Source organism: Mycolicibacterium phocaicum, from assembly GCF_010731115.1.
GTDB lineage: Bacteria > Actinomycetota > Actinomycetes > Mycobacteriales > Mycobacteriaceae > Mycobacterium > Mycobacterium phocaicum.
Map to the genome: position 1 here is coordinate 1,938,672 of NZ_AP022616.1, position 54,855 is coordinate 1,993,526.

A 54,855-nucleotide genomic window follows, 5' to 3' on the forward strand; every position below is an offset into this window, starting at 1 on the left:
AGTCGAAGATCGCCTTGATCGCGGTGACGGTCTCGGCCATCTTCTCGGCGGGCTTTGCCCACTGTGCGCCGTAACGCTTTTCGATGTGCACCTTGATCTGTGAGCCCAGGCCAAGCCGGAACCTGCCCCCGCTGTACACCTGCAGGTCGTAGGCCGAGTGCGCGAGGTGCAGCGGGCTGCGCGGCCCGGCGATGGCGACATTGGTCATCAGGTCCAGACCGGCTGTACCGGCCGCTGCGACGAGCGGCAGGAAGACATCGTGCGGGCCTTCGAAGGTGAACACGCCGTCGGCGCCGAGACCGGCCAGTTCGCGGGCGTGGTCGGCCGCCCGCTGCGGCGCTCCGTCGATCTGCAGTTGTACGCGCATGGTCGATAACCCCTCGTCAGTTCCCGACGTAATCCAGAATCGCCGCGGCCACCTCGGCCGGGCGGTCGACCTGCAGGAAATGTCCTGCGCCGTCGATGGTTTGGACCACGGAGCCAGCGGGCAGAGCGCCGAGCAGCTGCTCGGTGTAGCCGACCTGCATCGCGCCGTCGTCGGTACCGTGCAAATACAGGATCGGGGAACCCGGCAGCTCCAGCAGGTACCGCTCAAACTCGGCATATGGGCCACCGACGCTGCCTGGGCGCACCAGGGCCCGGTAGTAGCCGACCGCGGCGGCGCGATGCGCGGCCGTCGGGAGCGCGGCGAGCGTCCTTGCGACATCCCCGGCCACGTCGGCGCCGGCCGGCGACCAGTCGCGCCACAGCCGCGGGATGACCCGGTGCAGGGTGCGCTCCGGCAGGCCGGGCAGCTGAAAGTACATGATGTACCAACTCATTCGGAGTTGGACCAGGCCCATCCGGGCAGTCCGCGCGGCACTGAAGCGCGCCTGGCTCATCGCCGCCAGCGGCGGGACGGACATCGACACCACCGATCCGAACGGCGAATCCGGATATGCGGCAACGGCATTGGCGGCGAAGGCGCCCCAGTCGTGCCCCACCAGCACGGCGTCGGGCCCGCCGCCCAGCGCGTCGTAGAGGTCCAGCACGTCGGACACCAACGCGCCGACGTGGTAGTCGCCGTCGCCCGGCACCGCGCTCGGCGCGTAGCCGCGCATGAAGGGCGCCACGACCCGGTAGCCTGCCTCCGCGAGCAGTGGGGCGAGCCGGCGCCAGCCATGTGCGCTATCCGGAAAACCGTGCAGGCACAACATCAATCGCCCATCGCCCGGCCCCCACGCCAGCGCCCGCATCCGCAGGCGCGGCAGCGTGAGGTCCAGGATCTCCTGATTGGCCATCATCGTTACGGAGTCAGCGTGACCTTGATGCAGTCCGCCGTACGCGCCGCCACCGCGGCGTAGGCCTTCGGCGCATCATCGAGCGACATGGCGTGGGTGAAGATGCCGTCGACGTCGAGCCGGCCCGACTGCAGCAGCGGGATCAACGCCGGCCAGGTTTGTTGCACCGGCGCGGTGGTCATGCGCAGCGTGATGCTGCGGATGAGCGACAGCGTCGCGGGGAATGGGAATGGGTTGAGGTCGTGCACGCCGACCACGGACACCGTGCCGCCCGCGCGCACGGTGGTCAGCGCCGCGGTCATGGTGGTGTCGTTACCGACGGCATCGATCACGGCGGCCGCTCCCCTGCCGCCCGTCGCCTCATGGACGGCGCCGATCTGCTCCGGGCTGATCGCGGTGGCGCCGCTGCGGGCGGCCATCTCGCGGCGCCCCTCGACGGGGTCGACGGCGAACACCTGCCCCGCGCCCTGTGCGATGGCGCAGCGCACGGCACACAGGCCGACCGCACCCAGACCGAACACGACGACGGTGCCGCCGGGCGGGATGTCGGCGCGCTGCGCCGCGGCCCAGCCGGTGGCGAGGTTGTCGGTGAGCAGTAGCGCGGCCTCGGTGCTGAGATCGCTTGGCAGCCGGTGCAACTGGAAATCCGCGGACGGCACGGCGAGCAGTTCGGCCTGCGCGCCGCCGAGCACCCCGGAACCGAAGATCTGCGGACCCGACACGCAGGTGATCGGATCCAAGGTGGCGCAGCCGACGCAGTGGCCGCAACCGGCCACCGACGAAATCAGCACCGGGTCACCGACTTTGACGGTACGCACCTCCGCGCCCACTTCGACCACGGTGCCGATCGCCTCGTGACCGAGCGCCAGCGGCGTCGCCAACGGGTAGTCACCTTCGTAGAAATGCAGGTCCGATCCACAGATGGCGGCCGTGGTGATCTGGACGACCGCGCCGTCGGGCCCGGGCAGCACCGGATCAGGCACGGTGTCGACGTAGACGTTCCCGGGGGCGTCGATCAATACGGTTCTCAACTGTCCACCTCTGCTGATCCGGTATTCCGTAACGGTGTTACAGAGTCACCTTACGGAGTCCGGATCCCGCTGTGTCGAGAACCCTCGGCAAGGCCCCGCCGCGCCTACCATCGAGACATGGAAGCGGGCAGCCGGCGGCTGAGTGCCGCCGTGTGGGACCTCGCGATTCCGGCGCGCCGGCAGCCGGGGGTGGCCATGGCGGGGTTCCGCGGCCGGGCGCCCGCGCAGCTCGCGCTGCAGCTCGTGCCCTATCCCGCGGTGACGGTGTTCATCGAGTTCGGTGACGGGGTGCTCATCGACGACTCGGGCACGCACCGGACCGGGGGCGGCATCGTCGGGTTGACGCCCGGCGCGGTGACCGCCGTCGGCCGCGATGTCGACTGCCTGCAGATCCGGCTGTCGCCGGTGCTCGCCCGCGCGGTGTTCGGTGCCGGCGACCCGACCGGCGTGCTGCCACTCGACGCGGTGTGGGGTCGCGATGCCGAGCGCCTGTGCGCGCGGCTGTACATCGCTGCCTCGTGGGATGAGCGATTCGCCATCGCCACAACGGAATTGGCTCGGCGCCGCGAAGCCGGGCCCGCAATGGATCCCGAGGTTGCGGCGGCGTGGCACTGGATGGCGCACAGTCACGGGCAGGTCCGGATCGAGCGCATCGCCGACGAGCTCGGCTGGAGCCGCAAGCGACTGTGGTCACGGTTCGGCACGCAGATCGGCCTACCGCCCAAACGGGCCGCACAACTGATCAGATTCGACGACGCCGCGCACCGCCTCGCCACCGGCACCGCGCCCGTCGAGGTGGCCGACGCCTGCGGTTATGCCGACCAGTCGCACCTGCACCGCGACGCCCGGTTGTTCGCGGGGATGACGCCGGCCGGCGTCGCCGCGGCACCGTGGCTCGACGTCGACCCCGTGGCCTGGCGGTAAAGGAACATTCCTCCAAGACACCACCGCATCCGGAGGCCATCGTGGAGGCATGGACCCCGAGCTGCAGCCCTTCCTGTCGCTGTTCCCGAAAGCCGAATTGGACGATCCGGTGGCGGCCCGCCGACGGCTTGCCGAACTGTCCGCCGCCGTGCCGGCGCCCGACACCGCCGGCCTGCGAATCAGCGACCGCCGCGTCCCTGGCCACCCCGACATTCCGGTACGCGTGTACCAGCCCGCGGAGCCCGTCGGCGCCGTCCTGTGGCTACGCGGCGGCGGGTTCGTGATGGGCGATCTCGATACCGAACACCCGTGGGCCGCGCGCATCGCCCAGGCCACGGGCGCCGTCGTGGTGTCCGTCGGCTACCGCTGCGCACCCGAGAACCCTTATCCCGCAGCGCTGGACGACGTGTATCAGGCCCTCACCTGGCTGGCGGCGAATGCGCCGCAGCTCGGCGTCGAGCCGAGCCGTATCGCCGTCGGCGGTCATGCCGCGGGCGCGAACCTCGCCGCCGCGGCCGCGCTGCGCGTACGTGACGAGGGCGGCCCCCGGATCGCCTTTCAACTGCTCAACCAGCCACCACTCGACGATCGCCAGCACAGCTGGTCGGCCCGGACCTTCACCGACACCGTCTTCATGACGCGGAACAAGGTCGCCGCCAGTTGGCGGCACTATCTCGGTGGCCGGCCCGCGTCGGCCTACGCGGCGCCGGCGCGGGCCGAAGATCTGTCCGGGCTACCGCCCACGTACCTCGCCACGGCGGAGTTCGATCCCAATCGCGACGAAGCGCTCGAGTTCGGCATCCGGCTGCTGCAGGCGGGCGTTTCCGTCGAACTGCACCAATGGCCCGGCACGTTCCACGGATCGCAGGTGATCCTCGGTGCCGACGTCTCGAGGCGCCAGCTCGCTGAACTCGGTGGGGCACTGCGCCGCGGCCTCGCCGCGGGGGCGGCGGACCTGCGGGCGGTGTCCGCATGATCGTCGACCTCTTCGCGTCCTTCGTCCACCTCTACGACGACGGCCGCATCGAACCGGCCGAGCGCACGTTCGGCTCCGGGGAGCCGGGATGGCATGTCATGACGTTCCACGCGGAGACCGACGCCCAGGTGCATGCCGACTATTGGGAAATCCACACCGAGGCAGACGAACTCGTCGTCTGCCTCGCCGGTGAGATACGGCTGTACCTACGCGCTGAAGAGAACGGTCCCGGCGTCACGCTGACGACGGGACACGCGATGGTCGTGCCGAGTGGGACGTGGCACCGCATCGCGTTGACACGTCCCAGCGACATCATGTCGATCACGTTCCCCCGCGGCAGCCGGCTCGATCAGTGCGACTGACCGCGGGGGCAACGTCAGACCACCTCGCGGCGCCGGCGCCCGATGTAGACACTCAGGCCGATGGCGCCCAGGCTCAGCACGCCGCAGGTCACCGCGGCGATGGTCAACGCCTTGTTCGGGTTCTCCAGCCCCTTCTGGTCGTTGACCAGTTGCAGGTTGTAGTCGCCGGGCAGTGGCGCCTCACGCGGTTCGTCGAGACCCGGGAACTGCTGCGTCCGGTGCACCTCGAATTGCCGTTCGCCACTGGGGCTCTGGGTCCACTGACCCCAGGCCGGCGTGACGCCGTCGAGCAGCACGCGGCGCTCGCCGTACTGCACGTCGTCACCGGCGTCGACGATGCGCTGCACCCGGAACGGCTGGTAGACCGCGTCCGAATAGCGAACCTGCACAGGCACATTCGCGTAGCTCAGCACCGGCGGAGGCGGCGGGGGCAGCGGCACGCCGACGCCCGGGTAGTAGCCGCCACCGAAGAAGCTGCCGACCGCCACGTTGACGGCCGTGTTGACGGCGTTCACCACGACCGCGGTGAAGCTGTAGGCCGCGAGGTCGGCAACCTCCATGACGATGCGCTGCAGCGGCGGGATGTAGACGATGCGCGGCGCGTTGCGGTAGACGTACACCACCCGCACGGGGTCGCGGTACGGGTTGAACAGCACGGGACGGTAGTAGTCGTCGTACTGCACCCAGTCGGGCCGCCACTGCCGCACCCGGTTGTCCCAGTCCCGGCCCATCGGCCGGTCATCACGACGGTCCCAGTCCGGCCGGTTGTCCCGACGGTCCCAGTCCGCGCGCGTGTCGAACTGGAAGTTGGCGACGTTGACGACCTTGGCGAGGTCGGCGACGTCGTGCACCGGGGCCGGTTCCGGCAGCTTCACGTCGACCGCGGCAGCGGCCTTCGCGGTGGCGATGTCCTCGGCCGGCGCGGTCACCGTCTCGGGCTTGAGCAGCTCGATCGGCCGCACCTCGCGGGACGTCGACGGCGACGCCGACTTCGACGAACCCGCCGTCACCGTGGCCGACGCCGAGGCCGAGGCTTCGGCCCGACCGGGACCGGCCTCGACGCGCTCACCGAACTGCCCTTCCAGACCGGCGACCGGCTTGCCTTCTGCCACAGTGCGATCCGTGGGGGTCGCCGACTTGTCCGGGTCGACGGCGCCGGCCGGTGCCGGGCGCTCGGCGAGCGCGGTGGTCGGTCCCTGTGTTGCCGAGGTGGCGGACGGGGCCGACTTGTCCGGCTCGGCGGCAGCGGTCGACGGCCGTGCCGGAGTGGTCGGGTCGGCCGGGGCTTCCTGCGCCTTGGTGACCTTGGTGGTCGGTGCAGGAGCGTCGGTGTGTGACGGCGGCGCCGCGACGACGGGCGTGTCCGCCGGCGTCGTCGTGGTCACGGGAGCCTGCGGCGTCTTCTCCGGCGCCTTGCTCTCGGGGACCTTGTTGTCGGGCGCCTTGTTCTCGGGCGCCTTGTTCTCCGGAGCGGCGATCACCGGCGCCACTGGGGTGACGGGCGCCGCGGGCGGGTCGGCCGGCGGTTTGGCCTGGACCGCCGGAACGTCGGCAGGAGCGGGCCGGCTCGGCGCCTCGGCCTCTACCGGCTGCTCCCGCTGCTTGCGTCCCCGCTGGCCGCCGCCGTCCTGCCCGTAGCCACCCGACGAACCCGAGCCGTCCTGCGCCGAGGACGAATCCTGCCGCGGCGGCTTGGGCACCAGCGTGGTGGTGCTCGAGCTGTCCGAATCACTGCTCGGTTTGGCGGACACCGGAGCCGCGCCCACGGTGAGAGCGGTCAGTGTCGTCACCACACCGGCGGCGACGGCTCCTACGAGCCGGCTCTGCCGGCGGGCCTGCTGAATATTTTTGTTATCGGTTTTATCGGTTTGAGTACCCATCGCGCATCGACTCCCTGCTGTGTCGCAACGTCTCACCGAGTCCATCTACTTAGACGGGCTCGGCGTTACATTCGACGTCTACTTGGCCGGGATTGTTCCGGCCGCGACCGAAGCGGCCGGGCCGGCGGGCGGTGCTGGGGCAGTCGATCCCGCCGGGAACCCGGTCACCGGCACGCCGGGGGTGCCGATCCGGCCCGCCAACCACGGGAAGCTGGTCTGGAACGCCGTCACCGCGAACGGCCAGTCGTGCTTGCCCGGCTGGGCGACGACGGCGCAGTCGATACCCAGCTGACGCCCCAGGGCGCACAACGCCTTGCCGGCCTCGGTCTGGTCGCCGGGGTTGCCGGCGCCGTCGCGGCCGCCGAGACCGACGGCGTCGGGGCGGGCCTTGGGCCCTTTCCATTGGGTCGGGGCATCCGACGAGATGGCAAACCAGCCCGAGACACCTTGATAAGGACCGTGTTTGGTCATCACCGTCCGGGGATCGAAGGCCGCCCACTGCGCTTCACTGCCGCCGTAGAGCCGGGCGATGGTCTGTTCCTTGGTCCCCGCGTTGGGCCCCATGTCCCCCGCGATGTCGACGAACGTGCCGAACTGCTCGGGATGCATCACCGCGAGGTCCACCGCGCAGGTCCCGCCCATGGACCAGCCGACGACGCCCCAGTTCGCGGGTTTGGCGCTGACACCGATCGTGGACTCCAGGTATGGCGGGATGTCCTTGGTGAGGTGGTCGGCGACGTTGCCGCGCGGGCCGTTGACGCACTCGGTGTCGTTGTTGAACGAACCGCCCGCGTCGACGAAGACGAACACCGGTGCGTTGCCGCCGTGAGCGGCAGCGAAGTTGTCGAAGAGGCTGGCGACGTTGCCGATGCGCAGCCAGTCCGCCGGGGTGTTGAATTCGCCGGCGATCATCATCACGGCGGGCAGCGGCGGGGTGTTGCGCGCGAACCATGCGGGCGGCAGGTAGACGACCTCGGTGCGGTGCTTGAAGCCCGACGCGGTGTCCGGGATGTCCACCTCGACCACCGCGCCGTGTGACGGGACGACACCGGCGGCCTTCATCGAGGTGACGCTGGACATCTCGGTCTCGTCGGTCAGCGGGCCGGCGGTGAGCTCGCCCCACGCGGTCTGGACGGTCGGGAAGTAGCCGACCCAGTCGTTGAGGGCGACGCCGGTGCTGAGCAGGCACAGCGGCACGGCCAGGACTGCGACGACGCGACGCCACCACGCGGCACCGCGCCAGCCGAGCAACAGCACGCCCAGTGCCAGCCCCGACAGGCCCACCCAGATCCACAGGGCTGCCGGTGCCGGATTCCCCGCCAGACCCTGGGATGTCGTTAACCAGTTCGCCCATGCGGCAGCCGCGATGCCGAGGATGGCGCAGAGCGGTAGCCACAGGTAGCGCCACCGCCGGCCTCGCCACCCGATGGCCAGGAGCAGGACGATCGCGGCGATCACCTGGATGGTCACGGGCAGCCATCCGTAGAGCAGAGACAGTCCGTGGTGATTGGGGGCGACAACGGGCGGGAGAGGCGGAGCGGTCGAGCCGCCCGGGGCGTCGGCAAGAAGCGTCGTCGTCACAGAATTCGATGATGGTGGCGCTAGCTGTGCGCCGGCTGTGCTGACCGCATGAGCCTTGTGAGCTTCAGGCGCTAACCGATGCCGATCCCGAAATACAGTTCGGGCACGACGCCCGGATACAGGTCACGCGGGTTGGCGCCACCGGCCTGTCCGGGAATGCCAACGCAGACGTCCTCCTCGACGCCGTCGACGTGCCGGCTCTGGCAGGTGGCCGGCTGATCGGCGGCTGAGGTCGGCGCCGTCAGAAACCCAGCTCCGAGGCAGCCGGACGCCGCGAGCAGCGCGGCGGCCATCCGCCACAGCTGCCCCGCCTTGATCGCAGTGTTCGTCATCGCTCGCCCGGCATTCATCGGCCACACCGAATTTCGGCCTTGGTAGAAGTCTGCGCGCCCGAGAATCCTGACGCCAGAGCCATTCCCGACCGCGCGTTCGCGGCGAATTCACTCCAGTCACACCAGCCACAGCTGTCACATAGGAAACTCTAATGTGTATTTGCAACTCAGATCACTTCAATAACATTTGCATCACTGAGCGCTATTGAATCACTAATAACAAATGAATCACAGGCCCCATCCGTGCCTATAACCACACGGTAAACACTACTCACGTAACAGCTCACTGACCTGCAGCGACACGCTAGATAACAACAGTCAGTGCCGTCTCATCCGCATCAGAAATATGCAGAAACACTAAAATTACTCGAAGAATAACAATTACCCCATTAGCACAGCTGATTATCAGGTTTAACGTCTGTATAGACAGCACCACGCGTCAATTGCGAACCATTTTGCGGCCGGAATCAGTCCGTTCGCGCAACAGGATCGAGGTGGGTATGAGCGGACACCTATTTGTTCGTGCGGTCGCCATATCCGGCGTACTCGCGATCTCCCAACTGTCGTTGTCGATCTCCGAGGCAAACGCCGAACCGAACTGGGATGCCATCGCCCAATGCGAATCGGGTGGCAACTGGTCGGCCAACACCGGCAACGGTTACTACGGCGGGCTGCAATTCAGCCCCGGCACCTGGACCGCCAACGGCGGCACCGGCTCTCCGGCGGCGGCCAGCCGCGGAGAACAGATCCGCGTGGCCCGAAATGTCATGAAGACACAGGGAATTGGCGCATGGCCGGTATGCGGAAGCGCGGCCGGGCAGGCTCAGGCACCGAACGTCTGCCGCACGCTCGTGCAGTTCATCCCGCTGTCGAACCTGCCGTTCCTGTGCCGGACGCTCCTGAGCGTCTTCCGCTGACGGGCCCGGCGGCGCTACCGACTACTGAGCAGGGCGAGTTCCTGCTCGGTGACCAAGCGCTCCATCTCGGCGCGATAGGCCAGGTCGTCAGACGGACGACGGGTGACGGCGGCGGTGAGCTGCGCGACGATGCGTTCCACCTTGCGAGCTGTAGACATTGGACGCTCCCAACCACGAACTGAATGGCCTGACTGCCCTCAAGCCACTCTGATCACACTGGTCTACACGCGTCACATTTCGGCCACGGCTGCATCACATGTCGCACACGTCGGCGCGCCGTGCGCGTGTCTCGCCAAACCCGCGTGAGACCGTGCCGCGCCCTCTCCCCGCGAGCGAGCGTCAGGCGGCGTCGGCACGGAGCGCCGCCAACAGCGCCGGAGCTGCTTCGTCGAAGAAGCTGTCCTGCGAATCTCCGCCGATCTGCACGAGTGCGATATCGGTGAACCCCGCGTCCCGGTAGGCGCTGACGGCCTCGACGACGGCGTCGATGTCGGGGCCACACGGAATCTGGTCTGCCACGTCCTCCGGTCGCACGAATTGCGTCGCGGCATCAAAAGCTTTGGGGTTGGGCAATTCCGCGTTCGTCGGCCAGCCGCCGCCGAACCACCGGAACTGCTCGTGTGCCCGCTCCACGGCCTTGTCGCGATCCCTGTCCCAGCAGATCGGCAATTGCGCCACGGCACGTCCCGTCGTCTCCAGACCCTGTACCCGACGCTCGTGGAGCCACTGGTCGACAATCGGTTTGTCCGGTGCCACGTCGATCATGAAGTCGGCGAAGTCGGCGAGCCTCTGAACCGACTTCTCGCCGGTCATCGAGATGCCGATCGGCACGGGCTCGGCCGGCAGATCCCACAGCCGACCGCCATCGACCTGGAAGTACTCGCCCTTGTGGTTGACGACCCCACCGTCGAGGAGCTGCCGAATGATCTTGGTCGCCTCACACAGCATGTCGAGCCGGCGCTCGTAGCCCGGCCAGCCCTGGCCCACCACATGTTCATTGAGGTTCTCACCGGTGCCCAGCCCGAGCAGGAACCGGCCGTCCGCCAAGATCTGCGCCGTCGCGGCCTGTTGCGCGACGACGGCCGGGTGATAGCGCATCGTCGGGCACGTGACATACGAGCACAGCTCCACCCGGCTGGTCGCGTGCGCGACGGCGCCCAGCACCAGCCAGGCATTCGGCGCGTGGCCCTGCGAGACCAGCCACGGCGAATAGTGGTCGCTGCAGACTTCGAAGTCGAAGCCCAGCTCCTCGGCCCGAACAGCATGTCTGACAAGCTCTTTCGGGCCGCACTGTTCAGTCATCAGGGTGTAGCCGAACGAAGTCATACGGTCGTCTCTCCGGTGTCGCGCCAATTACTGATCCGATTGATTCGCCCGCTCCCGGGCTTCTGCCGCTTTCGCGGCCCCCCGGGCGGATTCCGCCTCGGCTTCTCGCTTCGCGGCGTCGCGCTGTGCTTCACCCTTGTCCTGCTGCGCCTGGCCCTCCCGGAACAGGTCATCGCGCCCGATGCCCGCACCGAGCAACGTCTTCACCTTGCCCTTGATGCCTTCGACGACACCCTTGGCAGCTTCTTCCGGACCGCTCATACCCATGAGCTCCTCTTTCCGGTCGTAATTTCACGACGACCGAACCATCCGGCCGCCATAGGGTGGGTTCCCCGGCGACTGGATGCGAAACATGGGCCCGCGCGGCCCGCAGAGAAGTCTCAGTTCCCCAGCGCGGCCAGGTAGCGGATGCCGCCGATGCCCGGCAGGAAGAAGTACCCGCCGCCCTTCATCGTGGTGAAGGCCGGAAGTCCCTTGTGCACCTTGCGGATCGGCCGCTTGGGGACGGTGAAGTCCAGAGTGCCGTCCTGCGTGCCGCAGATCGGATCATGTTCGTTGCCGAGCTCATGGAACGCCTTGTCGTTGATCCAGACGTTCTGTGCAAACTCGAACTGGCGCACCAGATCCGCACAGATGATGAAGGCCGCGATGCCGCGGTCGACGCCGTCGTCCGGGGCTCCCTCGGGCAGTGCCGGACCGTACGTGGCGCCGCGCCGGATCATCCGGCGACGATTCATGTAGTGCGCGGTGTCGCGGGGATTCAGTCGCCGCGCGTGCGCCCCCAGCGGGCACGCGTAGCCGAACGGATCCTCTTCCTTGTAGTTGAAGTCGTTGTTGCGCATCGGATCCGCACCCAACTCGGGGTCGTCCTGGTCCGGCGCCAGCACCAGTGGGGCGCCGCTGCGCCACCGCCCCATGAATTTCGCGGCCAGCAGCTCTTGGCCTTCCGGGGTATCGGCGTTCTCGCGCAAGTAATCCCGAAACACGCCGACGTGCTCCTCGAGTCTGCGGTAGGCCATGTAGCTGCCGTTGCGCGAAAGCACCTCGGGCTGCGGCAGATCCACCACAGGACCGTTCTCATCGTCGTACCCGAGGATGAACTCCCCGGGCTCCAACGGGTCGCCCGAGCCCGGCGTCGGCTCCTCCCCCGATCCCTTCATCACCGGTTGCGACAGGCGATCCCGGAATCCGAAGTGATCATGGGCGTAGTTGAACGGTGGCGTGGCATTGAGGTCGAGATACGACAGGCTGCGCACACCGTCGGTCCGCGCGAGCAGGTCGTCGTGCGCCGCGATGGATTTCGCGTTCTGTTCGTCGGTGCGGGAGAACAGGATCGCGATGGCGTGCAGGTCGTCGCCCGCCAGTCCGCCCACCCAGTGTTCCGGCGCGGCGGACCCGACGTCGCCCAGAATGCCGGCGCGCGACGCCATGCCTTCCCGGAATGCATCGGGGAAGGTCGCCAACGAATCCGCCGGCACGCCCAGTGCACGCAGGCCATTCCACGTGAACGCCAACGTGACCCAGCGATCGGACTCGTCCATGGTGGCCTTGGCGTCGGTGGCCGATTGCACCTTGTCCTGCATCTCCGACAACCACGCCCGGCCACCTTCCGGGGTGTCGAACGTCAGGAACTCGTAACGCCCGGTGAGAGCAGGGGTCCGGGTCAGCAGGATGTGTTGGATGTCATCGAATTCGAGCATTACTGCATCTGATCGAGCATGTCCGAGAACGCCGCCTTGAGCCGCAACGCCTTCTTGATCTCGTCCGCCGTCACGTACGGGTACTCGCCGTACTCGAGGAAGCTCGGCTGCTGGTGGTCCCGAACGAATTTGATGAAGGCGTCGGTGTTCGTCTGCCAATCCTCCGGGAAGCCTTCGAGGTTGGTGAACACCGTCGTGACACCGGTTGCGCTGAACAGGGCCACCGCGTCCTCGGTGTACTTGTCGAAGTCGGTGTCGAAGATACCCATGTACTGGAAATGCAGACCCGAGCCGACGTCGAACAGATTCCAGCGCAGGTAGTGCAGACGCAACGGCGCCAAGGCCTCCGGACTGGCCTTGATGGTCTCTTCGATGGTCTTGCCGTAGGCCCGAACCGCTTCTTCGCGGCCCTCTTTCACCTTCGCGATGATCGAGAAGCCGTAGCAGGCGGGCGTCCTCGGGAACACCGGGCCATAGCGGCCCCGCACCTCCTCGAAGTAGCCCTCCTTGGGGATCGCCATGGCCGCCGGCTTGGTCCAATCCTGGCTGTTCCCGCTCATATTGACCCCTTCGTCACGCATACTCGACAGGCAGGGACGGTACCACCGTCGCCGCGCCTCGCGCGGCGATTGCGGCACCGTCGCTCAGCGAATCGTGCGAACTGTTAACAGAGCCTAAACACCGCAATAATCGCGCAACCGCTCCTTGAGTGGCAACGCCGAATTATGCTCAGCCGACCTGGGTTCCGCGCACCGGCATCGTGCCGACCACCGCGAGCCAGCCGTTCGAAGGACGAAGACCATGCGACTGAAGCAGCGCTCCCTGAGTTTGGGTCTGGCGCTCACGTTTGTGCCCATCGGCCTCAGTGCGGCAGCGCCGGCCTCGGCCGACTGCACCGGCGCCGGATACGCCACCGTGTGCGCGCAGGGTGACGTTCGCGGCGGCGGCCCCACGCCACCTTCCGCGGCCTACCCGTCGTACTGCGCCGACCCCTGGTATTGCGACGACGGCTGGGGCGTGGACGTCATCGTGCCCCTGCCACCGCGCCCGCCGTTGCGTCCCGGCGGCGGTGGCGGTATCGGTCCGCGTCGCTGATTCCCCTTATTTCAACAACCTTTAGGAGCAACCCCACATGAGAATCCGCAACATCATCGGTGCCGGCCTGATCGCCGGTGCGACGTTCGTCGGCACGGCCACGACCGCCATCGCCGACCCGCCGGACTGCACTGCCGGCGATCTCGCCAATGTGATGTCCGGGGTGAACGCCGCCACCGCGTCGTACCTGTTCACCCACCCGGACGTGAACGCGTTCTTCACGGGCCTCAAGGGCAAGAATCGCGACCAGATGCGCACCGAGATCACCACGTACATGGATGCGAATCCTCAAGTGAAGTCTGAAATCGAAGGTATTCGCCAGCCGGCAGCCGACTTCCGCGCACGCTGCAACGCACCGGTCCCGGATGGTCCGCTGAACTGACGGCTCGGGCCGGAGAGGAGTCGATCTCGATGATCGCTCACACGAGATTGGCCGGTGGCGTGGTTGCGGTCAGCGCTGCGGTGATCATGACGATCACCGGCTGCGGCAAGGATTCCGCGCCGCCCGCCGCATCGAAGTCGGCGACGTCGTCATCCGCCGCCACGTCGACGACCGCCTCCGCTCCGGCCCAGCCCGTCGACTACTCGGCGCTGCTGATCAAGGCGACCGACCTCGTCGCACCCGAAGAATTCATCGCGAGCCCGCCAGTGCCGGACCCGGACGGAAAACCCGGTATAGCCACATCGTTCGGCAACGCGGACCGCACCCACGTCGTCGGCGACACGATCCTGATCCTGCCGGATCCCGCCGCGGCCACCGCGGCACTCGAGGCCGCCAAGGCTGCACTCGGTGGCAGCGTGGTCGGCGGCACGCCCGCACCGATCGAGGTTGGTAGCGGCGGCATTTCGGTGTCGGGCAACTCGCCCGATAACACCAAATCGGTGACCGTCGTCCTGTTCACCGAGGGCCGTGCGTTCGTCACCCTCGAATTCGATGGCCCCAAGGACGCCACCCCGCCGCCCGACTTCGTTCTCGACGTCGGTCAGAAACAGGCTCTGGCCATCAAGAACGGGTTGCACGGCTGACGGTCGTCCACACCTTCCCGTAAACCGCAGTCACCGGCTCACCACGCCCAAGTTGGGATCGGTAGCCGTTTCGGTGCTGTGTCCTTGCTCTGTAGGCGTCCCAAACGGATTCCAATCGGTGCGCCGTAGCGTCCCGTGGCGGTCACCGCTGACCGCGTCCGACCGACGGGCAACCTACCGAGTAGTGACCGGAAACAACGAAAGGCTGCAATGACTGAGATACCTCCGGGAAATTACCCTCCGCCGCCGGCCGGCGGCCTTCCGCCCGCGGGTGCACCGCCCAACAACAACCTGGTGCTGGGCATCCTCGTCACGATCTTCTGCTGCCTGCCGTTCGGCATCGTGTCGATCGTCAAGGCGACTCAGGTCTCGGGGCTGTGGGCCCAGGGCCAGTTCCAAGCCGCTCAGACAGCCGCGGACGAGGCCAAGAAGTGGGCGACGTGGGGTGCGATTGCCGGCGCCGTGGTGCTCGTGATCTACCTGGTGTTCACGTTCGTAATCGGTGCAGCGTCCTACGGGGGCGCGTTCACCTGATGCGACTCGGCGGTGGGCCACGACACTCATACGAGTGCCGGCAGCCCACCGCCGAGCAAATCCACTGAAAGCATTGGGCAACAACGGATTACCGAGCAGGCGCTCAGCCTGCGCAGTGGATGTGGAACTGCTCCCAGCCGTTGGCCACCGTTGCATCGGAATGGATGGTGTCGGTGGTCCGTCCGCCTCCGCCCACGGCCGTGAGGAAGTGTCCGTCGATGGTGCCGATCGAATACACGGTCTGGCTGCCCCGAGCCGACGGAAGCTTGGTGATGGTGAACTTCTCCCAACCCTGCAACTGCGTGGCGTCGGAGTGGATGACGTCGGTGGTCCGTCCGCCACCGCCCACGGCCGTGAGGTAGTGCCCGTCGAAAGCACGGATACCGTAATGCGCTCCGTCACCGGCGTCGACGAGCGTGAAGGTCTCCCATGACCCGACCCGCACCGCGTCCGTGTGGATTACGTCGAACGGTGGTTGGCCGAGTCCCGTCAACCCCCCGCTGTTGACTGCCGTCACATAGTGCCCATTGGCGGTCTTGAATGTGCAGTTGGTCTTCGTCGGGGTGGCCGCCGAGGCCACACCGGACAGGCTCACGGCCATGACGGCCATCGCCGAAACACCGGCGGCGGCGAGTAGTCGCCTGTTCTTGCGCAGCGACGTCGGTTTCGGCGCGGACTGCTGGGGGTCGATATCGGCAACCATGAAATGCTCCTTCGGTGTGATCGGAGTCCTGGTTGGACCCCTGACACAGGTAGGAGCACCGAGTCCCGAAAGAGGGGACACTTTTTTCACGAACTGCACCTGGGGCCTGCAGTCCGCCGAGCATCACATCCGAACAGTCACCTCTGTCAGCGCGCGGTCGATGACATTGAGGGCCCGGACCGATGCCCGCACCGGGCCTGGTCGCATCTCGGGTAGACCGACATCGAAAAGAGCTGTATCACTGCGCCTCTCAGACGTATTCGGGTCGTCACCCGCGACCAGCTTCCGAATGCCGGCCACCGCGGCACCGGCGCGCGCCGCCGCCTGGTGGAGGGCCTCGTCGGCACCGTCGGGGACCTGCACACCTTGTGCCGCGGTGACCCCGGCGCGAGCCAGCGCATGCGCCGAACGGTTGGCCACCTGTAGTCCGCGCATCAGGCGCCGGACCCCATGTCGGAGTTCCGAAAGTGGACCCATCTGAAGCGGTTTACCCGCCGTGACGGCTTCCTTCAGTGCGTTGTCCATACGGCGGGTGTCGGCAACCAGATCACCAGCGTCTCCGGCGGTGCGTACCGCCGTTACCGCGGTGTCGATCACCCGCTCCATCTGGTCGAGGTAATCGGTGACCTTCGCGGCGAACGTGGCGCGGGTCTTGGTGGAGAAGACGAAATACGCGGACGCGATACCCACCACGCTGCCCACGGCGGTTTCCGCGATGCGCACCTCGAGCACCTGGGCACTGAAATTGCCCAGGAGCCCGTACAACATCGCCAGCAGCACCGTCACAAAGAACGTCAACCAGAAGTAGGCGACTGTCGCCAGGTAGAACGCGAAGAACACACAGACCACCAGGACGACGATCTGCAGCGCCGGGTTCCGCCCGATCTCCGCGGCAAGCAGCACGCCCGCCACCACCCCGGCGATGGTGCCGACGACGCGATGCCCGGCGCGCGAAAGGATTTCGCCACGCGTCGAGACACCGGTGAACACCAGGAACGCCGTCAACACCGCCCAATACCCGCGGTCAGGTGAGATGAGATTGCCCAAAATCGTTGCGGCGCTGGTCGCCACCGCGACCTGAATCGCGGCTTTGGTGCTGGGATTCAGGCCTGATGGCGCGTCCTGGTCGTCGTCGTCACCGTCAGCCCTGGCAGCGGCCGCGGCGATATCGTCGTCGCTGATGCCGCGGGCGTTGGTGGTGATGTGGTGAATCGCCAAGTGTGCCTGCATCGCCCGGTACGCCGTGACCGTCGCGACGCCCGCCGAGGTCGACAGGTCAGCCTTGTCGGCGGCTGCCGCGCCCATCCGTCGGGCCTGCCGCAGCTGTTCGTCGGTGGGGTTGTTGTCCAGGCAGATTCGCAGCGCCGCGACCGCGTCGACCAGACCCTCGGGCCACGGCTCGTCCTGGTCCAGCCACCACAGGAACGATGCTGCCTGTTCCAGCATGATCTGCGCTTCGAACACCCGCAGCGCCAGATCCTTGCTGGTGACACTCAGTGACTTCGCGGCCTCGTGACGGTCCAGCCAGTCGTCGATGAGCAGCGCCGTCTCACCCAGCTGGTCGAGTTCGTGCCGCGCGACGTCGACGCTGACCTGACCGCGGCGGGTCGCGACGTCCAGCGTCGAGAGCGACGCGGCGCGTAGTGCCGACAGCAGGCGACGCGCCTCGACACGTGGCCGTTCCGGAAACAACAGCACGTGCACCAACAGCGACGACACGATCCCCACGGCCACCGCGACCGCCAGCACCGGAATCTGATGTACCGGGGTTCGCAGGAACATCACGAAGAAGTACGAGATGAACGCGACCATCCCGAGGGCGTTTCCGCGCGGTCCGTACCGCCGCACCCACACCGCGGCGAACAACACAGCGATGAAGCCGACGTCGACGATCTTGCCGTGCGGCGCCAGGACTGCGGCCAGGGCCATGGCGCCGATCGCCGGGAAGAACAGCAGCAGCGTGGTGATGTTGCGGCTGCGCTGATCGCGATCCTTGACGGCGGCTGACGCCTGCATCGCGACCACCGCACCGAGCATCGCGACAGTTACCGGCTGCCCGGCCGCACGGGTGAACGCCAACATCGCACAGATCGCCAGCAGCAGCGAGAACGTGGTCGCAGCCGCACTGCGCAGCCGGATGCGGCCGGGGTCGGCAGCGTTGAGGACACTTGCTCTCCGCACCGCTGCCACTACCTGCACAGGTCAATTCTGCGGCATCAGCCTGTGTGGCATGTCCAGGTCGGTGGACGTCGCGTTTCTGGCTTCGCAGCGTTGCCAACGGGCGTAAGTTACCGTCGTGGCGCGTCGCAAAGGTGGGCTGACCAGCAGGTTGATCAGCGCTGCCATCGCATCGCGGCTAAGCCGCGATGCGGAAGGCGGGATGACCCTGCCGAACGTGCGGCTGTGGCTCGGCGGCGAACGTAATCAGCCACTGGGCGATTCGGTCGTCCTCCAAGTGCGCTCCGCCGGCCTGCCCTGCGACGTGATCGCCACCGGCGAGATCGACGTTCCGCGCCGCATGCGCCAGTCCCGCACGTTGCATCTGCGCCCCGCCATGCTCAATCTGCCGCCGTTGCGCAAAGCCACTCTCGCCGTGGAGATTCCTCCCGTCGCCCAACGCAAAGCCGCTCGCGCGCTGAAGCGAGGCGAGCCCGTCATGGCCGTGATCGAGGTCGAAGCGACCGACAGTCGAGGCAGTTCGGCACAGGTCAAAAGGCGGATATCGCTGAGCCCGCCGCAGCGGGGACTTGAGTAGGGACTTGAGTAGGGACTTGAGTAGGGCGGGCGGGGCTCGAACCCGCGACCAAGGGATTATGAGTCCCCGGCTCTAACCAACTGAGCTACCGCCCCATCGCGAAGATCGCGGCCACCATGGTCGCATGTCGCCGCAGGAAGGCGTTCCACGGGCTGATAATCGACGTCGGACGGAAGGGACACCATGGCGACCGACGAGGTGGGCACCGGTCTGCCGTGGGTCGATGCCATCGCGGCGTCGTTTCCGCACCATTCGTTCGACGAGTTCCACACCCACGAACTGGCCGCCCTCAACGCGCGGCACGGCGCCCTCGTCGTCGATGACCTCGCCGGGGCGGCGCCGATCGCGTTCCGGCTCCCCGATGGCACGGCCTACACCTGGCGCGCAACGCCGACAGGCGTGGACGTCACCAATGGTGACGCCGCGGCCACCCTGGTACAGCTCGACGAGACGACGTTCTCGGCGTTCCTGAACCGACTGCTGTCGGCGTCCGGCGCCGTCTGCACCGAGCGGGCGCGGCTGATGCGCGGCACATTGCAGGACTGGCAGCGCTGGGAACCCGCCATCCAGACGCTGCTGACCGGCACCCCGATCTATACCCGCGCAGTGCGCGGCACTCTCATCGACCGCAGCGGCCGGCCGCTCGATCTGCACCAGACCTTCACCCCCGACGACGACATGGAAGACCTGCGCCAGTTCTTCAGCGTCGCCGGCTATCTGCACATCCGGGGCGTTTACAGCCCCGACGAGATCGCCACATGGGGCGCGGAAGTCGAGAAAGTCCGAGCCATGACCACTCCCGGTGACCCGTTCTCGTGGTGGTCACTGAACTCCGGCGGGACCGAAATCGTCACCCGGATCAACTATCTGGGCCGCTACTCCGAAGTCCTACAGTCGCTGTGTACCGAACCGCGCACCACCGCGTTCGCGCGGCTAGCGGGGCCCGAACTGAGGGTCTGCGACGACAGGCTCGACGGCCCAATGGTTTTCATCAAGAACTCCGACGTGGTCAAGGGCGACGGCGACCTAGGCTGGCACGTCGATGACGGTATCGGCGGGCACCCCGTCATGTGTCCGCTCATCCAAGCGGGCATCCAACTCGATCGCGCCAACGCGGCCAACGGTCAGTTGATGGTGCTGGCCGGGTCGCACCGCTATACGAAGCACTGGCTCCAGTGGGGTCAGGAGGGCGATCTGCCCGTCGTCAAGCTCGACACCGAACCCGGCGATCTCACATTGCATTACGGCGACATCATGCACAGCACTCCCCCGCCGACCGCACCCAATGCCGGGCGCCGCGTCCTGTACTACAAGTTCGCCGAAGAGAAGACCTTCGAGTGGGTTCCGGCTGGATGCCACTACAACGACGCCCTGTTCCGCGCCGACGCGACGGGCAAGGTATCCAGTCGCGCAGCGACTCACTGAGGGCGCCCGCCGGGCGCCAGGCATCATGTTGAGCGTGACCGGCTCTCATTCGTTCGACAAAGCCCTGGAACTGCAACCCGTCGATGACACGCGCATGCGCGGCCGCACGCAGCCGGACTGGGCGAACATGGTCGGCCCGTTCGGCGGGATCACCGCCGCGGCGCTGTTGCACGCCGTCGAGCTGCGGCCCGACCGCATCGGCGAACCGCTGGCGCTCACGGTCAACTTCGCGGCACCCATCGCCGACGGTGAGTTCGACATCGCACTCAAGGCCGCGCGGACCAACCGCACCAACCAGCACTGGATCGCCGAACTCAGCCAGGACGGCGACACCAAGACCACGGCCACCATGGTTTTCGGCATCCGCCGCGACACCTGGTCGGACGACGAGTCCCGCATGCCGAATGTGACTGGACCCGACGGGCTCGAAATCAGTGGCCCGCCCCTACCGTGGGTCGGCCAATATGACACGCGATACGTCGAAAATCCTTTCCCGGGCGAGGATTCCGGCCCCAGCGAGTCATCGAGAACGACGCTGTGGGTGAGGGACACGAACCAGCGTGGCCTCGACTTCGCCGCCCTGGCTGCGATGTCCGACATCTTCTATCCCCGGGTCTTCCTGCGGCGCGGCGGGTTCTTTCCGGCCGGGACCATCTCACTGACCACCTACTTCCATGCCAACGGGCAGGAGCTCGAAAACATCGGCGGCGATTACGTGTTGGGCAGCGCCCACGCGAATCGCTTCTCGGACGGATACTTCGACCAGAGCGCGCACGTGTGGTCCCGAGGTGGCGCGCTGCTCGCCAGCACCCACCAGATCGTCTACTTCAAAGGCTGAAACCCTGAGCTCACGGGCGGAACGCACGGAGTCCTCTGAAGCTGAGGGCGCTCGTAGCGTGTCATCAACGGCGCTTCAGCAGCGGCGCATGCGCTACCGCCGTCGCGACGTGGATAGCCGTGGCGGAACGCCGGATTAGCTTGCCGCACTGTCACTTTCGTCGCCGTCATCATCCCCGCGCTCTGTGGGGTACAGCGTCGGGTGGTGGTACTGGTTGGTTCGTGGTTGGCCGACATCTAAGAGGGGTGGTGGGGTCCAGTGGGTGCGGCCGTCGGGGCCCATGGTGGTGGTCCAGCCGCCGGTGTCGGCGAGGCGGTTGTCGGGTCCGCAGGCCAGGGTGAGGTTGGTGATGTCGGTGGGGCCGTCATCACGCCAGTTGGTGTTGACGTGATGGGCCTGGGAGCGGGATGCGGGGGCGGTGCAGTTGGGTTTGGTGCAGCCCAAGTCCCGGGCGAACAACGCCAGCCGCTGCGCGGTGCTGGCGGTGCGCGCGGCCCGACCCAGATACAGGGGCTGGCCGGTGTGGTCATCAAACACCGCGAGGTAGTTGTCCGAACCCTGCGCGGCCATCCGGATGAGGTCTTTGACCGGCAGCTTCGTGCCGGTGTGCGTCACAGCGACCCCGGCACGTTTTTCCAGGTCGGTGACGGTGCAGGTGGCGACCACCGAGACCGGGAGCCCGTTGTGCTCACCCAACATCCCCGACGTCAGGGCCATACGGGCAACCCACATCTGCGCATCATGCTGACGCTGCGCCAGAGTGCGGGTGTCATTGGCGATCTGCTCGGCCGTCGGCGTCCCCGAATAGCAGGGCGTCTCATCAGCCGGGTTGCACATCCCGGGCGCGGCGTACTTGTCGTAGATCGCATCCCAATACGCCCGAGCCTCGGGGGTCAAGGTCCCTACGACGTCCGAGGTGCCGTCGGATCGTTGCTTACCGTGGGCGATGCCCCGTTTGCGGTCACGTTCGGTGTCATCGGGTTCGGGACCGTCCTGATCCAGCCGGTACAACAAATCCGCGGCCGCACGCCGAAGTTCTTCGGGTGTCTTGTACCGGGCGGCGGCGACCAGGTCACGTTCGCACTGGGCGAGGGTGACCGGATCGACCCACAACGGAACCTTCGCGAAGAACGCCGCGATTTCCGCGACATGCTCGATATTGATCGCGCCTTCGGCCAAGGCGGCGGCCACCAGTTCCCACACCGGGCCCAACGCCTCCCCGGTGATCGCCGACCGCGGACCCAGATGGTCACAGTCCCGCACCCTCCGACGGGCCTCCTCGCGGCTGATGCGGAGCCGGATATGCAACACCTCAGGCCAGTTTTTGGCGCCGATGTCTTTAGCGGTGGCCTGAGTTTGGGCGGCGGCCAGAATCTGGTGATCGACCGCCTCGGCCGCGCACTTCAGGGTTTCGCGGCGCGACTGCAACCCCAACAACACTGCGATCGGCAGCCCGCTGTAATCCAGAGACGCGAGCCGAGCCGCCGCGGCTTCGTAGACGGCGTAGGCCTCCTCGACAGCGGCCGGATCGACGAATCCCATACATCGAACACTAGTTCGAAGGACCGACAAGTGGCCGTGCTAAGTGGGGCGCTAGTTATCTACCGTGACCAGCGCAAACAAAGTGACCAAAGTTTTTCAGACGCCCGCGGAGAACCGCTAAGAGAACACCGGCTGCCCATCGACTCCGAGCAGATAGCGCTCGGTGCCCTCGCTGACCCGCGGCGCATCGCCGCCCAGCGCGACGGCAATCTTGTTGATGCCGTTGCGCATCACGTCGAGCGTGATCTCGGTGGCCTCGGCGTCGGAGAAGTGCGCCCGCACCCCCGCGGCAGCGTCGGCGGGTATCCGCGACGGCGTCCACACCAGCGCGTCGACGTAGCGCAACGCGGCCTTCTGGCGCTCGTCGAGCAGCTCGGACGATTCGTACAGCTCGATTTCCGAATACAGCGACTCATTGCCGCCGGCATCGAGCGCCGTGCCCTCGCGCAGTGACTTGCACAGCCGGCAGTTGTGCGCGGCCGCGCCCCGTAGCCGCACGACCTCGGTCATGACCGGGTCCAGCTCCCGTCGCGCCCCGACCGAGCTTGCGAAGCGGTTCAGCAGCAGATCAACCGGATCGGTGGCGTGGTCCCAACCGTCGGGATCGGCGACCGGAGGCAGGCCCAACGCCGCGAACCCGGCCCGCACGCGCGGTACGAAATCGGCGATGAACATCAGGGCCACGATGCGAAAGCTCTTGCTGCCCAGCGCGGTAGTGAGCTGTTCCCGCTGAGCCTCAGAGATCACCGACACGTCGGTGCTGAACTGCTCGGCGAACTCGGCCACCAGCGGCTCAGTGTCGGACACGGGCCCGTACACCTCTTCATAGGGCAACGGCGCAAGGCTCAGGGTCTCGGCACACGTCTGCCGCATCGCCGCGTTGAGCCGCCGATCAGCCGGTGGCGACAACGCGATCAGGGCAGTCAGTAGATCCTCCACACTTCGGATTATTGCCGCGATGAGACCATCGACGCATGGCTTCGACCGTCTCGGCCGCATTCGCCTCCGACAACGCTGCTGGTGCCCACCCACGCGTCATCGAGGCGATCGTCAGGGCCAACCAGGGCAGCGTGAGTTCGTACGGCGCCGACCCCAGCACCGAACGAGCGGCTCGAAAGCTCAGAGAGACCTTTGCGGCTCCCGACGCCGACGTGCTGTTCGCACTGACCGGCACCGCCGCCAACATCATCGCGCTGGCTTCGGCAGTGCGGCCCTGGCAGGAGATCCTGTGCAGCGATATCGCGCACTCCTTGCTAGACGAAGCTGGTGGGCCCGTGCGGCTCTCCGGCGCGCAGCTGACACCCCTACCCAGCGATGACGGCCTGATCGCGCCGCGCGACCTGGATCGACACATCGCGCGCCGTGGCGAGGTGCACCACTCGCAGCCGCGCATCGTCACCATCACCCAGTCGACTGAGAACGGCCGCGTGTGGTCGCCCGCCGCGCTGACCGAGTTCATCGACTACGCCCACCAGCACGAGCTGTTGGTCCACGTGGATGGCTCGCGCATCGCCAATGCCATTGCCGCCCTTGATGTCCCGCCACGAGAGGCAGTCGGCGACGCCGACATCGTCACCGTCGGCGGTACCAAGAACGGCATGCTGTTCGGTGACGCGGTGCTGATCCGCCGGCCCGAACATTTCCAGGGAATTCGCTTCGTACAGAAGCAGATCGGACACCTCGCCAGCAAGCACCGCTTCATCTCGGCGCAGTTCGAGGCCATGTTGCAGGACGATCTCTGGCTCCAGACCGCGGCTCACGCCAACCGCATGGCCGCGACATTGAGTGCCGGGTTCGCGGAGGCGGGACTGCAACTGGCCGCGCCGACCGAGGCCAACGAGGTGTTCGCCATCCTCGACGCGACGACCACCGCCCGCGTGCGGGAACACTTCGCGGTCCACGCACCGGACCCGATGCGACCAGTGGTCCGGTTCGTCTGCTCGTGGGCCACCACCGACGACGACGTCGCGGCGGTCCTGAAAGTTATTGCGCCTGACTGACGGACGACATGTGGAAGTCGGGAATCCGCAGCGACGGCATCTGGGCGCGGGTAGCCCAGTCGCCCCATTCCCGGGGCAGTGTGGTCTCACTGATGCCGGCCTCGGTGGCGCGCCGCAGCAGGTCCAACGGGCTCTCGTTGAACCGGAAGTTGTTGACCGCGGCCGTCACCTCCCCGTCCTCGATGAGGTAGACGCCGTCGCGCGTCAGACCGGTCAGCAGCAGCACCGTCGGATCGACCTCGCGCATGTACCACAGGGTGGTCAGCAGCAGGCCGCGTTCGGTACCGGCAATCATGTCGGACAGACTTGCGGTGCCACCGGTCATCAGAAGATTGTCGGCAGGCACGGCCACCGGTGCATCGAATTCCGCTGCGGCAGAGCGTGGATAGGCGAGCGCGTTGACGGCGCCGTCGCGAATCCAGTCGACACGTCCGATGTCCAGTCCGTTGTCGAACACCGACACCCGCTCCGACGAACTCGACGTCGCCACGAACGGCAGGCAATCCAGCCCGGGCGCAACGGGATCCGAGTACAGCGTCAGCCCCAGGTCGGTGAGCTTCTCCCCCACCCGGGTGCCGCCCGGCGCCGACAGCGCGGTGCGGCCCTCCTGCGCGCCGCGGCCGTCCATGCTCCAGCCGAGGTAGATCATCATGTCCGCGACGGTTGACGGCGGCATCAGCGTCTCGTAGCGGCCGGCGGGCAACTCGACGGCCCGGGACGCCCAGCCGAGACGCAGGCACAGGTCGTCGAGCATGGAATCGACTGGTACATCGACGAAATCGGCGGTGCTGACGCCCGCCCAGGCGCTGGCGCCATCGCGTTTGGCGTTGATCTCCACCGAGCCGGTCGGTTGAGTGAACCGTCGCCGGATACCGCCCGACGTGGCCAGATAGGTGGTGTCGAGTTCGTGACGGGCGAACCCGTACAGCGCGTCGCTGCGATGAAAGCCGTCGACGAGGCGCGCGGCCACATTGCCGAACACCGAGGCACCCGTCAGCGGTGACGGCGCCTCCCAATCGTCCGAAATCGAGAGCCCGGTCAGTGCCGGTGCGCTGTCCCGCGCCTCAGGCGCCGCCTGCGCCGCGTCCTGCGACGCCGCCACCAGGCCGGCGATGGTCGACGGATCGACCTCGCTGGACTTCACCACGCCAACCCGGGCTTTGTCCCCTTGGCGGACAATCGAAATGACGGTGGTCTCGCGGCTCACCGACTCGCCGTTGGTGGTCATGGTGTTGCGGGCCCAGCGCAGAGACGCGGTGGACCTGTCGGTCACCAGGACGATGGTCTCGTCGGCGCGCCCCCGACGGGCCGCCTCGGCCAGCACCAGATCGACAACCTGCGGTGCAGCGGGGCGCGCGTAGCGACCGGGAGAATTATTCAGCATCAACGCCCCGATTCAGTTCGCGTGTTGAGCACATTGATTCCGCGGAACAGCGCGGACGGGCAGCCGTGGCTGACGGCGGCCACCTGGCCGGGCTGGGCCTTGCCACAGTTGAACGCGCCGCCGAGACGCCACGTCGACTCTCCGCCAACGGCTTCCATCGATCCCCAGAAGTCGGTGGTCGTGGCCTGGTAGGCGACGTCGCGCACCTGGCCGTCCAACTTGCCGTCGCGAATCTTGAAGAACCGCTGACCGGTGAACTGGAAGTTGTACCGCTGCATGTCGATTGACCACGACTTGTCGCCGACGATGTAGATGCCGTTCTCGACCCGGCTGATCAAATCGTCGGTGCTCAGATCGTCGGTACCGGGTTGCAGCGAGACGTTGGCCATCCGCTGGATCGGTACGTGATGCGGTGAGTCCGCATACGAGCAACCGTTGGACCGCGCGACACCCAGTTTCGGCGCGAACACCCGATCCAGTTGGTACCCCACGAATACGCCGTCGCGCACCAGGTCCCAGCTCTGCGCGCGGACGCCTTCGTCGTCGAATCCGATGGTGGCCAAACCGTGTTCGACGGTGCGATCGGCGGTGACGTTCATGATCGGCGACCCGTACTGCATGGTGCCCAGCTTGTCCGGGGTGGCGAATGACGTGCCGGCGTAGGCCGCTTCATAGCCGATGGCCCGGTCGTATTCGGTGGCGTGGCCGATGGATTCGTGGATGGTCAGCCACAGGTTGGTGGGGTCGATCACCAGGTCGGTGGGACCGGCCGTCACGCTGGGCGCCTTGACCTTCTCCGCCAACAGCGTCGGCAGCTCGGCCAATTCGGTTGTCCAGTCCCAGACCTCGTCACCGGCGACGGTCTCCCAGCCACGCGCGGTCGGCGGCGCGAGCGTCCGCATCGTTTCGAACGCACCCGCCGCGGCATCGACGGCGACGGCCTCGAGCGTCGGCTGCACCCGCACCCGCTGTTGGGTGATCGACGAACCGAACGCATCGGCGTAGAACACCTGCTCCTTGACGGCCTGCAGACCCGCCGATACATGGTCCACCCCGTCGGCTGCGAGCAACCGGCCCGAATACTCGCCCAGCAGCGCGATCTTGTCGGCAGCGGTGACCTCAAACGGGTCGATGCGGTACGGCGACACCCATGACACGTCGGCGTAGACCGGCTCCGGAGCCAGCTCGATGCGCTCGGCATTGAGCGGCGCCAGCGCCACGGCGACCTGCACGGCCCGCCGCGCGGTCTCGGAGGCGACCTCGGGGTTCAGCTCGGCGTGCGATGCGAAACCCCAGGTGCCGTCCACGATCACCCGGACCGCCAGCCCGATCTCCCGGGTGACCACCGACGATTCCAGCTCGCCGTCGCGCAGCTGAATGTGTTCGGTGGTGATCCGGTGAATCCGGAGGTCGGCGTAGCTCGCACCGGCAGCCAGCGCGGCCGACACCGCGGCATCGGCCAGCAAATGGCGCGGCAAGGCCAGGAAGTCGGCGTCAACCCGTCGCAGCGCAGTCACGGCTACACCGTAGTAGCACCACAGGCTTTAATGATCCGGTGGCACGCCGCGGGTTCCGGGACACCCTGACCGGATATGCGCTGCTCGCCCCAAGCCTGTTCGGCGTGGTGATGTTCCTGCTGCTCCCCATGCTGGTGGTCGGTTGGCTGAGTCTGCAGCGGTGGGATCTGCTGGGGCCCATCCGGTTCGTGGGGCTCGACAACTGGCACACCGTGCTGACCGACCCGACGTTCGGCCGCTCGATGGCGGTGACATTCGGCTTCGTCGCACTGGTGGTTCCCGTCCAAACGATTCTCGGCCTGGTCGCCGCGGTGCTGCTGGCCCGCGGCCTGCCGGGCTCCGGGTTCTTCCGCACGCTGTATGTCCTGCCGTGGATCTGCTCGCCGCTGGCGATCGCGGTGCTGTGGCGCTGGATTCTCAGTCCCACCGACGGCGCCGTCAGCACGGTTCTCGGGCACCGCATCGAATGGCTGACCGACCCCACACTGGCCCTGCCGCTGGTTTCGGCGGTGACCGTGTGGACCAACGTCGGCTACGTGACGCTGTTCTTCCTCGCCGGAATCCTGGCTATCCCCAATGACGTTCACAACGCGGCCCGGATCGACGGCGCGAGCGCGTGGCAACGGTTCCGCCGCATCACCCTGCCCATGCTGCGGCCGACATTCTTCTTCGTCCTGGTGACGGGTGTCGTCAGTGCGGCCCAGGTCTTCGACACCGTCTACGCGTTGACGGGCGGCGGCCCCGAGGGGCGCACCGATCTGATCGCGCACCGCATCTACGCCGAGGCGTTCGGCTCGGCGGCCGTGGGTCGCGCCGCCGTGATGGCCTTGATCCTGTTCGTGCTCCTGCTCGGCATCACGCTGGTGCAGCACATCTACTTCCGCCGACGGGTCAGCTATGACCTCACGTAACGCGCTCATCTATTCGGTGCTGGTGCTCGCCGCCGCGATCACCTTGGTGCCGTTCGGTCTAGGGCTGCTGACGTCGTTCACCTCGGCCCGCCAGTTCAACACCGATTCGCCGCTGTCCTTGCCGAATCCACCGACGCTGGCCAATTACACCGCCCTGTCCGACGCGGGCTTCGGCCGGGCCGCACTGGTGACCGCCCTGATGACCGCGGTCATCCTGGTGGGCCAGCTGACGTTTTCGGTGACCGCCGCGTACGCCTTCGCCCGGCTCGAATTTCCGGGACGCGACACGTTGTTCTGGTTGTACCTGGCCACCCTGATGGTGCCTGCAACAGTGACCGTCGTGCCGCTGTACCTCATGATGGCCGAGGCCGGGCTGCGTAATACCTTCTGGGCGTTGGTGCTGCCGTTCATGTTCGGCTCGCCCTACGCGATTTTCCTGCTGCGCGAGTACTTCCGGTCCATCCCGGCCGACCTCATCCGCGCCGCCCGCATCGACGGCGCCAGCACGCTGGACATCATCGTGCACGTCGTGCTACCGGCCAGCCGGTCGATTCTGGTCACCCTGGGCCTGATCACCGTTGTCTCGCAATGGAACAGCTTCATGTGGCCGCTGGTGATCACGAGCGGCTCATCGTGGCGGGTGCTGACCGTCGCCACCGCGGGCCTGCAGTCCCAGTTCGACGCACAGTGGACCGTGGTGCTGGCGGCAACGACCGTCGCCATCGTGCCGCTGATCCTGCTGTTCAGCATGCTGGGCCGGCACATCGTCCGCTCCATCGTCGTCACTGGCTTGAAATGAAGTTCTCGACCCGCTTCGTGATCGCCCTGGCCGCCACCATGGCGGTGCTACTGGTGACGGCCGTGCTCATGGGCCGGACGCAGGACATTGGGAAAACCGTTGTCACTGTACGACTGTGGGATGCTCAGGTCGCCGCCGCGTACCGGTCGTCGTTCGCCGAGTTCACCCGGCGGCATCCGGACATCGAGGTCCGGGTCGACGTCGTCGCCTACGCGTCGTACTTCGATTCGCTGCGCACCGACGTCGCCGGCGGCGGCGCCGACGACATCTTCTGGCTGTCGAATGCCTACCTGGCCGGCTACGCGGATACCGGCCGACTGCTCGACATCGGAAAACTGTTGGGCGACGGCGCCGCCGATGCGTGGGACCGGTCGGTGAACCAACAGTTCACCCGCGACGGGACGCTGTGGGCGGTGCCGCAACTGACCGACGGCGGCATCGCGGTGTACTACAACGCCGACCTGCTCGCTGCCGCCGGTGTGGAGCCGGCCGACTTGGACGAGCTGCGCTGGTCCCCCGGCGCCGATGACACACTGCGTCCGCTGCTGGCCCGACTCACTCTGGACCGGCACGGGAACCAGGCCGGGACACCGGGATTCGATGCCGGGCAGGTACGGCAGTGGGGCTACAACGCCGCCAACGACCTGCAGGGCATCTACCTGAACTACATCGGCTCGGCCGGTGGCTCCTTCAGCGATGGTGACCGGTTCGCGTTCGACAACCCCGGCGCGCGAGAGGCTTTCGCGTATCTGGTCAACCTGATCAACACCGACCACGTCTCCCCATCGGCCGCCGACACTAACGGCAACGGCGACTTCTCCCGCAACCAGTTCCTGCAGGGCCGCATGGCACTGTTCCAGTCGGGTACCTACAACCTGGCCGCCATCGCCGATCAGGCACGCTTCCGGTGGGGCGTGGCACTGCTGCCCAGCGGACCGGACGGCCGCGTCAGCGTCACCAACGGGATTGCCGCCGCGGCCAATTCGGCCACCCGCCATCCCGACGCGGTGCGGGCAGTGCTGCAGTGGATGGGCAGCGCCGACGGAAACGCGTTCCTGGGCACCAAGGGGGCGGCGGTGCCCGCGGTGCTGGCTGCCCAACGGGTCTACTTCGACTACTGGAAACTGCGCGGCATCGACGTGCAGCCGTTCTTCCAAGTGCTCGACGGCCCCCGCATCCCGGCCCCCGGCGGCGCGGGCTTCCCGGCCGGATTCCTGGCCATCAGGCCGTTTTTCGACGAGATGTTCCTGGGCCGCGCGCCGGTCGCGGCAACGCTGACCGCCGCTCAGCGGGCGGCCAACGCCGCCGCGGATCGCTAAAGCCGGTGGGTGGCCAGTGGGGTGAACGCCTCGACCCACAGCGACAGCGCACACATCGCGACCACCAGCACCAATGCCACGGCATCGGCCCGTCCCGGCCGCGCCGGACTCGCCACGATCTGGCCCACGCCGCCACGCGCCGTGATGGCATCGCCCATCTCATCACCGCGGCGCAGCGCCACCGTGATCGCCGCGGCCAGCAGGTCGACGATCTCGGATCGACGTTGACGCCCGCGTTCCCGGCGGGTCTCCGGCCGCACCTTCGGACGCAACCGGCGGGCCGCGAACAGCACGCGGTACTCCTCGATGAGCATTGGGAAGGCGCGCAGCGCCAGGGCCAGCGTCACGGCCCACTCGTCGACGGGAATGCGCAGCCACTTCAGCGGCCGGCCCAAAGTGGCCACCGCAGGCGCGATTTCAGCGACATTGGTGGTCCACGAGACCAGCCCACCCAGGCCCAGCAGCACGATGGACAACACCGTGATCTGCAAGAAGTTCAGCAGACCGCCCAGGCCCAGATGCGCCGACGCGATGTCGACGAACGGCTCGCCGCCGGCCAGCGCGGCCGTCCCACCGCCGAGCAACAGCAGTACCCACACGAGGCGCGGCACTGACGGCAACACGCTGCGCGGGATGTGCGCCAGCCACGCCGTCAGCATCACCAGCAGGGCCACCAGGCCGATCGGCACCCACCCCGGGTAGATGGTCAGGACGATGCCGATCAGCGCCACCACGATGAGCTTGGTACCGGCCCACAGTTCGTGAATGGGTGACGTCCCGGGCACGGGACGCAGTAGCACCATCGACCGGCGCTGGGTGGCAGGGGCCGTCATGATCGTCCTCCCGCGGTGAGTGGCGCTGCCGTCGACTGGGCGAGCTCACCGCGATGCAGCCGCAGGATGCGCGGACACAGCTCATCCAGCCCGGCGAAGTCGTGCGAGATGACGACGACCGTCAGCCCGGTGGTGCGGCGCAGTTCGGCGAGCAGTGTCACCAGACCGCGCTGGCTCGCGGCGTCCAGCCCGGCCAGCGGCTCGTCCAGAATCAGGGCCCGCGGGCGACGAGAAAGCAATCCGGCCAGCACCACGCGGCGCATCTGGCCACCGCTGAGCTGATCGATACGACGGTCGGCCAGTTCGGGATCGAGCCCGACCATCGCAAGAGCTTCGACGATCCGGGCGGTGTCGCGCTTCGAAAAGCCGGCAGCCGAGGCAATTTCGGCGCCGACGCGAGACCGCATCAGCTGCAGCCGCGCGGCCTGGAACGAGATCGCCACGGCACCAACCTGATCGGATACCGGCTTGCCGTCGAGCAGACAGCTGCCGGTGGTGGGCACCGTGAGACCGGCCAGGATCCAGGCGAGCGTGGACTTGCCGGAGCCGTTGAGCCCGTGGATCAGCACGCCCTCGCCCTCATGGACGGTGAAGCTGATGTCGCGCAATGCCGTTGATTCCCAGGGCGTCCCGCTGCCGTACTGGTGCCCCACACCCTGGACCTCGAGCACGGGCGGGCCGCCGGGTTCGACACCGTCGGACACGATCGGCACCGGTGCGGTCGCGACCATCTCGATGTTGTCGCTGGCGCCGTCCAGTCGGACCACCCGGTCGGCCGAGTCCGCTTCGTCGTTGTAGTGCGTGATGTGCACCAGGGATGTCCGGTGGTGACGGGTCAGATCGGACAGCACCGAGAGCAGCACATCGCGGCCCTCCTGGTCGACCATGCTCGTGACCTCGTCGGCGATCAGCAGCGCCGGTTCGCGAGCCAGCGCAGCCGCCACGGCCAGCCGCTGCAGCTCGCCACCCGACAGCCCGCCGGTGTCCCGGTCGGCCATGCCACTCAAACCGACCTCACCCAGCAGCCGTTCGACGTCGATGGTCGTCCCCGCCGGCAGGCCCCAGACGACGTCGTCGGCCACGCGGGTGCCGAGCACCTGACTCTCCGGATGCTGCATGACCACCGCGGTGCCACCGGTCCGGCCGAGGCCGACGGCACCCGGTCGGTCGATGGTGCCCGCGGTCGGTGCGCGGCCCGCGAGCGTCAGCATCAGCGTGGTTTTACCCGACCCGTTGGCACCGGTGACGGCGACGTGCTCGCCCTCGTCGATGTCCATGCTCACCGGGCCGAGTGCGTCGCGATTGGTACCGGGGTACCGGAATCGAACGTCGCGCAGGCGCGCCGGGACGGGCGCCACGAGACCGGTGGACTCGACGGTGTCGAGCTTGTGCACGTCGGGAATCCCGTAGAGCCGCTTCAAAACCCGCGACAGCGCCCACCAGCCCAGCAGCGTGACGACGATGATGTGCATGATCACCGAGATCATGATCGGCACGGGCCAGTAGTGCAGGAATGCCGCGAACCCGGTGCGCAGATCCTCGGCCGCCTGCTCGCCGCCCGGCACCGCGGCGATGACGTTGGCGATGCCGTGGATGTTCGAGGTCATCGACGCGAAGATCAGCTCCCGCAGCCGCCGCACCAACAGCAGGATGCCGATGACGTAGGCCCCGAACGCCGCGCCCGCGACCACCGATGCGCACAGCACCGTGACGATGCCGCGGCCCGTGCGCTTGACGATGCCCGTCAGGCCGCCGATGTAGGCACAGAACACCACGGTCATCAGCCCGCCCATGCCGGCGATCAGGAACGCGATGGTGCCGCCGGCGACGGTCGCGGCCACCAGCACGCGGAGTCGGTAGCGGTAGGCCAGCAGTCCCATCGGGACCGTGCCCAGCATGCCGAGGCCCGCGGCGAACGGCACCACGACGGCGATGATGGCGGTGGCCGCGCTCAGGGCCGCCATCACGGCGGCCTGGGCGTACTCGCCCGGATCGAGGGGACCGGCCTTATCTCTGGTGCCGGCAGCAGTCATTGCACAATTCTGCCAGCTGCGCAGACGAGTAAACTCGACGGTGTTGTGACCGTCACCACTCCCGGCGGCAGGTTCGACTACATAGAGAATCTATGGAACCATGTTGAACATGACAGCTGCACCGGCGACCGAAACGACCCTCGCCTCGGATCTGCTCGCCGTCGTCGCACGCATCAACCGTCTGGCCAACCAGCGCGTCCGGCTCCCACTGCCCTTCGCCCAGGCCCGGTTGCTCTCCACCATCGAAGCCGAGGGGCGCGCCCGCATCTCCGATCTCGCCGCGCTCGACCACTGCTCGCAACCGACGATGACGACCCAGGTCCGTCGCCTCGAGGAGGCCGGACTGGTCTCCCGCACCGTCGACCCCGATGACGCCCGCGCCGTCCTCATCAGCATCACGCCGCAGGGCGTCGCCACGCTGGCGCAGGTTCGCGCCGACCGCGGCAACGCCATCGACCCGTTCCTGGAGGAACTCGACAGCACCGACCGGGACACCCTGGCGGCCGCCGTCGAGATCATGCGCGGCCTGCTCGCCGCGCACTGACGGTCACGGCCCGGGAATCGGATCCAGCGCCTTGAGCGCGCCGCCGTCCACGGTGAACCGCGCGCTGCCGATGCCGGTCGGCATCCCCGGCTGATCCTTGGGCTGCTGCCATTGGTATTGCACCGTCACGCTGTCCGGAGCGCTCGCGGTCACGGTGATATACGGCCGCGCGTTGGGCGTCGGCGTGCCGATCATCGTGTTCTTGTTGAAGAACACCACCTGCTGCAGGCTGTCCGGCGTCGAATTGTTCTGCCCGACCTGCACCCAGTACAACGCACAGTTCGCGGTGTGGCCGCTGCCCATCTGAGTCCACTTGCCCGACGGTGGGGCCGGCAGCGCGTAGATGGATGCGGTCACGACGTTCTGTGCCGGCCCGTCGGCGGGTGTGCACTTGTCGGCCTGAGGCGCCGGATCCGGACCTTTCGGGCTCCAGCCACATCCGGCGCTGAGCAGGGCGGATGCCGCGAGCAGGACGATTGCCGAGGGGTAGCCGATGGACCGCATGTGGCCAGCCTACGGCCAAGCGCACCAAGCTTTTTGACGGCAACCTGGTTTGCCCAGACTTTGCGCGGGGCACCCAATCTAGGTCTTTGACGCCCGGCAGGGGTTAGCCGGGCGCGAAATCAATTGTGACTAGGGGAAATTCGATGTGGCATAGAACGAAGCGAGGTCAACATCCAAGGCCGGTGGTCAAGACCGGTGTGACAGTGGCAATCTCGGCGGCATTGCCCGTCGGGGTTGCAGGTTTGATTTTTGCGAGCGTGGGCACCGGTCCGGGACCGGTGCCCTATTTGCTGTCTGCGGCCATTACGGAGTCGAACACGACAGTGGGATTCGCCGATTCGGACATCATCGGCATGTCGACGGCCGACATCAACAAGACGCTCGACGAGATGCAGTCCCTCGGCGTGCAGAACGTCCGGATCCTGCTCCCGTGGAACAACATCGAACCGGCGCCGGGATATTGGAACTGGAGCACCGTCGACACCCTCGTGAACGCCGCGGCCGACCGCAACATGGGCATTCTCGGCGTGCTCAACGCGACGCCGGCGTGGGCGGTACCCGCAGGTGCTCCGGCCGTGGCCTCGCCGCCGGCGGACAACACCCAGTACGCGCAGTTCGTCGGCGCAGTCGCGGAGCGCTACGCCGGCAAGGTATCGGCCTACGAGGTGTGGAACGAGCCCAACGCGGCGCCCTCCTGGTACCCGACACCCGATCCCGCGGCGTACACCAGGCTGCTGCAGGCGGCGTATCCGGCGATCAAGGCCGCCGACCCCGACGCGACGGTGATCGGCGGCGTGGTCGGCTGGGTCACCGACACCCCTGGCCTGGCCATCAACGCCGCCTCCTACGTCCAGGGCATGTACGACAACGGCGCGCAGGGGTATTTCGACGCGCTGTCGTTCCACCCGTACCAGTACCAGGTGCCCTTCGGTAACGGCACCCCGTACGGACCGATTGCGCCGATCAACCAACTGGCCACGATCCACCAGGAGATGGTCGCGGCCGGTGACGGCAGCAAGCAGATTTGGGCGACCGAATACGGCGAGCCGACCTCCGTCGTCGACAACAACACGCAGGCGGCGTTCATCTCCAACTTCCTGAACTCGTGGAGCAGCGTCAACTACACCGGGCCGATGTTCATCTACACCACCCGGGACCGCAACACGGGCAGCACAAGCGATCAGGACACTCTCGGTGTCTTCCAGACGGATTGGACGCCGAAGCCCGCCGCGAACGTCATCGCCCAATGGACCGCGACGCATCCGCAGAAGCCGATCGGCGCGCCGGACCCGACGACAGATCCGAGCCCGATGCTGGCCCTCACGACACTGAGCGCCACCAGAGCCCTCGCCGACCCGACGGTGTCGACACTCAGCGCCACCACCGAAACGCTTGCCGACCCGACGGTTTCGACGCTCAGCGCCACCACCGAAACGCTTGCCGACCCGACGGTTTCGACGATGCGCGTTGCCTCCGGGGAGACCGCGGCAGCGACGAAGACGACGGACACGACCGCAACAGCGGCCGACCCGGCGACCGATCCGGCGGCGGTGACCCTCCTGGCCGGCCGCACCATCGCGGCCGGCGTGCCCGTCACGGCCGTCCGGGCAACGCCCGCCACCCCGGCGACTACTGCCACCCAGGCAACACCGGCGACTCCGGCTACCCCGGCCACCCCGGCCACACCGGCAACCCAGGCGACTCCGGGCACCCCTGCCGTCCCGGCAACACCGGCAACACCGGTCACCCCGGCAGCGCGGGCAATACCCGCGACCCCGGCCACCCCGGCCACGCCAAAGGCGTTGGCGGCCAAGGCCTCGGCGACCAAGGCCGACACCGCGGCACCGGCTGGGTCCACGAAGTCAACGGCACCGAAGCAGGACACGAAGGCGAAGTCCGCGCCGGCGAACTCCAGCCCGAAGAACACCGGGCCGAAGAACACCAAGAAGAAGTAACTTCATCGACTCATCCGGAGCGGTGCGCCTGCACCGCTCCGGATAGCTGTGCGTTTCGCGACATCGACGCGTGGGTAAGTAATGTCCATGTCGATCACGGTCGGTGGTAGACCACCGGACTACGACGGTGATTTGCCCGGAGGCGTCGCCGGACTGTATGGCGGCGGCGCGTGGCCGACCGCGGGCAACAAGGCACAACGCCGCGTGCTGGCCCTTGCCGTCGGCGTCCTCGTCGGACTGCAGCGGCGCCGTTGGCAGGACGCGGCCGTCGAATTGATCGGGGTCGCCCACGACGCCGACATGTCGCCTTACGTACTGGCGGAGGCGCTGGTCGAGCTCTCCGGTGGCCATTCCCTGCGGTTGGCAGGCGGCTCCCGTCCCGATGCGATGCGAACCGCCCTCAAGCATTGGGGCGACTTGCTCACTCCCCCGGACGATTCCGATATGGAGCAGGGCTCAGGCCCGGACCACGTCGTCGCTTGGTGAGCCTCCCGAGCCCGTCTCTACTCTGTGAATGTGACCACGACGCAGAACTTCTCGCTCCGCCCGTGCCACGGACCCGCGGAATGGCCGGAGCTGGTGCGCATCTGGCGCAGCGCTGTCGAAGCGACGCACCACTTCCTCACCGCCGATGACATCGACTTCTACGAGCGGCGACTGGCCGAGGAGTACCTGGGGATGGTCGACCTCACCGTCGCGGACTGCGACGGCGTGCCCGTCGGCTTCTCGGGTGTCGCGGGCGGCAATCTCGAGATGCTGTTCGTCGACCACCAGCATCGGGGTCGTGGCGCGGGCTCGGTCCTGCTGGCCGATGCGCGGGCCAAGGAGCCGGGTCTGTTGGTCGACGTGAACGAGCAGAACCCGCAAGCCGTGGGTTTTTATCAGCGCCACGGGTTCGTCACCCTCAGCCGGTCGGAGACCGACGGCGACGGGCGACCGTTTCCGATCCTGCATCTGGGCCCGGCGCCGTCGGCTTCGCTGCGCTGAAAAGGGTCAGCGGCGGCGACGCTCCACGCCGTCGGCGTTGATCTCTTCGCGGCGAACGTCCTCGGTGACCTGTTGGTTCTCGGTGACCTCATCGACCGCCAGTCGAACCCGTTCGACGGGAACCGATTCCTTGCTGACGACGACCTGGTCCTCGTGCAGCGTCACCTCGCGTTGGTCGTCGGCGAGTCGGGTGTCACGGACGTGAGCCGGATCGCTGATGGCGGCGCGCTCCACGCGCACCTCCTCGTGCGTGACGGGCACCTGTACGGTCCGTTGCTCGGTCACCACATGCTTGTTGAGGCGGGCTGTGCCTGACGTCGTGCGCTCGGTGCCCACCTGGAGACGCTCCTCCGAGCGGATCATCTCCGGCCCGGTGTGAGTGGCGGGGTCGGTGTGGGCCGACGTGTTCGCCGTCGTGTTCGCCGAGGTACCGCCGATGCCGCCGAGGGCCGGCGCCGCTCCCCGAAGGTGCTTACCGCCATTGGAGGACGTGGACTCGGGGCCGGGCTGCTGCGGGGCCGTCGGCGGGGTGGGCCGCAGGCCGTAGTACTGCGCCAGGGTGGCTTCGTCAGCCGGGCTGATCCGCTCACCGATATCCACGTGTGGGGCGTCCTTGACCGCACTCTTCGCCACCGCTACGCGCACCGAATCGTCGCCGTCCGGCCGGGCACCTGCCAGCGGGACCAGCGACTCCGTCATGCCGAAGAGGCCGGTGTGAACCGAAGCCCACTTGGGCTCCCGGCTCTGTCCGTCCAGATACAGCTCATGAATCTTGCCGATCTTCTCCCCAGACGGGTCGTACGCGGTCGCACCCTTGATTTGTTCCAGCACGTTCGTCATAAATTCGCTCCTTTCGTCCATTACTCGTATTTCCCATTACGCCGCGGACCCGATCGGGCCCACGCGGGTGTGTCGACGACGCTCTCGGTTGCCGAAGCGCGGCAACACCACGCCGAAAAGGCGCTCAAACGCCTTTTTCTCGAATGCTTTTGGGATCTGGCGGCTAGACGTGCCGGCCGTGCAGGTGCGGATGGTGCTCGCTGAGCAACATGCCCGACAGCAACCACACGGCCCCGAAGGTCGCAGCGGCCAGCGAAACGATCATCGCCACTGCGCCGAACGTCAGATATCCGGCCACCATCGCGACGGCACCGACGACCAGGGCCACGAAACTCGTGGCAATGGTCACCAGGCCCGGCACCATGGCGCCGACCGAGGTACGCGATTCGTTCATGCCTTGCGGGTACCCGTGAGCATTGCCACCAAAACTCTGGGCGCGTACCGAGCGTGGGTCTTTTCGAGGCGGCGCGCCGTAGAAATCACGTGCGGCCGCGCGTTCGACGCAGCGCCTGAATCGAGGACGGCGCAGTAGCCCCGGAATGCAAAATGACCAGCACTTCCGTGCTGGTCACTGTTGCTCCCCCGATTGGACTCGAACCAATAACCGCCCGATTAACAGTCGGGAGCTCTGCCAATTGAGCTACAGGGGATTGTGCTCAGGCCCTGGGCGCGTGTCCCTGAACCGAGGCATGACTCTAGCGCATGACTGCGCGGATCTTTGAATCGGCTGGTAGCTGCCGGTCGGGCCAGACGCACCGGGGATCGTGAGGCAGGATGGAGCCAAGCACCGTCATCAGGGAGGGGTCCAGTGATCCGAGCCGTCGCCGTCATGGCCGTTGGCTATGTTCTGGGAGCCAAGGCAGGCCGTCGCCGTTACGAGCAGATCGCCGGCACATACCGCGCCATCACCGAGAGCCCGAAGACCAAGGCCGTGCTGGATGCGGGCCGGCGCAAGCTGGCCGACAAGGTGTCACCGGACCCGAACATGGTGCGGTTGACGGCGATCGACTCACAGACCGCGGTCCTGCATCCGGAGTCGATTCACGACTGACGCGCGCCCACCGGGGCGCGTACGACTCAGCCGAGCGGCTGGTTCCAGGTCTGGCCCGGCAGCAGCGGGCCGCTGCTGATGCCGCCGCTGGGTCCCCAGACGCCCCACGGCGTGCCGACGTTGACCGGCTGGCCGTTGGACCGGCCCATGCAGTAGCCGTCTTCCTTGTTGCCGAACCAGGCGAGGCAGCCGCCGTCGGCCGTCGTCTGCGACGACGGGGTGCTGCTCAGCGCCACGATGACCGGGGCAGCCACCGCGGTGGCAACGAGCGCTGCTGCGGCGAACAGCCGGGTTGCTCCGATGGTCATGCTGGGCCTCTCCGCTGTGGTCGGGTTCTGCCCCACCATATCGCGGACGGTGGTTCTGCGTGTTACAGCGGAGCGAATGCCTCAGCTGACGTCGTCACCGCTGGCCTGCTGCAGCAGGCTGCGCCGGTACTGCTCCATGGCGACGAGGTCCCCGAACAACGCGTGGTACTCGTCGCTCTGCTCGACGGGCGACATGCGCTGCAGTTTCGACTTCAACTCGGCGATCTCGCGGCCCACCCAGACCTCCTGCAGGCGGGCCAGCACGCTCGCGATGTAGCGCGGCAGCTTGTCCTCTTCGGCCTGGAACGCCTCGACCGACAGTTCGTTGATCAGGTTCGCCGCCGCCGGGTCTGCCGCCCGGACCGCCTCGATCCATTCCGCACCGCCCAGGCCGGACGCCGTCCCGCCCGCCGTGGTGATCGCCTGCCGGACGGTGGCGTAACCGGGATGGGTGAAGCTGTCGACGGGCAGCCCGTCGAACACCGGGCCGGCCATCGCCGGGTACTGCAGCGCCGACTTGAGTGCCTCGCGCTGCGGCCACAACGTCGGGTCTTTCGGGTTCGGACGCCCCACTGCCGCTGCCGGGGCGGCCGGCGCCGACGGGCGCCGGGCATCCCGCTTCGACGTCGCCGGGCCCGACTTGGCGGTCTCGCGCACCCGCGCGATCACCTGCGCCACATCGTCCCAACCGACCCAGCCTGCGAGCTGACGGGCGTACTCGTCCCGCAGGGTGGGGTCCTTGATTCGGGCCGTCAACGGCACACACCGCCGCAGTGCCGCGACCCGGCCCTCCGCGCTGTCCAGGTCGTGCTCTTCGAGTGCCGTGCGAATCACGAACTCGAACAACGGTGTTCGGCGCGCCACCAGATCGCGCAGCGCGCCGTCGCCGGCCGCCAGGCGCAGATCGCATGGGTCCATGCCGTCGGAGGCCACGGCGACGAACGACTGGCCGGTCAGATTCTGTTCGCCCTCAAAGGCTTTCACCGCGGCGGCACGTCCGGCGGCGTCACCGTCGAACACGTAGATCAGCTCGCCGCGAAAGAAGTTGTCGTCCATCATCAGTCGCCGCAGCATCGACAGGTGCTCGTCGCCGAACGCCGTGCCGCACGACGCGACCGCGGTGGTCACGCCGGACAGGTGCATGGCCATGACATCGGTGTAGCCCTCGACGACGACGGCCTGATGGCCCTTGGCGATGTCGCGCTTGGCCAGGTCGAGACCGAACAGCACGTGGGATTTCTTGTACAACACCGTTTCCGGGGTGTTGACGTACTTGGCTTCCATGTGGTCGTCGTCGAACAGGCGGCGGGCGCCGAACCCGATCACCTCACCCGTCGCGCCCCGGATGGGCCAGAGCAGCCGGCGGTGGAACCGGTCCATCGGGCCGCGGCGGCCCTCGCGGGACAACCCGGCGGCCTCCAGCTCCTTGAACGTGAATCCCTTGCGCAGCAGGTGTTTTGTCAGGGTGTCCCAGCCCGACGGTGCGAATCCGCAGCCGAAGCGCTTGGCCGCGTCGGCGTCGAAGTTCCGGTCGATCAGGTATTGGCGGGCGGCAGCGGCCTCGGCCGACTGCAGCGCCTCGGCGTAGAACTCCTGCGCGGCGGCGTTGGCGGCGAGCAGCCGGCTGCGGCTGCCCTTGTCCCGCTGCACATTGGTGGTCGACGAACCCTCGTAGCTGATGGTGTAGTTCAGCCGGTCGGCGAGCAACTCCACAGCTTCGACAAAGGTGACGTGCTCGATCTTCTGCACGAACGCGTAGACGTCACCACCCTCGGCGCAGCCGAAGCAGTGGAACAGCCCATGGTTGGGCCGCACATGGAACGACGGCGACTTCTCGTCGTGGAACGGGCACAGGCCCTTGAGCGAGTCGGCGCCCGCGCGCCGCAGCTGCACGTGCTCGCCGACGATGTCCTCGATGCGGGTGCGTTCACGAATGGCCGCGATATCGCGATCAGGAATCCGGCCGGCCACGCGCCCAGTGTAGGCGGAGCTTGATTCAGTCCAGCGGCCGCGGCGAGCGGGCTTCGTGGACGCGTTCCAGCCGGGTCTCGGTGTACGACGCGATCTGGTCGACGACCACCCGCAGGCGGGCGCCGTCGTCGTCGGCGAGGGCGAACTCGGCGGCGAACTGCGGGTCGAGACTCGCCGGGGCCTGGCCCCACAGCGACAGCGCGACCTCGCGGACCATGGTGCGCTGGTCGGCCTGAATCTGCAGGTGCTGGTGGTCCGACATGATGAATTGCAGCGCCAGCATCTTGAGCACCGCTACCTCGGCTCGGACCAGGGCCGGCACCGCGAGCTCGACGTCGAAACGGCGCATCGTCGCGCGGCCCGCCTGCTTCTTGGTCTCGGTGACGGCGGCATTGGCGAACCGGCCGACCAACTCACTGGTGAGCCGCTTGAGCGCGACGGACGTCGCGACCGAACCGTCGTACTTGCCGACGGCGGTGACCACGGGAAGCTGCGACAACCGCGCGGCGGCCGCCAGCATGTCGTCGTGCGTCACCGTCGGATGCGACCGGGCGCCGAGCTTGGCGAGGGTGTCGGCCGCGTCCGCGTCGGCGAGCACGCGCAGGTCGATGCGCCCGGAGATGATGCCGTCCTCGACATCGTGCACGGAGTACGCGACATCGTCGGCCCAGTCCATGACCTGGGCCTCCAGGCACAGCCGCTCGGCCGGCGCGCCCTCGCGCACCCAGGCCGCGGCGGCCGCGTCGTCGTCGTAGAAGCCGAACTTCACGCGGTCCTCGCGGAACCACGGGTACTTGATCACGGCGTCCAGCGCGGCCCGGGTCAGATTCAGTCCGGCTGAACGTCCCTCGCTGTCAAGCGTTTTCGGTTCGAGCCGGGTCAGGATGCGGAAGTTCTGGGCGTTGCCCTCGAAACCGCCGAACGGTTTGGCGATCTCGTCGAGCGCACGTTCGCCGTTGTGGCCGTAGGGCGGGTGGCCGATGTCGTGGGCCAGACCGGCGAGGTCGACCAGGTCGGGATCACAGCCCAGACCTACGGCCATGTGGCGCCCGATCTGCGCCACTTCGAGAGAGTGGGTGAGCCGGGTGCGCGGGGTCTCACCCTGGCGGGGCCCGACGACCTGGGTCTTGTCGGCGAGCCGGCGGAGCGCTGCGCTGTGCAGCACTCGGGCCCGGTCCCGCGCGAAATCCGTGCGGTGGCCGGAATCGGTGCCGGGCAGCGTGGCGCTCTTCGTGCCCTCCCCGACCAGCCGCTGCCGGTCGAAGTCGCTGTATCCGTCGCTTGCAATGCCCACGGCCGAAGTCTGCCAGCCCGGGCGCGCCCAACTACCACATACCCTGTCACTAGATTGGGCGGCATGCGCATGATGCGGCAGCTCTGGCTGATGATCTCGGTCCTGATCGTGGCGACGCTGCTGGCCCCGGCCGCATTCGCCGAGCCGCCGCTGCGGCTGCCGGACTATGTCACCGACCAGGCGGGCGCGCTGAACTCGCAGCAACGCAGCGAGGTCAACGGCGCCGTGCAACAGCTGTACGACAAGCGCGGTACCCGGCTGTGGGTCGTCTACGTCGACAGCTTCTCCGGGGCAAATCCCCGCGACTGGGCGGAAAGCACCTGGCGCAAAAGCTTTCTGGGCAACCACGACGCAATCCTTGCCGTGGCGATCCAGGATCGCGCCTACGCGCTCCTGGCCCCGGAGGCCGCAACCGGTGACGTGGACGTCGACCGCCTGCGCCAGGAGGTCGTCGAAGCCAAGCTGCACGACGGGGACTGGGCGGGGGCGGCCGTCGCTGCCGCCGACGGACTTCGCGGGGCGTCGTCTGCGCCGTTCAACTGGGTGGGCCTGGTGATCGCGCTCGCGGTCATCGGCGTCGCGTTCGCCGGGCTCATCTGGTGGGCCCGGCGGCGTCGCCGGCAGCGTCGGCAGGCCGATCTCAACGCCGCACAGCAGGCTGACGCCACCGATCCCGCGGTCCTGGCGAAGATGTCACCGGAGACGCTGGAGGACCTGTCCAAGTCGATCCTCGTCGAGGTCGACAACGCCGTGCGCACCAGCGACAACGAGCTGGCGCTGGCCGTCGGCGAGTTCGGCGAGCGCGACACCGCGCCGTTCACCACCGCGGTGCAGAACGCGAAAGCCGCCATGGCGCAAGCGTTCAGCGTGCGCCAGCGGCTCGACGACGCAGTGCCCGAGACGCCGCAACAGCGCCGGGAACTGCTGACGCAGGTGGTCCTCGCGGCGGCCCGCGCCGACCGAGAACTCGAGGACCGGCGCACCGCCTTCCATCAGCTTCGCGACCTGGTGATCAACGCCCCGACGCGGCTCGAGGCCCTCACGCAGCAGATGGTGGCCCTGACAGCGCGCATCGAGCCGGCCCAGCAGACCCTCAACGGGCTGCACGGCCAGTTCACGGAATCCGCGCTGGCCTCGGTGGCCGGCAACGTGGACGGCGCCAGAGAGCGGCTGACGTTCGCCGACCAGAACATCACCGCCGCGCGCGGTTTGGTCAGCAAGCCCGCCGACAGTCAGGCTGCCCTGGTCAACGCCATCCGCGCTGCCGAGTCGGCGTTGGGTCAGGCACAACGCCTGCTGGATTCGGTCGACAGTGCCGCGACCGATATCGCCCACGCCATCAGCGCCCTGCCCGCCGCGATCACCGATATCCAGAACGGCATCAAGGCCGCGGAAGCGGTACCGCCCGGCACGCACTACCCCGAGCTGACGGCCGCGCGTACCGCTGCGGTGCAAGCGGTTTCGAACGCCCAGGCGTCGGGCACGGCCGATCCGCTGAGCGCATTCACCCAACTGACCGCCGCCGATTCGCAGCTGGACAAGCTCCTCGCGACCATCTCCGAAGAAACCGCCGCAATGAACCGGCTGCGGCAGTCGTTCGGTCAGGCACTGCTGGCGGCGCAGTCCCGCGTGCGCGGCGTCTCCGATTTCATCGACACCCGCCGCGGCAGCGTCGGCTCCGAAGCCCGCACCCGGCTGGCCGAGGCGCAGCGCCGCCTCGAAGCCGCACAGGCGGCGCAGGCCACCGACCTGCCGGCGGCCATCGAACAGGCCAACGCCGCAGACGCCCTGGCCGCCCAGGCCCAGAACCTGGCCGACAACGACGTCCGCGCCGCCCGCCAGGCCTACGCCGGGACCGGCACGAGCACCGCCGGCGACATCGGCGGCATCATCATCGGCGGAATCCTGTCGGGCATGATCCGCGGCGGCGGCAGTGGCGGCGGCAGCCACGGGGGTGGTTGGAGTTCAACGAGTTTCGGCGGTTCCGGCGGCGGGTTCTCCGGCGGTGGGGGCCGGTTCTAGGTCGGCTCTAGCCTTGGGCGGCCGCGACGCGGGCGCGTTCCCGCATCGACGCCACCACCCCACCGTCGTTCAGGATGTCGGTGCCCGTGAGGTACCCGGCCTTGTCACTGACGCAGAACGCGAACAGCTCGGCCATCTCCTCGGCTTTGCCCCAGCGCGGCACGGCGGCGTTCACGACCATCGCGCCGGCGCCCGCGTCTGCCTCGAGTAGCCCCATCTCGGTGTCGACCGAACCCGGTGACACCGACACGATGCGCAGCCCCTTGGCGTTGAAGCGTTCGGCCTGCGAACTGCTGTACCACTTGACGAAGTTCTTGCTCACCCCGTAGGCCATGCCCGAGCGCAGGTCCTCGGGCGCGAACCCGCAGGCCGCTTCGATCCCGGCCAGGAACGCCGCCTCGTCGGTGAGTGCCAGCGGGAACTTGGCCGTCGGGATGATCTCCTCGGGCAGCAGATGCGCCGCCATCGACGCCACATTGACGATCGCCGCGCCCGCATCCGCGAAGCGGTAGAAGGCCTCGTTGACGTTCACCGTGCCGACCGCATTGGTGCGCGCCACGTAATCCGCCGGCCCCATGCTCGGACTGACGCCGGCGGTGTGGATCACCGACGCGATCGGGCCGAACTCTGTTGCGGTGGCGAATAATTGGTCCACCGCGGCACGGTCGGTGACATCGGCGTGGACCGGTAAGGCGGCGATCCTGAGAGCGGTCACTTCCGCCGCCGCGGCGTCGAGACGATCCTGACGCACGTCGGCCAGCACCACCATATGGTCCCGACCGACGATCTTGGCCGTCGCCAGGCCCATCCCACCGGCACCGCCGGTGATCACCGAAATGCGCGTCATGCCTCTGCACGCTATACCGAGAGCGCGACGGGATCGCCGACGGGTGCTGAGAGACTGCTCAGCAGCGCGCTACGTGGTGTACAGCGACAGGTGGACGTACACCTCGTCGGGCCCGCGTTCGTCGACGACGATCTCGCGGTTGACCACCTTGTGGTCCTTGGTGGTGACCTTGTCCTGCAGGAAAAGCGGCTTGGGCGCGGTGGCCGGCGCCGGTCCGGCGAGCACCGTGATGGTCTTCGGAACCTCGGACGGCCGCGGCTGCTCCGAGAACTGGGCCAGGAAGTCGCGAAGCTGACTGTCGGTCAGCCGCAGGGACAGGCGGTAGCGGGTGTCCCGGCCCGAATCGGTGGCGGTGGCAAGGACCTGCGCACCCTGCGGCAGCGTCACATCGCCGAACGCCGCGGCCGTCTCGGCAGACACCTTCGGGCCTCCTCTTTTCTCGGTCGAACACGCGGAGAATGCACACACCACCAGGACGGCGGCCAATACGCCGAGGTACCGCATCACCGGGGCACCCCGTCGTACGTTGCGACCGACGACGCTCCCGCGATCTCGAATTCCCTTGCCATGCCGGCGGTCTGGAGGCCGCCCATGTCCTTGTCGGTGATGGTGATCGGTCCCACCTCGGTCTCCTTGCCCTCGTCCCAGTTGTACTGATCCGCCACGTTCACCTGCGATTCGACGTGTACGCGTGGCTGCCCGCCCGGGGTGTCCGGCGGATAGACGGTGACCACCCCGCCGACCGACATGTCGACGCCGCCGACAGCGTGGTACCAGTCGGGATTGGCCTCGGCATCCATGTAGTAACCGTCCCAGCCGGTCCGGAACGCCACGGGTTGGCCGTACTGCCCCGTCGCCGCAGCCTCCGCAGCGATCCGGTTGACCTCGTCGTTGACCTTCGCGTCGGCGCGCGCCCGCATCTGCGGGATGTCGTTCATCATCGAGTTCACGTCCAGCTTGTAGGGCGTCCCGGTGTTGTCCAGGTAGTGGTCGAGAAGGTCGGCCGCGTGCGGCCACTTCAGACCGATCACCGGCAGCCCGGCTTCGATGGCGGCCTTGAAGGCGGCGTCGTCACCGCGCGCGTACCACGGCTGTGAGCCCCATTCCCCGGACCCGCCATCATGTTTCGCCCATGGCGGCGGCGCCGGAATGGCGTCTCCGGGGTGTTTGTCGGCGGGCTTGTCGTTCGGATCGCCGGGATCGTGTCCGTCCCGCCCGGTGATTTCGTCGTAGCCCGAACCGATCTCGCGGATGCGCGCCGCGATGGCATCCATATCCGCGTTCGACCGATTGAGGATGTCGGCGATCTCAGCGGTTCCTTTGGCCACCACGGGAAGCAACGCACGGTCGCCCTCGGCGGTGGGCGGCACGCTGGCGGCCGCGTCGACCACCCATTGCTTGACGGAGTCGAGGTCGCGACGGCCCGCCGTCACCACGGCGGCCGACCGGTCGACCTCGACGCCGAGGCGCCGGTCGAGTTCGGCGAGCCTGCCGATGGCCCCGGCATGCGCGCGATTGCGATCGTCGTATGCCTCGGCCGCGGTGCCCGACCACTCCCCACCGGGCGCCGCAGACAGCACTGTGCCGCGCAATTCGTGGAACTGGTCGCTCATGTCGAATTCGGCACCACCGACCGGCGTACCGGCCCCGAACGTCGCGCGCGCGTCGTCCCACGTCGACAGAAATGCGCCGAGAATCGTCACTGTCGCCCCCTCCGGCGTCCCTTACCCCTTGGCTCACAAGCCTATTTGAGTCCGAGCCCCGTTCCCGGCGGCAATTTCACGCGCGCAGTCCCCCAATAGAACTGCCCCTCTCCCGCAGGAAAGGGGCAGTTCGCCTGCTCGGCAGAAGCGTCAGCAGCCCTTGAGGCGCACCGCGAGGTAGTCGCTGACGGCGTCGATGGCGACGCGCTCCTGCGTCATGGCGTCCCGCTCACGGATCGTCACGGCGTGGTCCTCGAGCGAGTCGAAGTCGACCGTGATGCAGTACGGCGTACCGATCTCGTCCTGGCGCCGGTAGCGGCGGCCGATGGCGCCGGCGTCGTCGAACTCGGCGTTCCAGTTCTTGCGCAACTCGGCGGCCAGGTCGCGGGCCTTCGGCGACAGGTCGGCGTTACGCGACAGCGGCAGCACCGCGGCCTTGACCGGAGCGAGGCGCGGGTCGAGCTTGAGCACGGTGCGCTTGTCGACACCGCCCTTGGCGTTGGGGGCCTCGTCCTCGTGGTACGAGTCGACCAGGAACGCCATCAGCGACCGGGTCAGGCCGGCCGCCGGCTCGATGACGTACGGCACGAAGCGGGTGTCGGTGGCCTGGTCGTAGAACGAGAGGTCGACGCCCGAGTGCTCGCCGTGCGTGCTGAGGTCGAAGTTGGTGCGGTTGGCGATACCTTCCAGCTCACCCCACGGGTTGCCGGCGAAGCCGAACTTGTACTCGATGTCGGTGGTGCCGGCACTGTAGTGCGACAGCTTCTCCAGCGGGTGCTCGTAGAGCCGCAGGTTCTCGGGGTTGATACCGAGGTCGACGTACCACTGGAAGCGCGTCTCGATCCAGTACTTGTGCCACTCCGGCGCGGTCGACGGCTCGACGAAGAACTCCATCTCCATCTGCTCGAACTCGCGGGTGCGGAAGATGAAGTTGCCCGGCGTGATCTCGTTGCGGAAGCTCTTGCCGATCTGGCCGATGCCGAACGGCGGCTTCTTGCGCGCGGTGGTCACCACGTTCGCGAAGTTCACGAAGATGCCCTGCGCGGTCTCGGGGCGCAGGTAGTGCATGCCCTCCTCGGACTCGATGGGGCCGAGGTAGGTCTTGAGCATCATGTTGAAGTCACGCGGCTCGGTCCATTGGCCCTTGGTGCCACAGTCCGGGCAGACGATCTCGTCCATCGGCACGGCATCGGGGTCGTCCAGACCCTTCTTCAGGGCGTAGGCCTCCTGCATGTGGTCCTGACGGTGCCGCTTGTGGCAGTTCAGGCACTCGACCAGCGGGTCGTTGAACACCGCGACGTGGCCCGAGGCCACCCACACCTGACGGGGCAGGATGATCGCGCTGTCCAGGCCGACGACGTCGTCGCGCGACGTGACGACGGACTTCCACCACTGGCGCTTGATGTTCTCCTTGAGCTCGACACCCAGTGGCCCGTAATCCCACGCAGACTTTGTGCCGCCGTAGATTTCGCCAGACTGGAAGACCAGACCACGGCGTTTGGCCAGGTTGGCAACGGTGTCGATGATGGACGCCACGATGTTCGAGCACTCCTCGAGTCAGGTCGGATGCAACCCGTCCAGCCTAAAGGCCCCGTTCACCGGCCAATGTCGCACCCACCTTTGACATGCGTATGCGCGCATGGAAAGCTAAATGAAAACTATTTCCAATAGCCGGGAGTTGCCGGGGTGCCACCCACCACTACGCATGACGAGCTCGACCACCAGCACAGCGGTGCGCCGTTTCCGTCGTCCCCGCCGCGGGAGACGCTCGACGCCGCCGGCGACCTGCTGCGCGCCCTCGCCGCACCCATCCGCATCGCGATCGTGATGCAGCTGCGCGAGTCGCAGCGCTGCGTGCACGAACTCGTCGACGCCCTCGGCGTTCCGCAGCCGCTGGTCAGCCAGCACCTGCGCATCCTCAAATCAGCCGGGGTCGTGGCCGGTGAACGTGCCGGCCGTGAGGTGATGTACCGCCTGGTCGACCATCACCTCGCGCACATCGTGGTCGACGCCATCGCCCACGTCGAGGAGGAACGGCCGTGAGCGCCCCCACCCGCTCCACCAAGCAGCGGACCGCGATCGCGGCGCTGCTCACCAACGTCGAAGAGTTCCGGTCCGCACAGGAGCTGCACGACGAACTGCGCCGCCGCGGCGAGGGCATCGGCCTGACGACCGTGTACCGCACCCTGCAGTCGATGGCCGCGGCCGGACAGGTCGACAGCCTGCGCAACGACAGCGGCGAGGCGCTCTACCGGCGCTGCTCGCAGGCCCACCATCACCATCACCTCGTGTGCCGGCAGTGCGGCGCGACGGTCGAGGTGGCCGGTACCGAGGTCGAGGCCTGGGCCACCGAAACCGCTGCCGCACATGGCTTTTCCGATGTCAGTCACACCATCGAGATTTTCGGGGTGTGCGCGGCCTGCACCGGCGCCTGAGGTTCAGGGCTCGAGAGCCGGCCGGCTCCGCGCCCAATCCAGCACCGCCTCGGCCGTCAGCGGCGCCAACGCGATGTCGCCGGGTGCGTGCGGGTCGATCCAGGCCATCTCTTCGATCTCGGCGGCGATCTGCGGCACACCGTCGAGCGTCACGAAGAACAGCTCGGCGTCAACCGTGTGGCCGGGTTCGTTGGCCGCAATGGCGGTGTGGTGACCCAGCTCCCGCACGTCGGTGATGCCGACCCCGAGTTCCTCGCGGATCTCACGAGCCAGCGCGTCGACCGGCGACTCCCCCGGCTCGAGCTTGCCGCCGGGCTGCATGAACGCCGCTGTCCCGCGCTTGCGGACCAACAGCAGGTGCCCGCGCTCGTCGGCCACCACCGCGGCGACGATCCGGATGACGGTCACGCCGGCCTCACGACGTCAGGTCGGCCCGCACGTCGACACCGGTGGACAGCACCAGCATGACCAGGGTCGACAAGGCGTCGTCGGTGAGTCCGGCGGCCGGGAAGTTGTAGCGCAGCATCACGTCGCCGACCTTCTTGGCGCCGTTGGACCGCGGATCGCCGGCCCGCTCCACCAGCACCACCGAGCCGAGCATGGTGCGACCCGCGTGATCGGCCACGCGGTCACGAACCTTGTTGTCCAGCTTGATATCCCACGCCAGCGGCTGGGTCAGCGAGACCAGGTCGAGGCCCTCACCGATGTTCACCACGCGCAGCGACGCCACCGTCCCGTCGTGCGCGACGGTGAGAGCACCGTCGTTCTCTTCGACGATGGTCACCGAATCGGCGAGCACGGCTGCCAACCGCTGCAGCAAGTCCGACATCAGGCCCTCCCACTCAGGCACATTATTAGGCTCTGCCAAATCGACGATTGCGGTTGACGTATTCCTCGCACGCGGCCCACAGGTCGCGGCGGTCGTAGTCCGGCCAGAGCTTGTCCTGGAAGACGTACTCGGCGTACGCCGCCTGCCACAGCATGAAGTTGCTGGCGCGCTGTTCGCCCGAGGTGCGGATGAACAGGTCCACGTCGGGAATGTCGGGGCGGTGCAGGTGCTTGGCCACAGACGCCTCGGAGATGCGGCTCGGGTTGATCTTGCCCGCGACCGCCTGCTCGGCGAGCTCACGCGCAGCTTCGACGATCTCCGTGCGGCCGCCGTAGTTCACGCAGTAGTTGACGGTGATGACGTCGTTGCCGACTGTCATCTGCTCGGCGATGTCGAACTCCTTGATGACGCTGCTCCACATGCGCGGCCGGGACCCGACCCAGCGCATGTTGACGCCCATCGCGTTGAGGTTCTCCCGGCGGCGGCGCACCACCTCGCGGTTGAAGCCCATCAGGAACCGCACTTCTTCGGTGCTGCGCTTCCAGTTCTCGGTGGAGAACGCATACACCGACAGGTGTTTGATGCCCAGTTCGATGGCTCCGCAGGTGATGTCGATCAGCACCGCCTCACCCATCTTGTGGCCTTCGGTACGTCCGAGCCCGCGCTGGGTGGCCCAGCGGCCGTTGCCGTCCATGACGACGGCGACGTGGTTGGGTATCTGGTCGGCGGGAATCCGCGGCGCCACGGCCTTGGACGGATGCTGCGGCGGCCGCGCGAAGCGGCCGTTGGTGTTCGGTGGGAGTTCCGGAAAGACCACCGGCCAGGTCGAAACGTCCGGGAAAACCGGATAGTCGTCAGGCGCCTGAGGCAGCTGCGGATAGCTGGTCTTGCGCGCCCGGTTGAGTGCCATGGGCCATATCCTGCCTGAACGTGGTTACGCGCTGCTCGATGAGTGCGCTATCGGGTCTATACGCTCGCTCCACGAGCGGCAATGTCCGCAGCTTGCGCTCCAGATGCCACTGCAGGTGCGCGGCCACCAGCCCACTGGCCTGGCTGCGATGCCCCGCCGGCGAGCCGTTCGCAAACTCCCAGTCACCGTCGTGCAGCGCGGCCATCAGATCCAGCACACCCTGCGGCGGGGTGACCGACCCCGACGGCCGGCAGTGCACGCACACGCTGCCGCCCGCCGCGACATGGAACGCGCGATGCGGACCGGGTGCGGCGCAACGCGCACACTCGGTGATGGCCGGCGCCCAGCCGGCGATCCCCATGGCCCGCAGCAGATAGGCGTCGAGCACCAGTTCACGAGACCGGCTGCCGTCCGCGACGGCCCGCAGCGCGCCGACGGTGAGCCGCTGCAGCGCCGGCATCGGGTTCCGTTCCTCACCGGCCAGCCGCTCGGCGGTCTCCAGGATGGCGCAGCCGCAGGTGTAGCGGCCGTAGTCGTTGACGATGTCGGCGGCGAACGCGTCGAGCGACACCACCTGGGTGACGATGTCGAGGTTGCGGCCGGGATGCAGCTGCACGTCGATGTGGGCGAACGGCTCCAGCCGCGAGCCGAACTTGCTGCGGGTCCGCCGCACGCCTTTGGCCACCGCGCGGACCAGCCCGTGGTCGCGGGTGAGCAGCGTGACGATCCGGTCGGCCTCGCCGAGCTTGTGCTGGCGCAGCACGACCGCTCGATCCCGGTACAACCGCATCGGGAGATTGTCCCATCGCGCACCGACAACTCGGGTTAGGCAGCGCCGGGCGATGTCGTCAATCTATTCTCGAAATCGACATGGTCGAACCATCCGCTCCGCCCCGATTCCCGACTCTGACCCAGCAGCTGTACCGGCTCGCGAGCGGCGCGGTGACGTCACAGCAGATCGTGCGGCAGTCGCTGGATGCCATCGCGGCCAGTCAACTCGAGCTGAACGCATTCCGGGTGATCTTCACCGAGCAGGCGCTGGCCGACGCCGCCGAAGCCGACCGCAAACGCGCTGCCGGACAACGCCTTCCGCTCCTCGGCGTGCCCATCGCGATCAAGGACGACGTCGACGTCGCGGGCGTGCCCACCCGGTTCGGCACCGACGGCGACGTGCCCCCGGCCACCGCGGACGCCGAGGTGGTGCGCCGGCTCAAGGCGGCCGGTGCGGTGATCGTCGGCAAGACCAACACCTGCGAACTCGGCCAGTGGCCGTTCACCAGCGGACCCGGTTTCGGGCACACCCGCAACCCCTGGTCGCGTGGGCACACCCCGGGCGGCTCGTCGGGCGGTAGCGCCGCGGCCGTCGCGGCCGGATTGGTCACCGCCGCAATCGGATCCGACGGTGCGGGCAGCGTCCGCATCCCCGCCGCGTGGACGCATCTGGTCGGCATCAAACCGCAACGCGGGCGGATCTCCACCTGGCCGCTGCCCGAGGCGTTCAACGGCATCACGGTCAACGGGGTGCTGGCCCGCACGGTCGCCGACGCCGCACTGGTGCTCGACGCGGCGTCCGGCAACGTCGACGGTGACATCCACAAACCGGCACCCATCGCGGCCGCCGAGGCCGTCGGCCGGGCGCCGGGCCCTCTGCGCGTCGCGTTGTCTACCAAGTTCCCGTTCACCGCGTTCCCCGCCAGGCTGCATCCGGAGATCCGGGCCGCGCTGAACACCGTTGCGGGCCAACTGGAAGAGCTCGGACACACGGTCCGGCCCGACGACCCGGAGTACGGACTGCAACTGTCCGTGGACTTCCTGGCCCGCTCGACATCGGGACTGGCCGAGTGGCGCCACCGTGTCGGCCCCGGCGTGGCGCTGGACCGTCGTACCCGCAGCAACATCCGGACCGGGTGGCTGTTGTCGGAGCACGCCCTCCGGCAGGCACGGCAGCGCGAAAAGTCCCTCCAGCGCCGGATCGGCTGGATTTTCAACCTGTACGACGTGGTGTTGGCGCCGACCACCGCGCAGCCCCCGCCGCTGATCGATGCCTTCGACCGGCTCGGCAGCACTGCCACCGACCGCGCCATCATCGCGGCCTGCCCGGTGTGCTGGCCGTGGAACGCGCTCGGCTGGCCGTCGATCAACATCCCGGCCGGCTTCACCGCCGACGGGCTGCCCATCGGCGTGCAGCTCATGGGTCCCGAGGGCAGCGAGCCGCTCCTGATCTCCCTGGCCGCCAGCCTGGAGGCGATCACCGGTTGGGCCACCAAGCAGCCCACTGACTGGTGGTCCCAGCCCTAGCTCATCTCCCGCGAGCGTGCGTGTTTGCCCGCGACACGCCGCGCGAACCGAGCACTATCGTCGCGCTCGCGGGCCGCGAGCGTGCCCGGACGGCGCACCAAGCCCCGCGTGTTGCCTGCAGACACGCACGCTCGCGGAAGTGGGGGAATTCTAAAAGCCGAGCTTTCCAAGCTGTTTCGGGTCGCGCTGCCAATTCTTGGCGATCTTCACGCGCAGGTTCAGATACGCCTTGGTACCGAGCAGCTTCTCGATCTGCGTGCGCGCCGCCGTGCCGACCTCACGCAACCGGGAGCCGCCCTTGCCGATGACGATGCCCTTCTGGCTGTCGCGCTCGACGTAGATGATGGCGTGGATGTCGCACATCTCGCCCTGCTCCGGGGTGCGGCCGTCGCGCTCGGTGAACTCCTCGATGACCACCGCCAGCGAGTGCGGCAGCTCGTCGCGCACGCCTTCCAGCGCAGCTTCGCGGATGAGCTCGGCGATGAGCACTTCCTCGGGTTCGTCGGTGAGCTCGCCATCGGGATAGAACGCCGGCCCCGGCGGCAGCTTGCTGGCCAGCACATCGATCAGGACGTCGACCTGTTCGCCCGCCACCGCCGACACCGGCACGATCTCGGCCTTGCCCTCGGTGAGCTCGCTGACCGCCAGCAGCTGCGCGGCCACCTTGTCGCGCGGCACCTTGTCGGTCTTGGTGACCACCACCAGCAGCGTGGTTCGCGGTGCGACGGTACGGATCTGCTGATAGATCCAGCGGTCGCCGGGTCCGATGGCCTCGTCCGCCGGGATGCACAGGCAGATGACGTCGACCTCGGAGTACGTGTCCTTGACCAGTTCGTTGAGGCGCTGGCCGAGCAGTGTCCGCGGCCGGTGCAGGCCGGGCGTGTCCACCAGGATGATCTGGAAGTCCTCGCGGTGCACGATGCCACGGATGGTGTGCCGGGTGGTCTGCGGCCGATTCGACGTGATCGCGACCTTGGTGCCGACGAGCGCGTTGGTCAGCGTCGACTTGCCGGTGTTCGGCCGGCCGACCAAACAGACGAAGCCGGAACGGAATTCGTCACTCATCGGGTTCTCCTTCTTCAACATCCTCAGCGCGTTCTGGCTCGACGGGTATCACCAGCACGGTCCCGATCCGGACCCGGCCGCGGTGGTCCCGGCCGCCCTCGGCCCGCAACTGGAGGGTCGCCGGATGCTGCGATCGATGCGACGGGAACGACACCCGGACCTCGGCGCCCGGCAACGGCACGCGCCCCAGTTCGTGTGCCAGGAGCCCGCCGACGGTGTCCACGTCCAGGTCGCCGTCGACCTCGAACCCGCACAGTTCGGCCAGGTCC

60 protein-coding genes and 2 tRNA genes (2 of these 62 running past the window's edge) are annotated in these 54,855 nt (G+C 67.7%); 25 read left to right on the top strand and 37 right to left on the bottom strand.

Features of this window, described 5'->3' with window-relative positions; all coding sequences use genetic code 11:
• The 3 genes in view from G6N46_RS09410 to G6N46_RS09420 are tightly spaced (at most 16 nt apart) and all read right to left on the bottom strand, a layout consistent with a single transcriptional unit that may run on beyond the window.
• A protein-coding gene (locus tag G6N46_RS09410; RefSeq protein ID WP_138248502.1) for a TIGR03617 family F420-dependent LLM class oxidoreductase crosses the window boundary here: on the bottom strand, positions 1-367 show its start. 644 nt of this gene lie to the left of the window's left edge; only the first 367 of its 1,011 coding nucleotides appear in the window; it begins with the start codon at positions 365-367; its stop codon lies off the left edge, out of view.
• A gap of 16 nt (positions 368-383) precedes the next feature.
• Complete coding sequence (locus G6N46_RS09415) at positions 384-1,280, bottom strand: alpha/beta fold hydrolase (RefSeq protein WP_138248501.1); 897 nt, start codon at positions 1,278-1,280, stop codon at positions 384-386.
• Positions 1,281-1,285: 5 nt separating this feature from the next.
• On the bottom strand, positions 1,286-2,311 hold the full coding sequence (locus G6N46_RS09420; RefSeq protein WP_138248500.1) for a zinc-binding dehydrogenase: 1,026 nt from the start codon (positions 2,309-2,311) through the stop codon (positions 1,286-1,288).
• 117 nt (positions 2,312-2,428) lie between these two features.
• On the opposite strand from G6N46_RS09420, the gene G6N46_RS09425 reads away from it, so the two are divergent.
• The 3 genes from G6N46_RS09425 to G6N46_RS09435 are packed head-to-tail and all read left to right on the top strand — an operon-like array spanning position 2,429 to position 4,573.
• On the top strand, positions 2,429-3,235 hold the full coding sequence (locus G6N46_RS09425) for a helix-turn-helix domain-containing protein (protein ID WP_138248499.1): 807 nt from the start codon (positions 2,429-2,431) through the stop codon (positions 3,233-3,235).
• A gap of 49 nt (positions 3,236-3,284) precedes the next feature.
• The gene (locus tag G6N46_RS09430) at positions 3,285-4,211 is read left to right on the top strand and encodes an alpha/beta hydrolase (RefSeq protein WP_138248498.1); all 927 of its coding nucleotides are present in this window, start codon (positions 3,285-3,287) and stop codon (positions 4,209-4,211) included.
• On the top strand, positions 4,208-4,573 hold the full coding sequence (locus tag G6N46_RS09435; protein WP_138248497.1) for a cupin domain-containing protein: 366 nt from the start codon (positions 4,208-4,210) through the stop codon (positions 4,571-4,573). Before G6N46_RS09430 ends, G6N46_RS09435 begins: the two co-directional genes overlap by 4 nt.
• Before the next feature lie 14 nt (positions 4,574-4,587).
• Here G6N46_RS09435 and G6N46_RS29040 read toward each other — a convergent pair whose 3' ends face one another.
• Positions 4,588-5,502 (bottom strand): hypothetical protein, encoded by a 915-nt coding sequence (locus G6N46_RS29040; RefSeq protein WP_407665089.1) that lies wholly within the window; start codon positions 5,500-5,502, stop codon positions 4,588-4,590.
• Here G6N46_RS29040 and G6N46_RS29045 point away from each other — a divergent pair.
• On the top strand, positions 5,480-6,211 hold the full coding sequence (locus G6N46_RS29045) for a pentapeptide repeat-containing protein (protein ID WP_226521326.1): 732 nt from the start codon (positions 5,480-5,482) through the stop codon (positions 6,209-6,211). The two genes, G6N46_RS29040 and G6N46_RS29045, sit on opposite strands and share 23 nt — an antisense overlap.
• 320 nt (positions 6,212-6,531) lie before the next feature.
• On the opposite strand, the gene G6N46_RS09450 is transcribed toward G6N46_RS29045, so the two are convergent.
• Both G6N46_RS09450 and G6N46_RS09455 read right to left on the bottom strand, forming a co-directional pair.
• Positions 6,532-8,034 carry an alpha/beta hydrolase gene (locus tag G6N46_RS09450; protein ID WP_138248494.1) on the bottom strand — a complete coding sequence of 501 codons (1,503 nt, stop codon included), beginning with the start codon at positions 8,032-8,034 and terminating at the stop codon, positions 6,532-6,534.
• Positions 8,035-8,105: 71 nt separating this feature from the next.
• Complete coding sequence (locus G6N46_RS09455; RefSeq protein WP_138248493.1) at positions 8,106-8,366, bottom strand: hypothetical protein; 261 nt, start codon at positions 8,364-8,366, stop codon at positions 8,106-8,108.
• Between the two features lie 500 nt (positions 8,367-8,866).
• On the opposite strand from G6N46_RS09455, the gene G6N46_RS09460 reads away from it, so the two are divergent.
• Positions 8,867-9,283: a transglycosylase family protein gene (locus G6N46_RS09460; RefSeq protein ID WP_138248597.1), complete on the top strand. Its 417-nt coding sequence runs from the start codon at positions 8,867-8,869 to the stop codon at positions 9,281-9,283.
• A 14-nt stretch (positions 9,284-9,297) separates the two neighbouring features.
• On the opposite strand, the gene G6N46_RS09465 is transcribed toward G6N46_RS09460, so the two are convergent.
• The 5 genes from G6N46_RS09465 to G6N46_RS09485 form a co-directional block, all read right to left on the bottom strand.
• The gene (locus G6N46_RS09465) at positions 9,298-9,441 is read right to left on the bottom strand and encodes a hypothetical protein (RefSeq protein WP_163692692.1); all 144 of its coding nucleotides are present in this window, start codon (positions 9,439-9,441) and stop codon (positions 9,298-9,300) included.
• 181 nt (positions 9,442-9,622) lie between these two features.
• Positions 9,623-10,609 carry a TIGR03557 family F420-dependent LLM class oxidoreductase gene (locus G6N46_RS09470; protein WP_138248492.1) on the bottom strand — a complete coding sequence of 329 codons (987 nt, stop codon included), beginning with the start codon at positions 10,607-10,609 and terminating at the stop codon, positions 9,623-9,625.
• Positions 10,610-10,636: 27 nt separating this feature from the next.
• A complete protein-coding gene (gene mbp1 / locus G6N46_RS09475) occupies positions 10,637-10,876 on the bottom strand; it encodes a microaggregate-binding protein 1 (protein ID WP_138248491.1) in 240 nt (79 codons plus the stop codon).
• Positions 10,877-10,989: 113 nt separating this feature from the next.
• A complete protein-coding gene (locus G6N46_RS09480) occupies positions 10,990-12,309 on the bottom strand; it encodes a Dyp-type peroxidase (RefSeq protein WP_138248490.1) in 1,320 nt (439 codons plus the stop codon).
• Positions 12,309-12,869: a hypothetical protein gene (locus G6N46_RS09485; RefSeq protein WP_138248489.1), complete on the bottom strand. Its 561-nt coding sequence runs from the start codon at positions 12,867-12,869 to the stop codon at positions 12,309-12,311. Before G6N46_RS09485 ends, G6N46_RS09480 begins: the two co-directional genes overlap by 1 nt.
• A gap of 241 nt (positions 12,870-13,110) precedes the next feature.
• Between G6N46_RS09485 and G6N46_RS09490 the strand changes: the two genes are divergently transcribed.
• The 4 genes from G6N46_RS09490 to G6N46_RS09505 all read left to right on the top strand — a co-directional run bounded on the left by G6N46_RS09490 (position 13,111) and on the right by G6N46_RS09505 (position 14,964).
• Positions 13,111-13,404, top strand: a complete 294-nt coding sequence (locus tag G6N46_RS09490; RefSeq protein WP_064860199.1) for a hypothetical protein — start codon at positions 13,111-13,113, stop codon at positions 13,402-13,404.
• A gap of 37 nt (positions 13,405-13,441) precedes the next feature.
• Positions 13,442-13,786, top strand: coding sequence for a heme-binding protein (locus G6N46_RS09495; RefSeq protein WP_138248488.1), 345 nt, complete (start codon positions 13,442-13,444; stop codon positions 13,784-13,786).
• A gap of 29 nt (positions 13,787-13,815) precedes the next feature.
• A complete protein-coding gene (locus G6N46_RS09500) occupies positions 13,816-14,430 on the top strand; it encodes a hypothetical protein (protein WP_138248487.1) in 615 nt (204 codons plus the stop codon).
• A gap of 210 nt (positions 14,431-14,640) precedes the next feature.
• The gene (locus tag G6N46_RS09505) at positions 14,641-14,964 is read left to right on the top strand and encodes a CD225/dispanin family protein (RefSeq protein ID WP_138248486.1); all 324 of its coding nucleotides are present in this window, start codon (positions 14,641-14,643) and stop codon (positions 14,962-14,964) included.
• Between the two features lie 103 nt (positions 14,965-15,067).
• On the opposite strand, the gene G6N46_RS09510 is transcribed toward G6N46_RS09505, so the two are convergent.
• Both G6N46_RS09510 and G6N46_RS09515 read right to left on the bottom strand, forming a co-directional pair.
• Positions 15,068-15,667 (bottom strand): fascin domain-containing protein, encoded by a 600-nt coding sequence (locus tag G6N46_RS09510; protein ID WP_138248485.1) that lies wholly within the window; start codon positions 15,665-15,667, stop codon positions 15,068-15,070.
• Between the two features lie 123 nt (positions 15,668-15,790).
• Complete coding sequence (locus G6N46_RS09515; protein ID WP_138248484.1) at positions 15,791-17,866, bottom strand: FUSC family protein; 2,076 nt, start codon at positions 17,864-17,866, stop codon at positions 15,791-15,793.
• A gap of 97 nt (positions 17,867-17,963) precedes the next feature.
• Between G6N46_RS09515 and G6N46_RS09520 the strand changes: the two genes are divergently transcribed.
• Complete coding sequence (locus G6N46_RS09520; protein ID WP_131808816.1) at positions 17,964-18,422, top strand: hypothetical protein; 459 nt, start codon at positions 17,964-17,966, stop codon at positions 18,420-18,422.
• A 21-nt stretch (positions 18,423-18,443) separates the two neighbouring features.
• On the opposite strand, the gene G6N46_RS09525 is transcribed toward G6N46_RS09520, so the two are convergent.
• A tRNA-Ile gene (locus tag G6N46_RS09525) sits at positions 18,444-18,517 on the bottom strand.
• Positions 18,518-18,605: 88 nt separating this feature from the next.
• On the opposite strand from G6N46_RS09525, the gene G6N46_RS09530 reads away from it, so the two are divergent.
• Positions 18,606-19,847 (top strand): phytanoyl-CoA dioxygenase family protein, encoded by a 1,242-nt coding sequence (locus G6N46_RS09530; protein WP_138248483.1) that lies wholly within the window; start codon positions 18,606-18,608, stop codon positions 19,845-19,847.
• A gap of 34 nt (positions 19,848-19,881) precedes the next feature.
• Positions 19,882-20,685 carry an acyl-CoA thioesterase gene (locus tag G6N46_RS09535; RefSeq protein ID WP_174814037.1) on the top strand — a complete coding sequence of 268 codons (804 nt, stop codon included), beginning with the start codon at positions 19,882-19,884 and terminating at the stop codon, positions 20,683-20,685.
• A gap of 135 nt (positions 20,686-20,820) precedes the next feature.
• Here the strand turns inward: G6N46_RS09535 and G6N46_RS09540 are convergent, their stop codons facing one another.
• Both G6N46_RS09540 and G6N46_RS09545 read right to left on the bottom strand, forming a co-directional pair.
• Positions 20,821-22,227: an HNH endonuclease signature motif containing protein gene (locus tag G6N46_RS09540; RefSeq protein WP_064860190.1), complete on the bottom strand. Its 1,407-nt coding sequence runs from the start codon at positions 22,225-22,227 to the stop codon at positions 20,821-20,823.
• A gap of 117 nt (positions 22,228-22,344) precedes the next feature.
• Complete coding sequence (locus tag G6N46_RS09545) at positions 22,345-23,187, bottom strand: carboxymuconolactone decarboxylase family protein (protein ID WP_064860219.1); 843 nt, start codon at positions 23,185-23,187, stop codon at positions 22,345-22,347.
• Positions 23,188-23,201: 14 nt separating this feature from the next.
• On the opposite strand from G6N46_RS09545, the gene G6N46_RS09550 reads away from it, so the two are divergent.
• Positions 23,202-24,227 (top strand): threonine aldolase family protein, encoded by a 1,026-nt coding sequence (locus G6N46_RS09550; RefSeq protein WP_138248481.1) that lies wholly within the window; start codon positions 23,202-23,204, stop codon positions 24,225-24,227.
• On the opposite strand, the gene G6N46_RS09555 is transcribed toward G6N46_RS09550, so the two are convergent.
• Both G6N46_RS09555 and G6N46_RS09560 read right to left on the bottom strand, forming a co-directional pair.
• Positions 24,211-25,611 (bottom strand): metallopeptidase TldD-related protein, encoded by a 1,401-nt coding sequence (locus G6N46_RS09555; protein ID WP_138248480.1) that lies wholly within the window; start codon positions 25,609-25,611, stop codon positions 24,211-24,213. The genes G6N46_RS09550 and G6N46_RS09555 overlap by 17 nt on opposite strands.
• Positions 25,611-27,128, bottom strand: a complete 1,518-nt coding sequence (locus G6N46_RS09560) for a TldD/PmbA family protein (RefSeq protein WP_138248479.1) — start codon at positions 27,126-27,128, stop codon at positions 25,611-25,613. The genes G6N46_RS09555 and G6N46_RS09560 overlap by 1 nt, the downstream gene beginning before the upstream one ends.
• 38 nt (positions 27,129-27,166) lie before the next feature.
• Here G6N46_RS09560 and G6N46_RS09565 point away from each other — a divergent pair, with 38 nt between their 5' ends.
• Genes G6N46_RS09565 through G6N46_RS09575 form a run of 3 tightly spaced genes read left to right on the top strand, consistent with a single transcriptional unit; the run spans position 27,167 to position 30,157 of the window.
• On the top strand, positions 27,167-28,039 hold the full coding sequence (locus G6N46_RS09565) for a carbohydrate ABC transporter permease (RefSeq protein WP_138248478.1): 873 nt from the start codon (positions 27,167-27,169) through the stop codon (positions 28,037-28,039).
• The gene (locus tag G6N46_RS09570) at positions 28,026-28,838 is read left to right on the top strand and encodes a carbohydrate ABC transporter permease (protein WP_138248477.1); all 813 of its coding nucleotides are present in this window, start codon (positions 28,026-28,028) and stop codon (positions 28,836-28,838) included. Before G6N46_RS09565 ends, G6N46_RS09570 begins: the two co-directional genes overlap by 14 nt.
• On the top strand, positions 28,835-30,157 hold the full coding sequence (locus G6N46_RS09575; RefSeq protein WP_138248476.1) for an ABC transporter substrate-binding protein: 1,323 nt from the start codon (positions 28,835-28,837) through the stop codon (positions 30,155-30,157). Before G6N46_RS09570 ends, G6N46_RS09575 begins: the two co-directional genes overlap by 4 nt.
• Here the strand turns inward: G6N46_RS09575 and G6N46_RS09580 are convergent.
• Entirely contained in the window at positions 30,154-30,990 is an 837-nt protein-coding gene (locus tag G6N46_RS09580; RefSeq protein WP_138248475.1) for a CbiQ family ECF transporter T component, read from the bottom strand. The two genes, G6N46_RS09575 and G6N46_RS09580, sit on opposite strands and share 4 nt — an antisense overlap.
• Positions 30,987-33,023, bottom strand: coding sequence for an ABC transporter ATP-binding protein (locus G6N46_RS09585; RefSeq protein ID WP_138248474.1), 2,037 nt, complete (start codon positions 33,021-33,023; stop codon positions 30,987-30,989). Before G6N46_RS09585 ends, G6N46_RS09580 begins: the two co-directional genes overlap by 4 nt.
• A gap of 100 nt (positions 33,024-33,123) precedes the next feature.
• Here G6N46_RS09585 and G6N46_RS09590 point away from each other — a divergent pair, with 100 nt between their 5' ends.
• Entirely contained in the window at positions 33,124-33,567 is a 444-nt protein-coding gene (locus G6N46_RS09590) for a MarR family winged helix-turn-helix transcriptional regulator (protein ID WP_138248473.1), read from the top strand.
• A gap of 3 nt (positions 33,568-33,570) precedes the next feature.
• Here the strand turns inward: G6N46_RS09590 and G6N46_RS09595 are convergent, their stop codons facing one another.
• Positions 33,571-34,071 (bottom strand): LppP/LprE family lipoprotein, encoded by a 501-nt coding sequence (locus G6N46_RS09595; protein ID WP_064860181.1) that lies wholly within the window; start codon positions 34,069-34,071, stop codon positions 33,571-33,573.
• A 323-nt stretch (positions 34,072-34,394) separates the two neighbouring features.
• Between G6N46_RS09595 and G6N46_RS09600 the strand changes: the two genes are divergently transcribed.
• From G6N46_RS09600 to G6N46_RS09610, 3 genes are all read left to right on the top strand, one after another.
• On the top strand, positions 34,395-36,026 hold the full coding sequence (locus G6N46_RS09600; protein ID WP_234880587.1) for a cellulase family glycosylhydrolase: 1,632 nt from the start codon (positions 34,395-34,397) through the stop codon (positions 36,024-36,026).
• A gap of 87 nt (positions 36,027-36,113) precedes the next feature.
• A complete protein-coding gene (locus G6N46_RS09605; protein ID WP_138248471.1) occupies positions 36,114-36,512 on the top strand; it encodes a hypothetical protein in 399 nt (132 codons plus the stop codon).
• 24 nt (positions 36,513-36,536) lie between these two features.
• Positions 36,537-37,013 carry a GNAT family N-acetyltransferase gene (locus tag G6N46_RS09610; protein ID WP_138248470.1) on the top strand — a complete coding sequence of 159 codons (477 nt, stop codon included), beginning with the start codon at positions 36,537-36,539 and terminating at the stop codon, positions 37,011-37,013.
• A 6-nt stretch (positions 37,014-37,019) separates the two neighbouring features.
• On the opposite strand, the gene G6N46_RS09615 is transcribed toward G6N46_RS09610, so the two are convergent.
• The 3 genes from G6N46_RS09615 to G6N46_RS09625 form a co-directional block, all read right to left on the bottom strand.
• Positions 37,020-37,853, bottom strand: a complete 834-nt coding sequence (locus G6N46_RS09615; RefSeq protein ID WP_138248469.1) for a PRC and DUF2382 domain-containing protein — start codon at positions 37,851-37,853, stop codon at positions 37,020-37,022.
• 163 nt (positions 37,854-38,016) lie between these two features.
• On the bottom strand, positions 38,017-38,247 hold the full coding sequence (locus tag G6N46_RS09620; protein ID WP_133427281.1) for a hypothetical protein: 231 nt from the start codon (positions 38,245-38,247) through the stop codon (positions 38,017-38,019).
• 183 nt (positions 38,248-38,430) lie between these two features.
• Positions 38,431-38,503: transfer RNA gene (locus G6N46_RS09625), tRNA-Asn, on the bottom strand.
• A 158-nt stretch (positions 38,504-38,661) separates the two neighbouring features.
• On the opposite strand from G6N46_RS09625, the gene G6N46_RS09630 reads away from it, so the two are divergent.
• Positions 38,662-38,904: a hypothetical protein gene (locus G6N46_RS09630; protein ID WP_020102071.1), complete on the top strand. Its 243-nt coding sequence runs from the start codon at positions 38,662-38,664 to the stop codon at positions 38,902-38,904.
• Positions 38,905-38,930: 26 nt separating this feature from the next.
• Here the strand turns inward: G6N46_RS09630 and G6N46_RS09635 are convergent, their stop codons facing one another.
• The 3 genes from G6N46_RS09635 to G6N46_RS09645 form a co-directional block, all read right to left on the bottom strand.
• Positions 38,931-39,212, bottom strand: a complete 282-nt coding sequence (locus G6N46_RS09635; protein ID WP_133427280.1) for a DUF7155 family protein — start codon at positions 39,210-39,212, stop codon at positions 38,931-38,933.
• An 81-nt stretch (positions 39,213-39,293) separates the two neighbouring features.
• Positions 39,294-41,183 (bottom strand): DNA primase, encoded by a 1,890-nt coding sequence (gene dnaG, locus G6N46_RS09640; protein ID WP_138248468.1) that lies wholly within the window; start codon positions 41,181-41,183, stop codon positions 39,294-39,296.
• 25 nt (positions 41,184-41,208) lie between these two features.
• Positions 41,209-42,477, bottom strand: a complete 1,269-nt coding sequence (locus G6N46_RS09645; RefSeq protein WP_133427278.1) for a deoxyguanosinetriphosphate triphosphohydrolase — start codon at positions 42,475-42,477, stop codon at positions 41,209-41,211.
• A gap of 63 nt (positions 42,478-42,540) precedes the next feature.
• Here G6N46_RS09645 and G6N46_RS09650 point away from each other — a divergent pair, with 63 nt between their 5' ends.
• Positions 42,541-44,499: a TPM domain-containing protein gene (locus G6N46_RS09650; protein WP_138248467.1), complete on the top strand. Its 1,959-nt coding sequence runs from the start codon at positions 42,541-42,543 to the stop codon at positions 44,497-44,499.
• A 7-nt stretch (positions 44,500-44,506) separates the two neighbouring features.
• Here G6N46_RS09650 and G6N46_RS09655 read toward each other — a convergent pair whose 3' ends face one another.
• From G6N46_RS09655 to G6N46_RS09670, 4 genes are all read right to left on the bottom strand, one after another.
• Positions 44,507-45,346 carry an SDR family oxidoreductase gene (locus G6N46_RS09655; protein ID WP_138248466.1) on the bottom strand — a complete coding sequence of 280 codons (840 nt, stop codon included), beginning with the start codon at positions 45,344-45,346 and terminating at the stop codon, positions 44,507-44,509.
• 69 nt (positions 45,347-45,415) lie between these two features.
• Positions 45,416-45,766: a hypothetical protein gene (locus G6N46_RS09660; RefSeq protein WP_234880586.1), complete on the bottom strand. Its 351-nt coding sequence runs from the start codon at positions 45,764-45,766 to the stop codon at positions 45,416-45,418.
• An 83-nt stretch (positions 45,767-45,849) separates the two neighbouring features.
• Entirely contained in the window at positions 45,850-47,049 is a 1,200-nt protein-coding gene (locus G6N46_RS09665) for an EspA/EspE family type VII secretion system effector (protein ID WP_138248465.1), read from the bottom strand.
• Positions 47,050-47,199: 150 nt separating this feature from the next.
• Positions 47,200-48,585, bottom strand: a complete 1,386-nt coding sequence (locus G6N46_RS09670) for a glycine--tRNA ligase (protein WP_138248464.1) — start codon at positions 48,583-48,585, stop codon at positions 47,200-47,202.
• Positions 48,586-48,735: 150 nt separating this feature from the next.
• On the opposite strand from G6N46_RS09670, the gene G6N46_RS09675 reads away from it, so the two are divergent.
• Together G6N46_RS09675 and G6N46_RS09680 are read left to right on the top strand one after the other, a co-directional pair.
• The gene (locus G6N46_RS09675) at positions 48,736-49,092 is read left to right on the top strand and encodes an ArsR/SmtB family transcription factor (RefSeq protein ID WP_061006768.1); all 357 of its coding nucleotides are present in this window, start codon (positions 48,736-48,738) and stop codon (positions 49,090-49,092) included.
• Entirely contained in the window at positions 49,089-49,484 is a 396-nt protein-coding gene (locus G6N46_RS09680; RefSeq protein WP_064860170.1) for a Fur family transcriptional regulator, read from the top strand. Before G6N46_RS09675 ends, G6N46_RS09680 begins: the two co-directional genes overlap by 4 nt.
• Before the next feature lie 3 nt (positions 49,485-49,487).
• Here the strand turns inward: G6N46_RS09680 and G6N46_RS09685 are convergent, their stop codons facing one another.
• From G6N46_RS09685 to recO, 4 genes are read right to left on the bottom strand one after another with little or no spacing between them, the layout of a single operon-like run.
• Positions 49,488-49,892 carry an NUDIX hydrolase gene (locus G6N46_RS09685; RefSeq protein ID WP_138248463.1) on the bottom strand — a complete coding sequence of 135 codons (405 nt, stop codon included), beginning with the start codon at positions 49,890-49,892 and terminating at the stop codon, positions 49,488-49,490.
• Between the two features lie 7 nt (positions 49,893-49,899).
• Positions 49,900-50,313, bottom strand: coding sequence for a hypothetical protein (locus G6N46_RS09690; RefSeq protein ID WP_061006771.1), 414 nt, complete (start codon positions 50,311-50,313; stop codon positions 49,900-49,902).
• Positions 50,314-50,338: 25 nt separating this feature from the next.
• A complete protein-coding gene (locus tag G6N46_RS09695) occupies positions 50,339-51,223 on the bottom strand; it encodes a decaprenyl diphosphate synthase (protein ID WP_138248462.1) in 885 nt (294 codons plus the stop codon).
• Positions 51,168-52,013, bottom strand: coding sequence for a DNA repair protein RecO (gene recO / locus G6N46_RS09700; RefSeq protein WP_133427272.1), 846 nt, complete (start codon positions 52,011-52,013; stop codon positions 51,168-51,170). The genes G6N46_RS09695 and recO overlap by 56 nt, the downstream gene beginning before the upstream one ends.
• Positions 52,014-52,093: 80 nt before the next feature.
• Between recO and G6N46_RS09705 the strand changes: the two genes are divergently transcribed.
• Positions 52,094-53,521, top strand: a complete 1,428-nt coding sequence (locus G6N46_RS09705) for an amidase (protein WP_138248461.1) — start codon at positions 52,094-52,096, stop codon at positions 53,519-53,521.
• Between the two features lie 150 nt (positions 53,522-53,671).
• On the opposite strand, the gene era is transcribed toward G6N46_RS09705, so the two are convergent.
• Complete coding sequence (gene era, locus G6N46_RS09710; protein ID WP_138248460.1) at positions 53,672-54,586, bottom strand: GTPase Era; 915 nt, start codon at positions 54,584-54,586, stop codon at positions 53,672-53,674.
• Positions 54,579-54,855, bottom strand: partial view of a hemolysin family protein gene (locus G6N46_RS09715; RefSeq protein ID WP_061009724.1) — the final stretch only. The gene runs 1,064 nt beyond the window's last position; only the last 277 of its 1,341 coding nucleotides appear in the window; its start codon lies off the right edge, out of view; the stop codon is at positions 54,579-54,581. The genes era and G6N46_RS09715 overlap by 8 nt, the downstream gene beginning before the upstream one ends.

Excerpts from the sequence above, each read along its gene's own strand:
- G6N46_RS09455 (WP_138248493.1), bottom strand. The coding sequence starts at position 8,366 with ATGACGAACACTGCGATCAAGGCGGGGCAGCTGTGGCGGATGGCCGCC.
- G6N46_RS09490 (WP_064860199.1), top strand. The coding sequence starts at position 13,111 with ATGCGACTGAAGCAGCGCTCCCTGAGTTTGGGTCTGGCGCTCACGTTT.
- G6N46_RS09460 (WP_138248597.1), top strand. The coding sequence starts at position 8,867 with ATGAGCGGACACCTATTTGTTCGTGCGGTCGCCATATCCGGCGTACTC.
- G6N46_RS09435 (WP_138248497.1), top strand. The coding sequence starts at position 4,208 with ATGATCGTCGACCTCTTCGCGTCCTTCGTCCACCTCTACGACGACGGC.
- G6N46_RS09635 (WP_133427280.1), bottom strand. The coding sequence starts at position 39,212 with ATGACCATCGGAGCAACCCGGCTGTTCGCCGCAGCAGCGCTCGTTGCC.
- G6N46_RS09585 (WP_138248474.1), bottom strand. The coding sequence starts at position 33,023 with ATGACTGCTGCCGGCACCAGAGATAAGGCCGGTCCCCTCGATCCGGGC.
- G6N46_RS09620 (WP_133427281.1), bottom strand. The coding sequence starts at position 38,247 with ATGAACGAATCGCGTACCTCGGTCGGCGCCATGGTGCCGGGCCTGGTG.
- recO (WP_133427272.1), bottom strand. The coding sequence starts at position 52,013 with ATGCGGTTGTACCGGGATCGAGCGGTCGTGCTGCGCCAGCACAAGCTC.
- G6N46_RS09480 (WP_138248490.1), bottom strand. The coding sequence starts at position 12,309 with ATGCTCGAATTCGATGACATCCAACACATCCTGCTGACCCGGACCCCT.
- G6N46_RS09705 (WP_138248461.1), top strand. The coding sequence starts at position 52,094 with ATGGTCGAACCATCCGCTCCGCCCCGATTCCCGACTCTGACCCAGCAG.
- G6N46_RS09500 (WP_138248487.1), top strand. The coding sequence starts at position 13,816 with ATGATCGCTCACACGAGATTGGCCGGTGGCGTGGTTGCGGTCAGCGCT.
- G6N46_RS09470 (WP_138248492.1), bottom strand. The coding sequence starts at position 10,609 with ATGACTTCGTTCGGCTACACCCTGATGACTGAACAGTGCGGCCCGAAA.
- G6N46_RS09505 (WP_138248486.1), top strand. The coding sequence starts at position 14,641 with ATGACTGAGATACCTCCGGGAAATTACCCTCCGCCGCCGGCCGGCGGC.
- G6N46_RS09590 (WP_138248473.1), top strand. The coding sequence starts at position 33,124 with ATGTTGAACATGACAGCTGCACCGGCGACCGAAACGACCCTCGCCTCG.
- G6N46_RS09530 (WP_138248483.1), top strand. The coding sequence starts at position 18,606 with ATGGCGACCGACGAGGTGGGCACCGGTCTGCCGTGGGTCGATGCCATC.
- G6N46_RS09655 (WP_138248466.1), bottom strand. The coding sequence starts at position 45,346 with ATGACGCGCATTTCGGTGATCACCGGCGGTGCCGGTGGGATGGGCCTG.
- era (WP_138248460.1), bottom strand. The coding sequence starts at position 54,586 with ATGAGTGACGAATTCCGTTCCGGCTTCGTCTGTTTGGTCGGCCGGCCG.
- G6N46_RS09485 (WP_138248489.1), bottom strand. The coding sequence starts at position 12,869 with ATGAGCGGGAACAGCCAGGATTGGACCAAGCCGGCGGCCATGGCGATC.
- G6N46_RS09495 (WP_138248488.1), top strand. The coding sequence starts at position 13,442 with ATGAGAATCCGCAACATCATCGGTGCCGGCCTGATCGCCGGTGCGACG.
- G6N46_RS09425 (WP_138248499.1), top strand. The coding sequence starts at position 2,429 with ATGGAAGCGGGCAGCCGGCGGCTGAGTGCCGCCGTGTGGGACCTCGCG.
- G6N46_RS09550 (WP_138248481.1), top strand. The coding sequence starts at position 23,202 with ATGGCTTCGACCGTCTCGGCCGCATTCGCCTCCGACAACGCTGCTGGT.
- G6N46_RS09575 (WP_138248476.1), top strand. The coding sequence starts at position 28,835 with ATGAAGTTCTCGACCCGCTTCGTGATCGCCCTGGCCGCCACCATGGCG.
- G6N46_RS09605 (WP_138248471.1), top strand. The coding sequence starts at position 36,114 with ATGTCGATCACGGTCGGTGGTAGACCACCGGACTACGACGGTGATTTG.
- mbp1 (WP_138248491.1), bottom strand. The coding sequence starts at position 10,876 with ATGGGTATGAGCGGTCCGGAAGAAGCTGCCAAGGGTGTCGTCGAAGGC.
- G6N46_RS09540 (WP_064860190.1), bottom strand. The coding sequence starts at position 22,227 with ATGGGATTCGTCGATCCGGCCGCTGTCGAGGAGGCCTACGCCGTCTAC.
- G6N46_RS09555 (WP_138248480.1), bottom strand. The coding sequence starts at position 25,611 with ATGCTGAATAATTCTCCCGGTCGCTACGCGCGCCCCGCTGCACCGCAG.
- G6N46_RS09430 (WP_138248498.1), top strand. The coding sequence starts at position 3,285 with ATGGACCCCGAGCTGCAGCCCTTCCTGTCGCTGTTCCCGAAAGCCGAA.
- G6N46_RS09595 (WP_064860181.1), bottom strand. The coding sequence starts at position 34,071 with ATGCGGTCCATCGGCTACCCCTCGGCAATCGTCCTGCTCGCGGCATCC.
- G6N46_RS09615 (WP_138248469.1), bottom strand. The coding sequence starts at position 37,853 with ATGACGAACGTGCTGGAACAAATCAAGGGTGCGACCGCGTACGACCCG.
- G6N46_RS09570 (WP_138248477.1), top strand. The coding sequence starts at position 28,026 with ATGACCTCACGTAACGCGCTCATCTATTCGGTGCTGGTGCTCGCCGCC.
- G6N46_RS09510 (WP_138248485.1), bottom strand. The coding sequence starts at position 15,667 with ATGGTTGCCGATATCGACCCCCAGCAGTCCGCGCCGAAACCGACGTCG.
- G6N46_RS09580 (WP_138248475.1), bottom strand. The coding sequence starts at position 30,990 with ATGACGGCCCCTGCCACCCAGCGCCGGTCGATGGTGCTACTGCGTCCC.
- G6N46_RS09650 (WP_138248467.1), top strand. The coding sequence starts at position 42,541 with ATGCGCATGATGCGGCAGCTCTGGCTGATGATCTCGGTCCTGATCGTG.
- G6N46_RS09415 (WP_138248501.1), bottom strand. The coding sequence starts at position 1,280 with ATGGCCAATCAGGAGATCCTGGACCTCACGCTGCCGCGCCTGCGGATG.
- G6N46_RS09690 (WP_061006771.1), bottom strand. The coding sequence starts at position 50,313 with ATGTCGGACTTGCTGCAGCGGTTGGCAGCCGTGCTCGCCGATTCGGTG.
- G6N46_RS09465 (WP_163692692.1), bottom strand. The coding sequence starts at position 9,441 with ATGTCTACAGCTCGCAAGGTGGAACGCATCGTCGCGCAGCTCACCGCC.
- G6N46_RS09695 (WP_138248462.1), bottom strand. The coding sequence starts at position 51,223 with ATGGCACTCAACCGGGCGCGCAAGACCAGCTATCCGCAGCTGCCTCAG.
- G6N46_RS29045 (WP_226521326.1), top strand. The coding sequence starts at position 5,480 with ATGTCCTCGGCCGGCGCGGTCACCGTCTCGGGCTTGAGCAGCTCGATC.